We start from the raw sequence: 57,671 nt of genomic DNA, 5'->3' as shown, positions 1-57,671 counted from the left end.
GGCCCTTGCCACCACCCTCAAGCTCAGCGACGAAGACAAGAAAAAGGTGGCCGAGGGAAAATTCTCCGTCGGCATCTCCATGAACACCATGGACATCGACTGGTCTCGCCTGACCATCCAAGGTATTCAAAAGACGCTTGGCGAACTCGGCGTTGACGTCGTCGGCGTCACGGATGCAAAGTTCAAGGTCCAGCAGCAGATTGCAGACCTCGAGAACCTGATCACCAAGAAACCGGACCTGATCATCAGTATCCCCACCGATGATGTAGCCACGGCCCAGACCTACAAGAAGGTCGCGGCCGCCGGCATCAAACTCGTCTTCATCCACATGCCTGCTTCCGGGCTCTCGTACCCCACCGATTACCAGGCAGTGATCGCTCCGGACAACCAAGGCAACGGCCAGATTGCCGCTGCCGGCCTGTCGGAATTCATCCCGGAAAACGGTACAGCCGGCATCGTGGACTTTGCTGTTGATTTCTACACGACGAACCAGCGCACACAGCGGGTTAAGGAATGGTTCAAGGAGAACCGGCCTGACGTGAAATTAAAGGAAGTCGGCTTCACGGACACCAACGCCGTCGGGCCCACTGCAGCCAATTTCATGACGGCAAACCCGGACGTCAACGGACTGTTTGTCATCTGGGATTCGCCCGCCATGCAGTCCGTGGGCGCACTCCGAAACGCCGGCGTGAACGTCCCGATCACGACGATCGACCTCGGCACCGAAGTCGCCGTAGAAATGGCCAGCGGCGGCTACATCAAGGCCATTGGTGCGCAGGAACCCTACAACCAGGGAGTCGCCGAGGCGACAGCAGCCGCACATGCCCTGATCGGCAACAAAGTTCCGGCGTGGGTCGCCCTCCCGGCCGTCGCAGTGACGCCAGGAAACCTCTTGGAGAAGTACGAGGAGATTTTCCATGCCGCACCCCCACAGGAAGTCCTCGACGCTTGCGGCTCCTCGGGACTCTGCGGAGGACAGTGACATGGCAAGCATCAGCAAGCAAACAGCAGTAGAAGAAACAGGAATAAACGCCGCTACGGACGCAACGGACGTCGGCAGTGGCGGACAGGTCAGCAGCAGGCCGCTGCTCCACGCCCGTGGCGTCAGCAAGGCATTCAGCGGAGTCTATGCGTTGAAGGACGTCGATTTCGATTTGCGTCCCGGCGAGGTCCACGCCCTGCTGGGCCCCAACGGCGCCGGAAAATCAACGTTGATCAAGATCCTCGATGGCGTCCAGCCCCAAGATGAAGGATCTGTCGAGGTGGACGGGCGCGAACGCGTCCAGTCGGACATCGCGACAGTCTTCCAGGAGCTCAGCCTCGTCCCGTCGCTCTCGGTTGCCCAGAACATCTTTCTGGGCAACGAACTGCACAACGCCTTCGGGATGGTGCAGAAGAAAAAGATGAACGCCGTAGCCAAGGAGCTCATCGACTCGCTGGGGCTGCACCTGCCGCCCGGGGAATTGGTCGAGAACCTCTCGGTCGCCTCCCGACAGCTTGTGGAGATCGCCAAGGCCATCCACCGGGACGCCCGTGTCCTGGTGCTGGATGAGCCGACTTCGACACTGACCAAGGCAGATCAACTGCTGCTGTTCAAGAGCATCCGCGACATCCAGAAGTCAGGCGTGGGTATCATCTACGTCACCCACCGGCTCACGGAGGTCTTCGACCTGGCCGACCGCGTAACCATCATCCGCGACGGCAGGAGAGTGCTGACCGCTGACGTCGCCGATCTGGAGATGAGCTCGCTGGTCCGTGAAATCACTGGCGCTGAACCCCAGGAACCCGGCCCGCCAAAGGAGGCGTTTGACCGGTTCGCCCACCCCGAGCTGCTGGCCAACTCCTCCGGCGGCCCGAAACTCCAGGTAACCGACCTCGCAGGGGACCGATTTTCGGACATCAGCTTTACCGCTGAGGCCGGGCGGATCGTCGGCATCGCCGGCCTTATCGGTACCGGCCGCACCGAGCTCCTGGAAACGATCGGCGGCATGCGCCGCAGCACCGCCGGGGACATCAGGCTCAATGGCCGGACAATCCGTTTCAAGCACCCATGGGAGGCTCTCAGCGCAGGAGTCGCTCTCGTGCCCGAGGACCGGCACCGCTCTGGCCTCGTGATGCAGCACTCTATCCAGCGAAACCTCGCCCTGGCCCACTACAAGTCCCTGCGCAAGGGCGGCCTCGTCGACAACCGGGCCGCCCGGACACTGGTCAAGGGCCTCGTAGAGACCCTGCAGGTAAAGACGAACTCGGTCGACAGCCCGGTCCAGACATTGTCCGGCGGCAACCAGCAGAAAGTCGTCTTCGCCAAATGGCTGCAGCCCGGCATGCACCTCCTGCTTCTGGACGAACCGACCCAAGGCGTGGATGTCCGCGCCCGCCAAGAGATCTACCGGGTCATCCACCGATTTGCCGAAGAAGGAGCAGCCATCATCGTCGCTTCGTCCGACTTCGTCGAACTCCAGGAACTGTGCGATGAGATCTACTTCATGACGTCCACGTCCATGAGCGACCCGGAGAGGGTCACGCCCGACATGACAGATCAGTACATTTATTCAAGACTCAATGAAAGGGTTCGTGAGAGCCATGAGCGCGATCACCAATAGCTTCAGCCTTACCCGGCCGCAATGGGGCAGCCGGTCCCCCTTGGACTTCATCCGCGAATACTTTGTGTACATCGCGCTCGTGGGCCTGGTGCTCTTCTTCTCCATTGCCTCGCCTGTCTTCTTCACCGTCCAGAACTTCGCCAACGTGGGCCGACAGACGGCAATCGTGTCCATCATTGCCGTCGGAGTCACGCTCGTCATTGTCAACGCCCAGATCGACCTCTCGGTTGGCAGCGTGTTCGCCTTGTCCGGTATGGCCTCCGCCCTGGCACTCCAGCACGTATCGAACTTCTGGCTACTCGGTGCTCTGGCTGCCATCGCAGTCGGTGTCGTCTTTGGATTCGTCAATGGCTTCCTGACGGTGAAACTGGGAATTCCCAGTTTCCTGGTCACTTTGGGCATGCTTGGCGTTGCCCGTGGTATCGCTTTGCTTATCACGGACACCCGTCCTGTGCTGATCGCCAACCGGCCCTACTTCAGCATCTTTGGCGATAGCAGCATCCTCGGGGTTCCCATCGCAGTGGTCTGGACCATCGTGATTGTTGGGCTTGGTTTCCTGCTCCTGCACAAGAGTGTCTTTGGGCTTCGGGTCTTCGCCACCGGCGGCAACCCCCAGGCCGCCCGCTTCACCGGCGTCAAGACCCACCGCACCGTGATTCTGTCGTTCGTCATTACCGGCGCCCTCGTCGGCGTGGCCTCCCTCCTGTTCACCGGCATTGCCCACGCAGCCCGCCCGGACGTTGGTGTCGGTCTGGAACTGGACGTCATCGCCGCGGTCATCCTGGGTGGGGTCAGTCTCTTCGGCGGCAAGGGAACTGTCGTTGGAGCCCTTGCCGGATCCCTGATCATCGGCATGATGAACAATGGCTTGGTCCTCATGGGCGTCGATTCCTCAGTGCAGCAAATCATCAAGGGCGCAATCATCATCGCCGCCGTATCCCTCAGCAAGAAATAGCAAAAACCCGCAAAGGAGCGATTGAAATGTCAGCAATTGAAACACCGGAAAACGGCTTCTTCCGGGTAGTCCAAAACATTGACGGCGCATGGAGCTTCGTTGACCCCGAGGGCAAGCCGTTCGTCTCCTTGGCCCTTAATCACATCGATGACACCGACCTTCGATACCCGCACAACGTGGAAATCTTCGAGCGTAAATATGGCTCCCGGGAGTCATGGGCGAAGGGCGTCGTCCGGGACCTCCACGACCTTAACTTCAACACGATCGGCTGGACGTCCCAGTACATCAGCGGCGGCTGGGGCGAGGCCCTGGACTGGTTCGGTGACCCCGTAGACCTCGGCCACTCCCTGCCCTGGCCCGATCAACACCTGCTGGACGCCGGCATGCCCTACGTCGTGCAAATCCGTGTGCAAGAGATCGAGGACTGGAACGGCCACCCTGCCTTCCGGGACGTCTTTGGCGAGGACTTCCAGAAATACGCGGACTGGATCGCCCGACGAATGGTCTCCGACCACAAGAACAGCCAAAATCTTATCGGCTACTTCCTCGTGGACATCCCCGCCTGGCTGCCCCACGCCGCTGGCAGGTTCTGGCCCGGATTCGACGGGCTCACCCAAGAGGAACACGACAAGAAGCTATTCGACGTCGCAACCCAGTACTACAAGACCATCACTGAGGCCATCCGCCGGTATGACCCCAACCACCTGATCCTTGGCGACCGCTACAACGGCAACAAAGGCATCCCGGAAGCGGCCCTGCGCGCGATGATCCCCTTCGTGGACGTCCTCTCCGTCCAGTACTTCACCGGCAAGTCCGACGAGGAGTACAAGACAATGATCGATGACCTTCGCCGCTGGCACGAGCTGACCGGTAAGCCCGTGGTCATCGCTGACATCGGCAACTGGGTACCCACGGACATGAACCCCCACCGGACCAGTGACATGAGCACGCACGCCGAACGCGGCGCGGACTACGCGAACGGGCTCGCCAAGGTGATGGCCGAGCCATGGATCATCGGCTGGCACTGGTGCGGCTATATCGAAAACCTCGGCCGCGGCTGGGGCATCAAGGACCCGCAGGACGAGTTCTATACGGACATGACCGACCAAGTCCGGGAAGCCAACGCCAAAGCGCAGGCTGCAGCCGAACAACGCAAGTAACTGCCTGCCCCTTTCTGGTCCGGCCGGCGGGGCGAAAGGTTTCCGGCCTAGGCACGCCTTGCCGTCCGGACCCCCAATTTCGTAAACGTTCACGTAAAGCCCTTCCTCCCTCTGAAAGGCAGCCCCATGAAACTCGGATACTGCACCATCACCTGGGGCGGCGTCGTTGGCCACCCGGCTGGCGTGACCAGCGTCAAAGACCTCTTCTACCTGACTCACGGGTCGATGGACGGCGCTGTCAGGGACATCGCCGCCGCCGGCTACCAAGGCGTGGAAATGTTCGACGGCAACCTCGCCGAATATAAGGACAAACCGGAACAGCTCCACGGCATTATGGCTGAATCGGGCGTCTCACTTGTCAGCGTCTATACCGGCGCCAACTTCATTTACGCAGACATACTCCCGGACGAGTTGCACCGCATCCAACAGGCCGCCGAGCTCGCCGCGACATTCGGAGCCGAGCGCCTCGTTGTCGGCGGAGGCGCCCGCCGCGCCGCCGGCACCACCGACCAGGACTACCAGCGGCTCGGCAAGGCTCTGGACACCGTCACCGACATCGCCGAGGCAGCAGGGCTGTCCGCCAGCTACCACCCCCATTTGGGAACCATCGTGGAGAACCCGGCCGAGCTGGACCGCATCATGCCGCTCACCAGGATCGGCTTTTGCCCGGACACCGCCCACCTTGCCGCAGGCGGTGCCGACCCAGCAGCCACGATCCGCAAATACCGGGACCGGATCCATCACGTCCACCTCAAAGACCTGCACAAGGAAACCTTGTCCTTCCTGCCCCTGGGGCAGGGCGAGCTGGACTTCCCCGACATCATCCAGGCCATCAAGGAAAGCGGCTACGACAGCTGGCTCATGGTCGAGCTCGACGAGTACGGCGGGGACCCCCGGGCCGCGGCCGAAATCAGCCGCAAGTACCTCGAAGAACTCCTCCCCTAACCCCTCCATTCCGAAAAGGAACACGATCATGAAGAATCTTAACGTCGGCCTCATCGGAGGCGGCTTCATGGGCAAGGCACACTCGCTGGCATACTCCGCCATGCCCATGCTTTTCTGGCCCGCCCCGGCCCTCCCCGTGCGCCACACCATCGCCGAAGCCAATGACCAACTCGCCGCCGAGGCAGCCCGCCGCTTCGGCTTCGAGAATTCCACCTCCGACTGGCGCGCGATCATCGATGACCCTGCGATCGACGTCGTCGACATCGCCACACCAAACCACCTGCACGCCGAGATCGCCATCGCCGCGGCACAGGCCGGCAAGCACATCATCTGCGAAAAGCCCCTCGCCCGCACCTTAGAGGAATCCAAGGCCATGTACGACGCTGTCCAGGATGCCAACATCGTGCACATGGTCGCCTTCAACTACCGCCGCACACCCGCCGTCGCCCTGGCCAAGAAGTACATTGAGGAAGGCGCGATCGGTCGAGTCCTCAACTTCCGCGGTACCTACCTCCAGGACTGGTCTGCCGACCCCAACTCCCCCCTGTCCTGGCGCTTCCAAAAAAACATCGCCGGCTCCGGCGCCCTCGGCGACATCGCCACCCACGTCGTCGACATGGCCCGCTACCTCGTTGGCGAATTCTCGTCCGTGAATTCGGTCCTCTCAACCTGGATCCCGGAACGTCCGTTGCAGACCGGGGGCGCGGACGCCCTCGGCAACGTCCGCGGCGGCGAAGGGCCCCGCGGGGAGGTTGACGTGGACGACGAGGTGATGACCATGGTCCGTTTCGCCAACGGCGCGGTCGGCTCCATCGAGGCCACCCGCAACGCGTACGGCCGGAACAACTTCATCACCTTCGAAATCCACGGCACCGAAGGCAGCATCGTCTTCAACTACGAACGGCGCGACGAACTGCAGGTCTGCTTCGCCTCCGACCAAAACGATCGGCGTGGATTCCGCACCGTCTACACCGGCCCGGCTCATCCCTACGGTGAAGGGCTCTGGCCGATCCCCGCCCTGGGAATCGGCTACGGCGAAACGAAGATTATCGAGGCACACGACTTCTTCAAAGCCATCACCGAAGGCGGCACCGTGAGCCCGAACTTTGCCGATGGCTACCAGACAGCACTCATCGACGACTCCATTGTCACTTCGGCAGACAAGGGCGCCTGGGTGGACGTACCTACGGTTGCGGAGCTGACCTCAATATCCAAGAACTAAGGCGAAGCCTGAAGGGGCGGGGCCGTTGTGCCCCTTCAGGCGCGCCTCAGGAATTCCCTGAGCCGGACTCTTCGTCGCAGATCCCGTTTTACCTGGCCAAGTGCCTTATCGCTGCCCGGGCCGGGCACCTGTCGGTGATGCAGCAGTTCCAGTCCCGCCCCCAAGCCTCAGCGCGCCTGAACGTCGATGACACGGAGTTTGAGAGACTGGGCGGGTTCTTGAACCAAGGAAGAGGGGCCTCGTTATGGAGGCAGCAGCAGTAACAACGTGGACGTTCATCGAGGAATGTCCTATCCCACAGGATGTAATGGAGCTGATGCTCCCCGGTGAGCAGCCGGTTGCGGCTTACAGGACGTTCCGGGACAGCGCCATCTTCACCACCAAGCGCATGATTGTCCGCGATGCCCAGGGCATCACCGGCAAGAAGGTGGAGGTGTACTCACTGCCGTACTCCGCTATCAACATGTGGTCTTCCGAGAACGCCGGCAAGTTCGATCTCGACGCCGAATTGGAACTGTGGACCCGGGCTGGTCATATCAAAATCAAGGTCGGCAAGAAGGTGGACGTTCGCCGGCTCGACATGCTGATCGCCCATTCGGTCATCGGGTCGCAGAGCTGACCTGGACAAGATCGAAACGGCGGGAGGATTACGTCCCGCCGTTTCGGTTCCTGCGGTCGGATTGCGGCCCCAAATTTCGACTCTGGTCCGTCGCTGGCGCCGATCGATACGATGAGTCATGAATAGCAAGGACCCGCTGGAATTCCTCCGACAGACCAATCAGCGCCATTCAGAGCAACAACTCGAGTTCGCTTCCAACGTCCTCGAAGCCTTCAATGCCATGCACGACGCCGAGCGCGTGTTGTATCAAGCAAGACGCCGCTACATAGAGTCCTTCAAAAAGGCCAAGGGCGCGGGATGGAAGGCGCAGGAACTACGGGACGCAGGTTTTCCGTCGCCGAAGGTTTCCGTGCTCAAGAGGAGAATGGACTACCGCTGCCTCATGCTACCGCTGGCGGATTCTGCTGAAGGGGCGAACTCGGCGTCAACTCCCAATTAAGGCATCCCGATCGTCCGAGTGTGGGCTGTCATGCCCGACGGGGCGCATCAAGCGACCGATCCCGCCGAGGCGAGTGCCGCCGTCGTGCCTTCAAAGTGGCCCAGCAGCGTCTCCACCAGGTGCGGGGCGAAGTCCTCCTCCAGTGAGAGGACCACACGGCACCGTGCCCCGGACACCGGAGGGTACCCCGCGTACAGCCCGCGCATGTCGCACACGGTCTGCCCACGGCCGGGTCCGTTGGAGGTGTCGACGGCGGCGCGCACCACGGGCGCCAGAGCCGGCTTAACAGCACCAACAGCGAGCGCCGCCGCCAGCGGATCGTGCATCGCTGAGCAGGGCCGGCCGTAGATGCCCTCGTAGAAGCGGAAGTAGTAGCCCAGCATCTCCCCCAGCGCCCGCGGCACCGGCGCAGCAGAAGAAAGCAACTCCTGCCGGTGCGGCTCCTCCAGAACAGACGCCATGGTCACGTCCAGCGGCACTAGGGTCACGTCCCAGTCGGCGGCCAGCACCAGGGCGGCGGCCTCGGGGTCGTGCCAGATGTTCGCCTCTGCCACGGGCGTGATGTTCCCCGGCGCCAGCGCGGCCCCGCCCATCACGGTCACCGACTCCACCAACGACGGCAGCGCGGGCTCCAGCCGCAACGCCTCGGCAATGTTGGTCAGCGGCCCAATCGCCACCACCCGCAACGTACCGGGATAAGAGTGGGCCAGCCGCACCAGCATCTCCGCCGCAGACTCCGCAACAACAGAAGCAGTAGAAGGCGCCAACACAACCTCCCCCACACCATTCTCCCCGTGCACCCACGGCGCCCCGCCGCCAAACGAACCAGCAAGCGGATCGTGCGCACCCACGGCCACCGGCACAGAAGCGGCACCGGCCAACGAAAGCAGGTCAAGAGTATTCCGGGCACCAACCGCGGCACTCACATTCCCGCTGACCGTCCCGATGCCCACCACGGAAGCGAGCGGAGAGGCGAGCAGGTAGGCCAGGGCGAGGGCGTCGTCGATGCCGGTGTCGCAGTCCAGGTAAACGGGGGCAGTCACAATAGGTTCCTTCGCAACAGATAGATGGGTTAGACGGTCTCGCCCTTGGGGGCGGCGACGAAGAGGCTGACGATGAACGCGGCGGCGGTGATGCCCACCGAGATCCAGAGGGCGGTGGCGTACCCGGCGGCCGTGGCCTGCGCGGCGAACGGTGCCACGAGCACGACGCCGAGGCTCGCCCCGATCCCGAACGAGGCACCGTTGATGCCGGGCAAGGCCGCCGGGGCCTCCTTGGGCGACAAAAGCACCGAGAGCCCGTTGATGGCTGTGAGGAAGAAGCCGTTGTAGAAGATGCCCAGGCAGGCAATGGCGATAAACACCGCCACGGGACTGGAAAAAAACACAGCGGCCACCACGGCACACACCAGGCTCAGCGAAGTCCCCAGCCGCAACTTGCGCACCCAGCCTCGCCGGTCCGCCAGCCACCCCGCCAAAGGCGCGGCGAAGACGCCGATCAGCGCGGCGGGGGTGAGGAACAGCAACGCCGAGACGGAGGCGGAAAGCCCGAAACCGCCGTCGTAATCCTGGCTCAGCAGCACCACGGTGAAGTTGATGACCGCGAAGATGCCGGCCAGGGTGAGGACGGTGGTGGCGATGACCGGCCACACCTGGCGGGAGCGCAGGTGGTGCACGGCGATGAGCGGGTGGCTGCGGCGCTTCTCAATGAACCAGAATCCCGCAAACGACAGCACGGTGCCGGCCAGCAGGGCCAGGGCGGTGGGCGAGGTCCAGCCGGCGGCCGAACCGCCGGACACGAAGTACGTCAGGAACACCAGGAACAGCGAGAGGGAGCCGGCGCCCCACCAGTCCATGGCGCCGCGCACCCCAACAGGCCGCCCGGCGGGCACCAGGCGGAAGATGCAGACGGCGGCGATGGCGGTGAGGACGAGGACGACGACGAAGATGGACCGGAAGCCGAGGGTCTCGGCCATGAGCCCGCCCACGTAGCCGTCCACGCCGCCCACTCCCCCGTTGATGGCGGCGATGATGCCCACGGAGGTGCCGAAGACTTTCGCCTGCAGGTTCTCGCTGAGCACGATGTAGGCCAGCGCGAACACGGCGCTGGAGACGCCCTGCAGGAACCGGCCGGCGACGAGCAGCGGCAGGGTGGGCGCGGCGATGCAGAGGATGGTGCCGGCGCCCATGATGCCCAGGACCAGCAGCAGCGCCGGGCGGCGGCCGATGAAGTCGCTCCACCGGCCGATCACGGGCCCGGCGATGGCGCCGGCCAGGAAGAACATGGACTGGACGGGGGCGGCGCTGTCCGCGCTTTCGCCGAAGCTCGCGGCGATCTGCGGCAGCGCGGGTGTCACCATGCTGGCGTTCAGCTGGAAGGACAGCACGCCCAGCAGAAGGGTGGAGATCAGCAGGGCGGCGCGGCGGCCGGAAAGTTTCGCTGCGTCGTTGTCGGGGATTACGACGGCGGCGCCTCCTTGGGCGGGAGGCGCGGCTGCGGCGGGGGTCGGGGTGTTCACATCAAACTCCTTTGTTCGAGCAGAAGGGATCGCCTTTTGTGGCGATTTCGAGTTGTTATACAACCATGTATGACTCACAAGTACAACCATGCGCTACACTTTTTCGAAAGCCCGGCCGCTTCCGGCCCTCCCCCTGAGAGAGTTTTCCCATGAACACAACACGTCCTGCCGTCACCGTGGTCGGCAGCATCAACCTGGACCTCATCGCCACCGCCGAGCGGCTTCCGACGGCGGGCGAAACCATCGGCGGCGCCGTCCTGTCCGAGCAGCCCGGCGGCAAGGGCGCCAACCAGGCCGCCGCCGCCGCCCGCTTGGTAGGCAGTGCCCGGATGGTCGGGGCTGTCGGCCCGGACGCGTCCGGGCAGGGGATGCTCGACGCCCTGGTTGCTGCCGGCGTTGACACCTCCGACGTTGCCGTCCTGCCTCAGCCGACCGGGACCGCGCTGATCGTGGTGGACCGCGACGGCGAGAACCAAATCGTTGTGTGCCCAGGTGCCAACTCGCACCTGTCGCTGGACGGGGTGGAGTTCGGCCCGGAGGAGACGGTGCTGTGCCAGTTGGAAGTCGGACTGGATGTGGTGCTGGAAGCTGCCCGAAAGGCGCAGGGTTTCTTCGTGCTGAACGCGGCGCCGGCCATGGACCTGCCGGCGGAGCTGCTGGAGCGGTGCGACCTGGTGATCGTCAACGAGAGCGAGTACGCCCTGATCCCCGCCCTCGCTGAGGCGAAGCTGGTGGCGGTGACGTACGGCAAGGACGGCTCGGCGATGTTCGAGCACGGCCGGAAGGTGGCCGAGGCACCATCTGTTGCTGTTTCCGTTGCGAACACGGTGGGCGCGGGCGACGCGTTCTGCGTCGCCCTGGTGCTGGCGCTGCGGAGCGGGCTGGACTACAGGCGGGCGCTGGCCGTGGCGAATGCCGTGGGTGCCGACGCTGTGGGCGATCCGTCGTCGCAGCCGGATTTGGCACAGCTGCGCCACTACGTGGAGCGCACGGCTGCTCCTACGGGCGCTTCCTCGTGAGTGTCACGCTGCCGGTGACTGTCACCTTCCGGCGGTCGGTACCGGCGGACTTCCCGGAGGTCCGGCGGATCACCCGCGACGCGTATCTCCGGGCAGGGCACTTCGCCGCCGACCATCCGTACATGAGTGTGTTGGAGGACGTGGAACACCGCGCCGAGCACGCGCAAGTGTGGGTGGCGGAAACCCCCGGGAAGGTGGTGGCGGCGGTGACGCTGACTTTCGCCGGGCAGCCGTACAGCGAGATCGCGCAGGACGGGGAGCTTGAGTTCCGGATGCTGGCGGTGGACCCCGCGCACCAGGGCGGCGGCGTGGGCCGGGCCGTGGTGCGGGAGATCGTGGAGCACGCCCGGCAGCTGCCCGGCATCGGGGCCATCAGCATCACCAGCGCCACGTTCATGCAACGCGCCCACGAGCTTTACCGGTCCCTGGGATTCCGACGTGCATCGGAGCGGGACTGGTACGTCCCGGGCGAGGACGTGCTGCTGTGGGTGTTCACGCTCAACCTCGATAGTTGAGGCTGTCAAAATGGTGGCTTAGCCTGTCGAGACCTGCTTCCGATACTGCACTCCTCCACCATCCGGCGGGACCTGGCAGTCCTGAACGGGCAGGGCACGCTGGCCCGCACCGAGGACGGCGCCATGGTGTTGCGGGGACCAGGAGGTTCACTAAGGCAGCGCCGCGGCGAGACGTTCGTGCAGAAACACGCGATCGGTCGATGAGGCGTCCGTGATCCCACCTGGAGAGAGCATCCTGCTCGACGCCGGCTTCACCATGGTACCCTGGGCCACGAACTACGCCGGTTCGAAAAGCTGTCCGTGACCACCCCGGCAAAACATCATGAAGGAACTCGCGGATTCGGGGAGCATTGAGGTGGGCTGCCTGGGCGGCCGCCTGCGCATCGTCGACCAACGCTTCGTCGGGCACCTGGCCGAGGCAGCCTGGAGCGGATGAGCTTTGACCCGGCATTCCTCTCCGCTCTGGCCGTTACCGCCGAGGAAGGCATTTGCGAAGCTGCCCACGCCCAAACCGCCCTGACAAGCTGCTGACCCGGCGCGGGCGGGACGCGTACGTACTGGCAGCCTCGTCCCGCCTCGGACTGCGGCCATTCCAACGCCTGGGCAAGGTTGGCTCTCCCCCGGGCCCTGGTGACGGACGGCGGCGCCAACCCTAGGCACGTGCAGAAGTTCAAGGATGCCGGGTACAAGTTGAAGTGGCTGCTGTCGAAGGTTGAGCCTGCCGAAAGTAGTTCCGGTGGGTACGCTACTTCATCAACGAGCGAACCCCTCAACGAAATGCGCGTGTACACCTTAATACTGAGCTCAAATACACCTACGAGGACAACTAACTGAAACCCGGGTAACTCAAACCCGTGAGAAAGACGGCTTTAATCAATTCGGGGTGGGGTTCGAGCAGTCGACCGGCGCAAGCTGGCCGCGCCCTTTCCCAACAGCGCTGCCCATGGTGGGCGCTCCACGACGTCACGGCGGAAGCATCCAACCTTGGCCTGCCGCCCTTCCATAAGTGGACACGTTCTAGGGGTGCCCTGGACCTTGCGAGGGACGACAGCTCCTCCTTACGAACAGATGCAAAGGTTCCGAAGCGCGTCGCGGTTGAGGTGGCGACGGTTACCCGTTCAGAGGGCGCCCTTAGGACCGACTCTCTTTGAACCGCTTTTAGTTTCATCAGCCTGTTCCTATAGGATCACCGAAGAAACACTAGTCGGGAGGCAATTTGAAGGTCTTTATCAGTTGGTCGGGCGAAAAGAGCAAGGCGGTTGCCGCTGCCCTACATGAGTGGATACCGGGCATTCTAAACAATGCAAAACCATGGATGAGCGATCTCGATATTGAGTCTGGGCAAGACTGGAACTCACGCATAACAGGAGAATTGACAAATGCGAAGTTCGGCATCATTTGCGTTACCCCCGAGAACCAGGAACGCCCATGGCTGAATTTTGAAGCTGGAGCTATTTCAAAACAGGTGGACGCTGATGACACTCGTGTTGCTCCACTGCTCATCGACTTCAACTCGCCGGCTGATTTGACCGGCCCCATGACGAAATTTCATTCGCGTTTATCCAATGCAGAAGGAATTCGGCGTTTGATATTTGATATGAATACTCAACTTCAAGAACCACTTAAAGAAGAGATTTTGGGGCGCACGTTTCTTGCACTATGGCCCCAACTTGAGGCTCAGCTCCTAGAAATCAACAGCGCACACCCAGAGAAACGCGCCGCACGTCGAGACGAGAGGGAGGTGATGGAAGAAATCCTGAACCTAGTCCGTGGAATACATACAAATATTGGAACAGGCGCCATGCCGCGTAGACGGCAAAAATCAGAGACGGCCAAAGATCTTTCCAAGATCGTCAATGAAATTCTCGAAGTCTACAGATTTCAAGGACGCCACATGACTGGCTGGGATGGTTCGAGATTCGAGGTTACTACAGACACGGCCCTAGATGACGCAATCCGCACCAGCATACGAGAAGCAGCGCTGACGAGTAGCACTCCTTCGACAGCTATTTCCTTCATCGTAGATCCGGACGAACTGGATCAAATGTACGCGTATGTGGAGGCTCAAGGGCATAACCAGCCACGAAGTGAGGGCAACTTGTGACGCCTGATTTCACCCGGCTCCATCCTCGACATACGTTGAGTCCATGGCATCGGCAAGCTTCAACTCAAGAAGTAAGCTAGTGGCTATTCATTCGAGCCGCTAGAGGGCACCGGCACAGCCAGCGGAAATCGGCGCCGCGAAAACGGGAAGTCAAACAGTCGATTTTGCGCGAGCTTGACGAGGAGTCAGGGGCTCTTGACGATATGGCGCTAAAAATCATAATCAACGAGAAGGAATTTTTAGCCGTTCCCCTTGCGCATCCATGGAAGCCAAGTGCCTGGATTGGTTTTTCCTAGCAGCTCAAATTTGCGGTTACGGAGCCAGCCATTGCCGCTGCCATCGAGGAACTCGATTTCCAAAAAAATTTCGGACTTTTCGAACACCTCGCGTGACACGTCAAGTTCTAAGGGAGCATCCCCAGGAGGCACAAGTGAGACTTTTTTCGTAAACGCCAATTCATTTTGAGCATAACCGCGAACGACCAGGTTAAATATCGGGGCCCCTGAAGGATTACACACTCGTGCAAATGTTCGAATGGCACCGCTTCCGAATACACTCCCATTCATGGGGGTGTCCTCCGTTACTATCCACGCAGCAATTTGCGAAGCCTGACGCCGCAGCTCCAGGTTGTTGCGCACCCTGGACTCCCGTCGTTGCTTGTCAAGAGTCAGCAGTGCTGCAAAAGCGGCGAGACCAGCAAAGATAGAGCCAGCAAAGGTCGGCCAATCTCCTGGCGTAAGATCACGAGTGAGTGACGTCCACCAGTCGAAGAAAGCCGTAACCCAATTACTCATGATTAAATTCGAGGTCGAGATCGCGGCCACTTGTGGCCTGCTCAAGCCAAGCACCCTCTCCAACAATCCATTCATCAAATAGCTGCATCTTGTTGTCCAATTGGGCACGAACATAAGTTCGAGCAGTAATTAGACGATACATTTCAGCGATGTTCAGTTCTTCGCATATTAAGTCCCAAACTTTACCATTCGTGACACTAACGCCTAAAACTGCACGGCGAGCCACACACCACGACTCGATGCGACTCAAAACAAAGTCAGCGAAAATTGGACGAGACGCGCGCAGCTTCAAATATTCCGCCAGGAAAGCTTGGAATACCAAACCAATTTCCCCGAGGCAGATTGCGTTGTTGAAGGCCGCGTCGCGAAGGCGATTATTTGCAGAATGGCTTTCAACCGAAGCAAGTAGAAGCAGGCCCTGCTTATCCAATAACATGTATTCGCGCGAAGACTTGAAGTTGAATTGCTCCGCTTTTCGGAAGAGATCATGTACAAGCTCATCGCGCATGGCCCCAGAGGAATCATTACGTATGAGCACTCGGGCAATAGATTGTTTGAAATGCTCTTGCCAGGTCGAAAAGTGATTGGACGCGATTTTCTCGATCCTCATCACCGGAAATTGTTGATACGCAATTCTTCGACCTGCGTCGCCCTCACCGACCACTAAGCGAAGAACTGCTTGAACAACTTCGTCAATTCTGTGGTGGCTGCGAATGTTTCCTAGTTCCGGCCGGTCTGCGAGCGAGTCAATATGCTCACCAATGGCACCCTTCACTTCAACACGCAGGCTCAGTATCCGGGGATAAAACGCAGTCGCAGAAATTGTAATAGACACGCGGGTGCCATCATCGAGTGAAACTAGATATGGAAAACTTGGAGCATGATCAACTAACGGCCAGTCGCTGAACATTTTAGCCATCTTCGAGTGAAAAGCCTTCAGCCAATCCAAGCGAACTGCGGGGTATCGGAACGCTGCTGGGACGTCTATTTTCGCATAGGGAGCTTTAGTGTTACGCAACTGAAAGTAAGGTGATCCATGCAGCGGCAAATCTTCCTTGTGGGTATAAATCACGATCCACGACAGTGCAATTTCCAGGGCTCCACCTTTTTTAGGCGTGGGGTGCGAATTCGTGCCCGCCCCTGCACAAAGGCCTAGGTGCCGCACGAGAAAAATAAGCCTCGCCAGCAACCCCACAGGACAAATCATAGCAAACGGACACCAGGAACCAAAAACTTGCACCACTTTATGTGGCTTTGGTGTCCAACTTCAATATGGCGAGCAGAGGATTAGCACCGTGGAGTTCTTATAGGGCTGTCTATCTATGCTCACCCCCGCATCGCCGCTCCGCATTCGAAGTTGCATCCCAGACCAGCGGCCCACTCGACCGTCATGAAAATCGAGGTTAACTAGCGGCCATTGATTTCTTCTTCGTTGCGCCTGCTTGAGTTGGTGTATCAGCCTGCGGCTGCTGCTAGTGATGAGGTTGCCGTTGTCACAGTGGCAGCGGGTGGGTGCAGAGGGACGCTGGTTCTATGGGCAAGAGTAAGGCCCGCAACGTGCGGCTTGCTGCGGGCCTTGGCCTCTACGGCCCTCGTATGTTTGCTGGGTGCACGCGCTACTATCGTTGTTATCCCTGGCTGGATAACCATGCCTGTTTTAGGCTTTGGATCTTGACTTGCTGCTGAGGGCCGATTTGGTGGCCCCGCGGCTCGTCGTGACTGACGTTTTACCGCTCCGCCTGTTGGTTATGCTAGTGGCTGTTTTGATGTCGGGGTTAGTCTTAATAGTTGCGAGCAGCTGATGGGCCCGTTGGAAGGATAATTCGAGGACTTCTCCTATTTCACGGACGGTGAGTCCTTCGGTTGCCAGTCTTGACGCAGCTTGGCGGCTTTGTTCGGAGGCTTCCGCCTGGAGGCGCGCCGCTTCTTTCGCATTGGCCTTGGCGTCATGGATCAGGTCGTTGAGTTGTGGATTGCTGGTGTCGACCGTTACTTCGACTTCAAAGGAATCTTCCGGTTTTCCTGTGAGCAGAGCCGCGGCGTCCTTCACTAGTTCTCCGACGTCGTCGAGGCGCTTGGCCTGGGTGAACAGTCCAGGAATTTTTGGTACTTCGACTGCCTACCACTTGCCGGCCCTTTCGGCTACAGCAGTGAGTTTCATGAGATGCAGAGCTTTCTAGTTTTTGTGGCGGTTAGCTTAGCTTTTGTCTGGCGGTTAGCCTAGTTTTTGAGGTGTTTGAGGATCTTCTGTGCAGTGATTTCGTTGATTTCGTTGTGACGCGGAATGGCGACCTTAAGTACTTCGACAAGACCCACACGAACGGCTCCTGTAGTCAGGAGCCGTTTAGAGGGAGGATTCGACGCTGCTGCCGAACCACCAATGTAGAACTCGATAGTTGGCGGTGCCGGGAAATCGAGGCCAATTCGCTTGGCGTCACGTCACGTCTGGAGATAGCGCATCCCAAGAACCCAGCAGATCCTTTAGCAGATATAGATCCTTCAAAATCGCAATTTCTGATTTGCCGGCGCTTTCTCTGAGGAGGCCAAAGTTGTCCTCGAGGATTCGACCAGCATCTTCTCTGATTTTCAACGGCGCAAGCTTCTGCGGCCAGAGCATGTGGTCCAGATCGTATCGCATGCTTGGGCAGTCTGCTGGAACATGATCTGAAAACTCCGCAGCTGCCCACGGGCTCTGCGTGACGAATTCGAATGTGCAACGGTCATGCAGATCCTCGTGCCCGATATACTCGTCGTCACCTCGCTCCACAAGCCAGTCGAAGTCCGGGCAAGTTCCAAACGTTTCTGTGTATTTTACCAGCCACAAGAATCGTGCGCCCAGATCGGCGCTCGATCGTGGCGGTCCATGCCCAGCCCCCATGATCCTGGCACACAAAGCCTCCGGCACAACAACTGGTTTGCCGACGACTGTGGCAATGAGCCGCCGAAAGAGATCCTCGTTCTTCCCATCTACAGATCCATTCGGAAGCAAGGCTAGAGCCAAGAGTTCGAGGGCCAACAGTGAAACTTCGCGCCGCGAACCCGCCATTAGGGTGACGAGTTCGGCACCGAAGTCAGCTGAATCTTGGATAGCACTGACAGTCCGGGCCAGCTCGTGGGCGGTTGCCTTAGACCATGTGATCGTGTCTTCGTCAAGGCCTGAGGGGCCACCGTAGAGTGCATTGTCGAGAATTAGCGAGGCTGGATTAGACCATTCCCTTGAGCCTTCTTGTTTGGAACTATTCGTCGAATCCGCCACGACTTAGCAAACCCTTTCATTGTGAGCCGACCACTCTTGGCACGGCAGACTGTACCGGCACAAGCACACCCTGTGCTTCAAACGCTTGGACATCCCTAAGTATCTTCCGTGCCAATGACTCCGAGTGAACCTGCAGCCCCAACTCTACGTTCTTGGAAGAAGCGGCATTACTGAAGTTGGCACTCCCTACAAAGGCCCATTTCGAGTCCACAACTACAAACTTGGAATGAAGCACTTGATACGACCCGTCGGCAGCGTCCGCCAGCGTTAGCAGCTTGCAGCCCGGGATCTTGTGACTAAGCTGAATGCTGAGCTGCACCATGCCGGTTGCTGGCCCGTGCTGACCACCCGGTGTGGCCATTAAAGTAACTGCCACCCCGCGCTCCGCAGCTTCTGCGAGGCGACGGACCATCGCGCTTTCCGGCTGGATATTGAAAGTTGACGCAACGATGGAATCCTTGGCTTTGCCGATCTCATGGAACATCGCAGGAGTGCTTAGCCCCGCAACTTGAGCATGAGCGGGCATAGTCCACACAGTTTCAATTTCCGCCTGGGAATCCTCACGCGCCGCCAGTACCGCGCGGCAAAGGCCCGCTCGAAGGCTGGCCGACGCCTCGTTGAGGCCCGCTTCTTTCAAAAGACTCCCAACCACCTGCACCTTGACGCCAGAAAGTTGCTTCACTGCCAGACGGCAGCTTTGTCCCATATCGAACGCCGCTATCAGCTTCTTCAGTTCAGCCGTAGACAGGATCCGCCCGAGTTCATCGAATGCTCCCCCACTAGCATTCGCCATATCAGTCCGCCAGTAGCGCTTGGAACAGGCTGGGGACTTTCTCGCCCCCAGCTTCGCTCGACGCAGGTAAATCGACCATAAACCGCCGGTCCAGGAACCTGTTGGAGTTTTGGCATGACGTTTCGGAGTTGAACAGGCAGCAGTGGCAGGCGGCGCCGTGTAGGAAGTCTTCCGGGTCCTGGGGAACGCGTTGCCCGCATACCGGGTCCGAAGAACAGCGGGACGCACGCAGCAAGGCATCGCGGATCAACTTCCCGAGTTTTTTCGGATCGCTCAGCGCTACCAGGCCGCCGAGAGTTCCTTCCGAGTCCGGCGCGGTTGTGGAGATCAAGACGCCGGCAGCTGGCTGCAAAACTCCGTCACCCTTCCATGCATAGAGTCGCTCACCGATGCTCGCTGAGCTGTACCCGCTTTGAAGGGTCATTTGACGGATCAGGGCATGCGAGAAGGTGTGGACGGCCCAGAAGCGGGGTGGCGGGAACCGGTCGTCAGGATTACCCGTCTGCGCCGTTTCAGACTGCCGATTTGCCCAGTTTCTGGTGTGGGCCTGGCGATGCCGCTCCCAAATGACGGAAGCCTCGACCTTGGCCTCCCAAGCCGCAACGGTCTCCTCGTCGAATCGAATGAAGATGCCCTCACCGCGATCCTCTGTTGCTGGCACCCACTCCGGCTTGGTCCGGCGAAGTGGGACGACGCGGCCCTTGTGGTCGGAAATCCGATCCAATGCATCTATGCGGGTGAACCCAATAATCGCGTTTACCTTCTTGAGCTTGTTGACCGCACCTACGCCGGCAACGAGCCCACCGGCCCCAGCGGGGGGCGAAACATCCTCGATCTGAAAGTCAGACGTTGCGGCAATCATTGGGAACTGAGCCGGGTCACTCAGGACCCGCCACTCAGGATCGAGCAGCTTTACTTGATCGAACGACGGCGACTCTACGTCAGCCACGTTGGTCAGGTCAGCGCTGCTGGCCGCAAGCTGGATTGCCTCGGTCAGAATAGAGTCGGTGAGATCCTCAACTGGTACTTGGCATTGAGTTTTGATTAGTGTCCGCGCCGCTGCGAGATGGTCGCCGGCCACTGACGCCACCATCGCCAGGTCTGCCGGGTAAAGGGCACCCTTTAGCTCCCGTGCCACCTCGACCGCAGAGCGATCGATCTTGCGCGGCAGCACGAGTGTCGAAACAAGCGAGGAAAACCAGAGATTCGCCGCGCCGATCATGAGTGTCTTGACTTCCTCCGTGCATCCCTTCGGGTCGAACCAGTCGAGGTGAGGGTGCCTGGCCCTGCAGCGTGGCAGCTTGTCGTGAGCGGCGGGTCCATAGGCCTCGTTCATGAACCGAGATTCACGGCAGGACAGGCATGTAATTTTCGTAAGGGTTGAACTTCCTAGGTCCTGGAGTTTGAGGGAGGGCGCGCCGGAGGCCTTGGTGCACTTCACCCCGCGGTGAACCCATTCCTGGTAGGGGAATTCGTCCACATGACCATTTGTGCAAACCAGCAGGAATCGAGCCGGTACCGCAGGGCGGGCCGACCCCTTCTTGTCCGGTTTCGGTGCACCTGTGGCCACCTCGGCCGCTCTCGACCGACCGGTGCAGCCCTCGTGAGTGAATCCCGCTTGGTCAGGGCGGAAGGGGTTGGTGTTTTTGTAGGTGAAGACTGAACTGGACACGCGCGCCAGGCGGTCACATCCTGTGCAGCGCAGCCATTGGGGGAAGACGCGGGCTGGTACCCCGAGGTCTTTGCCTTCGTCCTTGTAGCTGTTCCCGGTGGGCTGCCAGGGGAATGGGCGCAGCTGCTCTACCTGCGGCCCCAGATGGCCCCGCACCACATCTAGGAGTCGTGGTTCGCTGATCGTTGTCTGGTGCTCGCGGCGGGCATAAATTTTGTCCCAAGCGTCGAGTCCGGCCGGCATTACTGTCATGTTTGGGAGATCCACGACGGCGCCCACGCCGGAGGAGTACAGCAGAGCGTTTGGCCGCTGACCGCTCACCTTCGCGCGATTCTTGCTGTTAGAGACTTCGGCGTCACCGAGCGGATCGAGTTCCGCAAGCCCGTCTGGCGTAGTAATTGAATCAGCGACCAGTTCTTCAGTCACTTGGCACCGTCCTCAGCAGGGAAAACCCATTCGACAGCTCCAAGCCTGGCCTCATTTGCCACTAGATTCTCCTTGATCGGGCTCACAAGAATATTGATTTCCGGCTGGACTTCGCGCATGGAGTTTGCCACTCGGAATAGATCGTCCATGTTCTTGGAGTCCAGCTCTTCAGGACTCTTCAACAGGAAGGCGGCCGCGTTCGCGTTCACACTGGTCGGTTTGGTGAAGCCAAGGTCATGACTGGCCTGCTTTGCCCGTGAATCCCAGTGGTTCAACCGCATTTGGATCAGATCCTTGAAACGTTCCGCTTGGTGTTCGTCGGATGCTGATGCAACCCGTTCCAGAAGCCTCGCCACGATTCCCTCCACTGTGGAGTACCGGCTGCTGACCAGGCCGGCCTTCTGCTCGGGATTGAGTGAATCAGCTCCGACTGCCCCCTCAATCACGCGTACCGCAGCTACCAGCAAGCCGGCCACGCCTCGATCCATCGATGTCTCTGAGTACGGAGTCACCGATAGCGGCTCCACCTGTGAGTAGAAGGTGTCGTGATAGTGCTGAAACTGCTCGAAATGCGCTAAGTCGCGGGGCCGGGTCCAGTTCCCGAGCGATACAACGATTCCCGGCTTGCTCGCAACTCGGCCCACACGGGACGACGCCTGAATGTACTCAGCAGTGTTCTTCGGTTGCCCGACAACGAGCATGAGACCCAGCCGTCCGACGTCGACTCCCACCTGCAGCATCGACGTCGCCAGGACCACGTCATACGGGTACGTCCTCTTCTTGTCAGACTGCGCGCTCCTGCCTGAATCACGCGCTTCCTTCCAAGCTTTACGAGCGGCTGTGGAGTGGACTTCAGGATCAAACTCAGTCGCCAGCTTGTCCAGTGTCGTTTTAATGTCGTCCGAGGAGATTCTAGAGGTGAGTTCTCCATATTGGAGTTCCCAACCCATGATTCGCTGGGCAAACCCCGAGTCTTCCCGTGGCCTACCGACTGCGGTGGTCACGTCATCTGCCACATAGCGGCTCATGCCGGCCAGTTCCCTGGTGGCACTGAAATAGCCGACCAGGGTCATGTATGGATCGGCGGCTTCCCCGAAGTCATCCAAGACTTTCTGACCGGCAAGGAGCAGCAAGGATGCAAGCGTTATTTCCGCGGTCGTAAGACGCACACCTTGCGCGCAGACCCCGATATAGCGACGGCCTGGGTTCTTCTCCGAGACTGGGAGTTCTTTAGAGAAGAAGGTGTCCTCAACGTCCAGCACCTGCGGCGGAAACACACTCGGCGTGCGCCCGTACAGAGCGCGAACTTGCTCGTGCGCGTTTCGCACCGTCGCCGTGGACGCGACGATGAGCGGCCGCACTTCGCGTCCTTCGGCATCCATCCAGGAGCTGACGACGTCGATAACGGATTCGAAGAGTCCGACGGCGGTCCCTAACGCTCCGGCGATGAGGTGGAGCTCGTCCTGGATAATGAGGTCCGGCGGCCGTAGACGGTCGCAGTCGATAACGTCGGCTACAGGCAGCGACCCTTTAGCATTGTGCCTCTCTGCCCCGCCGCAAGACTTGGTATCCGCGTGGACGTAGCCGTGACGCTCACAGAACTTTCGGACATATCCGAAGAGACTTGCGGCTTCGCCTTCACGGGAGAGGCGCGCAAACTTGTCAACGGTGCCGAGCAGGAAGGTGGGTGGATGCCGGTAGATCTCCTCATCCACAGTCAGGATCGGCAGGCCGGGATTCTCCCAATTACTGCTCCTGCCCTTCGTGAACGGGCACTCTTCCTCGTCATCGCCGCAATAAACAAAGACTCGCTGCCGGTCCGCGTCCGCTTCGACGTGGCTTCGACCGTTAATGGCCGTCCCGCACCAGGGGCAGCGGCTGACCTGAAGAACAGTGAGCCCATGTGCCTTGGAACTGTTGTTGGCGCGGACCTTGTCGATCTGTTCCTTGGCATCATCAAAGCGCTTCGGGCTAACGTTCATGCCCACCCAGAGCCCGATGGTGAATGGAACGGTCCCCCACTTGCCTGGATCACCCTGCCTGATCATCTCCGCAGCACAAACTAGGGCTGTGGCACGTTGAAATTGCTGAGCAGTCAGCAGCCTGAGGGTATAGCGCATGAGGACAGCTACGCCGGACTCCCCATCCAACTGCACCGCCCCGTCCTCGGTTTTGAGGTTCCCTTGCCGGCGCCTGATGGCGAAAGTGAATGCAGCAAGGCCGAGATATGCTTCGGTTTTGCCACCACCGGTGGGGAAGAACAACAGCTCGACGTTGGCGGCCGCACTGGACCGCCGTGCGTGATGCGGTTCCACCATCGATGGTATTTGCATCAGGATGAAGGCGAGCTGGAATGCGCGCCAAGCAGGCGCGCGGTAGTCTGGGGCAGCCAGCACATGTTTCTTTGAACCCTCGAGAGAACCAGCATCCCCGGCGGCGCGTGCCTGGGCCACCTGGGACTGGAAACGCTGGTCACGCATCGCAGCGTTCATGAAGCGGAAACAGTCGAGGGCTGTTTTGTTGTCGGCCAAATACTGTATTCCGGCAGCGAGGCGCTGCCGGGCGAAATCGGCTTCGGCGATGAGGTCCGTCGCAGTCCGTCGCAGGTTTTCAGGAAGAGCCTTCGAACTCGACTCTTGTCCAGCAAGCCATTTGGCATATCCGTCGACCAAGGGCATGAGCGCAGGTACAACCTCGTCCGAGCCAATCTTGGCAAGTACATCCATGTCAAGTTCAACGCTCTTAAAGGAAGGGGCCTGCGTTTGCGGGATCTCGGCAATGGGGAGCCACGAGGTTTTCACGGAGGTTGCTCGCCGGGCGTCCTTCGCCACGGTCCAAGTGACGGAGCAGGTGCGTCCAACTGCAAACTCCAGCCGGTTGCGGTACTGCAGGGCCAATGCCCTTTCTTCATCGTCAAGGTGTGTCGGGATGTCATGTATGACGTAGTCGTGGCTCGGTAGGAAAACTGCGGAACCGTCCACCGCTGTTACTTCCATATGAGTTTGGAAGAGCCAGTCGTACAGAGGAATCTTGGAGGAGGTCGGCAGGTCATTGCACAGCGCCAATTCGATCAGCTGTGTGCCGTCATCCTGCAGATACCTGTCGACCTGGAGAACGACGGGCTTTGAGAGGTCCACGCGTTTCGTCACGCCCGGTTCAATGTCGTCCAACTTCAGCGTTTCTTCAATTTTGAAGGGTTCCCGCTGGTACACCCTCCGAGCCTTTTTGGGGGTAACCCCAACCGATGTTTCTGAAGGAATCTCGGGCGCCTCAGTACTGGTGTTGTAGCGGCCCCATGACGCGGTGACGCGAACGGCATCTACATCCGCGGCGAGCTGGAAGCGGATCCCCATGGACGAGGGTGCCATGAGCCCCTTCTTGACCGTTTTGACGCCGGAGTCGTCCGCGTCTTCGGTTTCGTCCTCGTTGTCCTGTTCCGCTTCGACGACGACGCCACGTTGGGCCGTGGGATCCGCCAGCGCCAGACGTTGTGATGCTTGGTCATCCGGGTCCTCAGGCGACAGGACAACCTTTCCCCTCACCACATCCGGTTCCAAGGACGACGGCGCCAATGCACCAACAAGATAGGCGTCCCGCGGACTCTGAGCAAGAGTCTCAGTTTCCCCGAGGCGCGGACCTAGCAGGTTCAGCCGCAACAGGTCAACAAATTCCTCGCGAGCCTCGAAGGAAGTTGACATCAGAAAATCATCTCCTGATCTTCAGCCAGCTTAGGGGGCTTTTTCCCAGTCGCGTGGGGTCTGGACCTGCCAGAGGTGCCGTTCTGAGCTTCCAGCTCGGCCCGTCGGTGATTTTCTTCCAGCAGGCGATCCAGAATTTCTTGGCGAGCTATGGGGCCGACCGTCCACCGCTCAACCTTCTTGTAGGTATGGAAGTCATGACCGAGTGCCAAGTCGTCCCACCCATACGCTTCCAACACCGCGGCATCAATTTCGCGGTGAATGTCCCTGATACGGTCTACACTCGAATAGCCCACAATTGATGAATCATTGACCTTGCTGTATAGCTTTGTGAGACCGATTCCCCAATCCCGCATTAGTTCCGATCGTTCCGCATGTAAAACTGCCCCCATTTTTTCCAAACGATCAGTATATCGAGGCCGAGGAAATGGTTCGTAAATAGCCATGGGCGAGTATGTTATATCTTTTTTGAGCGTAGTACTGTATTGCATAGCCCAAACCTGGTGAATACTCGACGCTAGGACTGCAAACTCTGCACGTGCATCCGTTGCAAAGATTACAAGTTTCTCATCCAGTGTTTGGCGCGACGGTACAATGGCCACGGCCAGCGTACTGCTTACACGCGCGATGGCAATTACGTCGTCCAACTCTTTAATGGTCCTATACAAACCTTGCCTGGCGTTCCAGTGCTTCCACCACTCAAAAACCATCCGGGGGTACTTCTTTGGATCTTTGGTAATCCGTTCAGGGCGGACTCGATCCTCGACGAGTTGCCAAACGGCGGGGAAGCGCCTTGCCTCCTCCTCTGAACGCTCACCAAAGTTGATCACCCATCGACGGGCCACACCATTAGGAGTGCTGTTCAAGTCGTCACCATTAAGATGAGGCGTAACAACAGCGGAATTTCGCTGGTCTTCTGATATGAGAGCTTGGGCTTCAGATTCGGAAATGAAGAAACCAGTTCCAAGCACGAGAGATCCTTGAAAAGCTCTACCCTTGTTCTCTTGCAAAGGAATCGGATCGCCACTTGCTCTTCCCTCAACTGAAAGATAAGAAGTGACCCTACCTTCAACGCCGTCCGCTTCTGAACGGGCAGCCGAAGCAAGAGGTTGCAAGCTACCCCAGACAGCCGCGAACTCAAGTGCGGCGGATCTGGCAGGCCAGGGGGAGCTTTGGATCGCGCGCGTAATTGTGAATCCACTGCTTACCATCGAATCCAGCGCAACCTCTCTGGTATCGCCCTGAGCAATGGTGTTTGTTGCTATCAGCCCTAGAACTCCCTGCCGCGCCCTGAGGAGAGCTTGAGCTCGAAGAAAAAAGTAAGCGACCAAGTCGGCACTTCCCGTTCGGCCCTCCGCAATGATGTTCAGAAGCCATAAACGGAAATTCATTCCTGCCGTCGGGCTTATCTTCTTTCCACCCAAGAAAGGCGGGTTCCCGATAATGGCGTCGAAGCCACCATGGTTGATCATTACGTCAGGCACCTCTATCACCCAGTGAAGCGGCTTCCATTGCTGGTAGTCTGTGTCCGCGGTGGGGGTAAGACCTGCCCTTATTATGTCGTCCAGCATCGCTGGTTCAGCATCTGCGGCCGCATTCGGAAACGCCTTGAGAATTGCCAGCGATAAGTTCTCGTAGGCATCATCGGTCAGCGGTCCAGGCCGCCCGCCAACTTTTAGACCTGCCGCAATGACTCCATCTGCGACGGTGCGTAGTCTGTTCGTAATTGCCTTTGATTCCGCCAGCAGCACTTTTTTGTGTTTAGCACTCCTCTGCGGATCGAGTTCGGCTTGGTCGGCAATCGGCGTGGCCAGTTTGGCTCTGATGTCGGCCGCCTTCCGCAACGGGGCTTCGATATCCATGGTGAACCCAGGATTAGTCAGCCTTTGCGATGATGGATTGATGTGCAGTCCGCGAAGCTGCTTAAGCTCGGTCAGGCCGAGGAGGGAGTTGCCGTGCAGGACCTTGTCGTCGACGAAGCTGAACGGTTTCTTAGGGTCCAGGGACACTAGCCAAAGCGACAGTTTGCACATCTCTACAGCCATCTCATTGATGTCGGCACCATAGAGGCACTGGGATACCACTTCGCGGATGGCAAGGTTGAGATCACGACCTGATGCGTCCTCGCTCGCCGCCCATTCCATCTGCCAGGCTTCGAGCAGGCGTTCACCTAGATAACGGGCTGCAGCCACCAGGAAGGCCCCCGAGCCAACGGCGATGTCGGCAATGCGCAAATTCAAGATTTCGGTCGAGCTCTTGAGTTTCCACAGTGTCGAATCGGCAGTCTGCAGCGGTCCCGGCTCATAACAGAGCGGCTGCAGAGCGTGCAGAACGACCTCTTCTGCGAGGGATCGGGGCGTGTAGTGGGCACCGGCATTTGCCCGTGACTTGGTTTCCTCAACAACAAGTCCGCCTTCCGGCACCACGTACGGGATTCCCCGGAGGTCCCGGCGGATGAGGTTTCCCCAGCTCGCAATCTGCTGGCGCAGTTTGTCATCCTCCACCAGGTGCCGGATTTTGAGATCCACCTCAGCGTTCTGCACGGAATCAATATCCGAGAGGATTTTCGCCAGCTGCGCCGGAGACTTTGCCACAGCGCCAGGCTGGGCCTTTTTCCAGAAGTCGATCAGCTTTTTAGCCAGGGCGAGATCGTCGCCATCAGCCGCCAAGTAAAGCTCCTCCAGCTTGTTGAGCGTGATCTCTGGCTCAGATCCAGCTTTGCCAACAACGCCGAGGACGATCTCGCCTTCGGGAACGCGTGCGGCGGTGTAGCCGAGCAGGCCTTCGTAGATATAGCCGATCTGTTCCACGTCAATGTCGCGGAATGACAGTTTTTGTTCAGTGGCCGTCCGCCCGCTCCCTGTTACTGCGTACTGAACGGAGCGCAGAACTTTCAGCATGACCCGGTCGCTGATGCGAATGGGCAACCCGACCGTTCCGGTTCCTTCCATCCACGGGAAGCGTTCGGGATCGAAAAGCGAGCCGCCGTATGCAGGCATGCGGACGTCGTCGAAGGAAGCGCCTTCATACAGTGCGGCGCTGACCGCCAGCAGGCGGTGCCACACTTCAGTGCGCTCCAGCGACTCGTCGCCGTCGTATCTCCTGCGTTCCTCGAGCTCGTCCAGAAGTCCGGCAACTGAATAAGCCGTCCTGTACATCTCTCCGGCCGGCATGAGACCGCGCTCTTCGGCGAAAAGGAGGAAGACCACCCGCATCATTACTGTCACGGCGGCCTCGTAGGCATTGTGTGTCTCAGCGGGCAGAGGGTCCGGCAGCCCGAGTCTCCGGGCGTTCCGGGAACTTTCGGAAAAAGCCTGAACCAGGAGTTCCACAGCACCCCGGACCTGGGTGCCCAGAGACTCCGTGATCTGCTCCGCGTCCAGCAGGCTGTCTGCAATGAGTACGTCGAGGCGGCTGCTTTCGTCAGCCCCCGAAAGAGTCTTGAGGCTGACGAGGTTGACGTATGCGTCTCGCGCCAGGAGGTCGCTGGCCCAGTTCAGGGCGTCAGTGATTCCGCTGCCGATGGTCGAAACGTGGCTGGCGTCTTTACGTGTATCGGCCCAGACCACGGACCACCACCGGCCGTCGGTGACAATGCCGCAGGCAATTTCAGCGGCCCGCAGCATTTCGCCCATTCGGTCGACGAGGTTGGCGGACCAGCCGTCCTTACCGTCCTGGCGCAGGCTGTCCACGGGGTCGACTGTCAGAAGAAGCGCGTGGGGTTTCCCTTCCCGCAACAACCTTCCGGTAGCCGATGTCCTGACAGCACCGTTCGGGCTGTAAGCCGCGTATTCGGGAAGTGGAGCGGTAAAGATGTCAAGCCGGTCTCCCCACTTGGCCAGGTCGCGAAGTACGAAGGAAACCCATTCGGCTTGGATGTCGCGGAAGAGGGCATGCTGGTTTTCAAGGCGATCCGCAGCACTCGAAAGACCGCTGAGTGCGCCGAGGCGGGCAAGGTCCAAGGCGTCATAAGCCTTGACGAAGTCGGCAAAACGGAGCCTGAAACCTTCGTGCGCCTCAGCAGAGAGCCGCGGTATGACGTCACCCCAGGTCTTCTTGGCCACAGGAACAGAAATGAAGGGGCCCTCGGTGTCAAAAGCCTGAATCCAGGTCTGGTGAGACTCCTGCGCCTTTTTTTGCAGAGACTTACGTGCGGCAGTGTTCAGCATTACTTCGCCCACCTCTGCCGGGCTTCCTCGACGCTGAGCTGGGCGTCTTCAGGAGTCAGTGCGAAGACGACGGCAGCCGCCAGGGTCTGCGGGCTGACATCCTGGTATCTGCGCTCCACCGTCGCGAGCTCCTTTTCTTTTTCACTTTCCAGTGCGTCAAGTCGCACCCTGATTCGCTGAACATCCTGCTCGCGCTGACGTTTCTCAGCGTCGTCCCACAGGGGTATGTTCATGTCATCTTCCGCTTCCTTCAACCCGGTCAGTGTCCCCTGCAGGGTGTCCTTGAATCGGTTGAAGATATCCTCGACACGCTTGCGATCTTCGGCCCGCCTGGCCTCCAGTGAGCCGCGGACTTTGTCCGCACGTTTGGAGGCTGTTTCATCCACGATCTGCTGGACTCGCTGCTTCATCGATATGGATTCGGCCTCGCTGTTCCAGATCTCGGCCAGCGCGAGGCGATGGGGCTCTGGGGCGGCAACCAGGCGCCCGGCGTCGAGTGCATCCGCCAGTAGCCTTTCAACATCACCTTGGGCGATGGCTTGGCGCCGGTTGAGACGTGTGGCCGCGAAGAACACTTCCTCGTGCAGCCGGAGACCGCCTTTGCCGACCAAAACCAGGCGGCTGGCGGCCGAGACGAACGACTCTTTCAGACCCTCCACCACGACCGCGCTGACCCGGCTGATCCGAGCGTCCGGGATCCACATCTCTGAGCGCAGAATTCTGGACGAGCGCTGCACGAGCGGGTGACCCAAGTGGACATGCACGAGGTCTTTGTCCTGCTTGGCTCCTTCCGCGTCGAAAGTGATTTTTCGCGGCTGTCCGGGGTTCAGTCGAGTGGTGAGTGCTTCGACGGTTCGTGACCACCGAGGCTCGAGCACTGGAACCTCAAAAACGGGCGCATCGGTCTCTTCACTGCCGGACTCCTCTAGCGCTGGTTGATGATCCATCTCAAGCGCTGTTTCCACGACCCGCTGGAGATTCTCCGGCGTAAGGTGCAGTTCGCCGCGGTTCTTGTGCAGCCCTTCTTCCAGGTTGGTAAGTTTCCGGTTCAGCTCCTGGCCGCCGGCGAGCATGGCGTTGATGGTGGCTTCGGCAGTGTTCTTCTTCGGTGTCGCCTTCGGAATATCCCAGCCTCCGAGCTGCCGCTGAATATCCGGGGCGACTACTTCGTTGGCGGAGCCGAGGTCGCTTCGGACGCGTGCGATCTTGTCCGCGATCCGCGCCAAGAATGCTGCGTCTCCGCTGAGGAGCGCTTTGGATTCCCCGGTGGGCGTGAAATGAAAGACCTCAGGGTTGTGGGTTTGGCCGTATCGGTCGATCCGGCCGATACGTTGCTCGAGACGCGTTGGGTTAAACGGGATATCGAAGTTGATCAGACGGTGACAGTGTTCTTGCAGGTCGATGCCTTCACCGGCGGCATCTGTGGCTAAAAGGATGCGAACGGGTTGCTCAGACGGAGGGGCGTTGAATCGCGCGCGGATGAGCTCTCGCTCTTCTTTGTCGGTGGCGCCCTCGATAACCTCGAGCCGCCCATCCGTGTAGCCATTGCTCTGAAGAACATCGCGGATCCAATTCAGGGTGTCCACGTACTCGGTGAAGATGACCACCCGTTCGTCGGTCCACAGCGTGCTGCCATTCGGGCCGGCGGTCCGGCAGACGCCGTCGAGCCATTTGACTACTGTGTGCAGACGGGAGTTCGCACGGCCTTCGTAGTCACGCCCCCATTCAGCCAGCTCTTGGAGGAGTTGGCGGTCCTCGGCGGACAACTTCTGCCCGGAGCGTGCAGCCTCGAGCGCCTGCATCTCAGGGTGCTCCAGAAGGCCCTCTTCCTCATCGGCCGCTTCCGACCCCAGAGTTTCGTCATAGCCGGAAGCCTGGTTGGCGAACTTCCAGTCATTCGTTGACACGAAGGCGTCAGCGGTCATCGCAAAGGCCGGAGGGGAAGAAAAGAATCGCTTTTTCAGGAGCAACGTCACTAGGTCGCTGGAGCCCGTCCGTTGCTTCACAGCCTTGTCACGCCTGCTGGTGAACTCGAGCAGCCGCTCGTAAGCATTCGCCTCGTCGTCAGAGGGAGTATAGGGAAGCGCCTTCACCTCTCGGGGTTTGAAACCTTTTTCCGGGAGATCGTCCTTACGGCGGCGGATGGCGACCGCTTTAAGCGCCTCCTGGTCCAGCCGTGCACCTCTGGCAAAACGACGCGGATCGATCATCTCCATAAGCGCTGTAAACGACTCTGCGTAGCCGTTGTGTGGTGTGGCACTGAGGAACAGACGGTTCTCACAGGCCTCGGCAAGTTCACGGACGGCGATGGTCCGAAGGCTATCGACGGCATAACCACCCCCGCCCTTGCCCGATGGGGAGGACGGGGCGACGTGGTGCGCTTCATCCACTACGAGCACGTCGAAGGCGAACTGCCTCGCATTTGCTGTGTTCCTGACTTCGGAGTAGATGTTGCGAAGCATCCGCTGGGCGCGGGGCTGTGACAGCCAAGCCATGGACACAATGGCGCGGGGGTAGAGCAGGAATGGGTTGGCCTGCGGACCGTATGTCTTCTGCGCTGCGACGATGGACTCGCTGTTGATGATCTCGAAACGAAGACCAAACTTCTCTTCCATCTCGTCCTGCCACTTCAGGCAGAGGCTGGGCGGGCAGACCACAAGGACCGTTCGGGCGCGGTGGCGGAGGAGGAGCTCCTGCACCACGAGTCCGGCTTCGATAGTTTTGCCGAGTCCAACGTCGTCCGCGAGCAGAAGGTTCGCACGGCTGGACTCGAGTGCACGGCGCAGCGGGTCGAGCTGGTATGCCTCAACGTTGGCGGCACTTCTGAACGGGGCCTGGAAATGCTTGGAGTCGGCGGACGTGACGGCTCCCCAGCGAAGCGCGTCGATGAAGGCGGCGAGGGTCTCTGGATCATCGAAGCGGTCGGCGTCGATCTTGTCGGGCAGGTCCTTGTTCGGGACCAGCATCCTCCCTGGTTCGAGCTCCCATACGACCTTAAGCTCGTGTCCCAGACGATCATCCTCGACCGACTGGAGGGCCACAGCATGCTGACTGGCTTGGATACCTTCATCAGCTGGGCTTCGCATCAGCCCCTGTCGTTCGACGTCGGTGACAACCCACCGCGATCCTCTGACTTCGACGAGCTGGCCTTCCGTTGGAACGCCTGTGGCATGTGACGTCCCTGTCACGACGGCATCAACGGTCATGTACAACCCCCATTTAGTTTTCTCACTGATCGGATGCCAGTTTTACACAGCCAAGGCGATGTTGGTGACTTCTCCCTCCGAAGTCCAACTACTAGTTCCTCGACGACTGGCGGTACTTCCATAGCTGGCACTCTGCAGCCTTGCCGTCCAGCAAATCGGATAAGCCGCGTGAGGTCACCACGCAAATGTGCCGATCGCTCTTTGCCTCCGCCTTGACGAACTCGAGCTTCTGACTGTGCTGCTCCCACTCGTTGACTACATGCTGGCTACTCAGGTCGCCATGAACTAGTAAGGAGACTTTTCGCGATAGGTCGTCTTTGTAAGCCGCGCCCGCTCGTTGGAGCATTTCGATGAGCTGGGGGCGCAGGATGTGTTTTCCGCGGACACTGATCTTGCCGGTCAACGCGATAGTCCTTTCGCCTAACGACGTAACGGTTCCCGTGCAGGTGGTCTTCATACGTCCCCTATCGATCAGACCAATTGTGCACAGCCATATCCGAAGCCCTACCTGGCGTAACACCTTCAAGCAGAAATAAGTCCTGCAGCCAAAGATTTGCTCAAGATTGCCGCAGCTTCCCATGCTGCTGAACGTCTCTGCCATAAGGTGCTGCCTGGGGGACGAAACGTTGTTGCGAAGTGCCACCACTGCATTTGTTCGGCACCAGCGCAGAAGCGAGTCCTCAGCACCATGACGTCCCTGATCTCTTGGCTCGATGCATCCACTGAGGAAAACTCGAAGATGCGCGAGCTCGTCAAGCTCTTCGGCACGCCGGAAACTACGGACGATCTCGGCATGGGCCAACTGCGGGACGTGATCAGCAACAGCCTGTTCCCCGGCACCTCCGTCCTGCACCTCGGCGCGCGCTACATGCTCCTTGTCCCGTGGGCGTACCAAACAGCGCAGCGCGGAACGAAGAATCCGGAAGACCTCTGGAAGCGCTCAGAGGAATCAGAGCGGCAGCTCATCGGTCGGTTCAAGGAAATCGGCGTGGAGAGCTTCATCGGCCGCGACGCGGGCCAAAAGGTGCAGCAACTTCCGTCTGCGGCTTACTGGTCGGCGCTTCGCCGATACGGGATCGTCAACCCAGAGACGGATCGCTCCGCCGTCGCCCAGCTGATGTGCGCAGAGACGCCTTCCCCCGAGGAAGGCGAAAACGTCTACTACATCTGGGATCCAAGCCTGCCAAAACCTCCGGAAGGCTTTCCGCAGTCCGAGGAGAACGGGCTGACGCTGTCCCACGACGAAGCTCGTTGGCTCCAGGAGCGAATCCTTACCACCTGCCCGGGCACAATGCTGGCTCACGTCGTCGGTTCCGCGATCAGTCCTGAACCAAAGTCATGGGCACCTTGGGTTGACCCGGCGTGCCGCAGCACCGAGGGCGAACCCGCCAAGTGGCTTGAAGATGCTGAAGTATTCTCTTTCATCCACAACGGCGCGACTATCCTTTATCAGCACCTTCTTGCCGAGCTATCAGGAAAGACCTTCCCCAACGAGGTCGACACTTTGGAGCCACCCCAGAAACTCCTCGAGGCGTGGGAAAACCGACGCGAAAACAAACGAGAACTCCTCGCCAACTGGGACATCGAGGATTACCTCGGCCGTGCCAAAACCCTGAACAAAGGCATTAACAGCAACACTGCGGACTTCGCTCGAGCAATGCTCGCCGCCGCGGTCAGCGCAGAAAAGCTGATCCACAACGCAGACTTCCGCGCCGTGGTCGAAACCCGGGAAAAGCTGATGAAGAAGTCCAACTCACGCTTTCGCAACGAACGCCGGCTCCGTTCATGGCAACCCCCGACCCAGGTCGCGTCGCTGACCTTCCGCTGGACTCAAGTCCGCCGGAACGTACTGGATATCCACGCCGGGCTGGCAAGGGAAGGGCAGGCAAATGCTTAATCCAGCAAACAGGCAGGCACTCACCCAGCAACTGCGCCCGCCAGCCGGATTCCGGCTCGTCCACGCAGTGGGTACCACCTTCACTTTGGACATGACCAGCGCGCTGTCGGTGCCGCTGAGCTTCGTCGCCGGTTCGGGAGAAGAATTCACGAACGCGGTGGCAGTTCTCAGTGCCCTGCGTAAAGTCTCCGACCGTGTAGACATCTTCTGCCAGGCCGGCCACATCAAGGCACCTTCGGACGCCTCCGATCTGCTCGCACTACTGGAACCCATGGTCCACCAGGTCAGCGTCAAAAGCGGCCTGTTCCACCCCAAGGTCTGGCTCCTCGAATTCGAGAACGACGGCGAGCGCCGGTACCGCTTCCTGTGCAGCAGCCGCAACCTCACCACCGACGCCAGCTGGGATCTCCTCGTCCGGCTGGACGGCGAACCAGTGCAGGACGTCGACGACGTCGGCCCGGACAGCGGGCCTCTTGCGCGGTTCATCGCCGGGCTCCCCAGCCTCTGCACAGTAAAGCCCGACGCCGACCGGCTGGCCAGGGTGCGCGGCCTCGCCTCCCGCCTGGCGAACGTCCGCTGGGACCTGCCCGAGGACATCCACCGTCTGGCGTTCCGTCCGATGGGCATGGGAGAAGACTTCGAACAGGGCTCGATCGTGGCCCACCTCCGAGACCCAGAGAACTTCATCGCGCTGAACAACAAAACGGGGAACGCAGCCTTCCTGGGACGCGACAAGCTGGTCGTCTCGCCATTTTTGGACGACCGGCTGATTGGCCGGCTGCAGGACCGCTGGACAGAGAACCTCTACGTCTACTCGCGAGGCGACCAGCTGGACCTTCTCAGCGAGAAGACCGTGGCGGACACCCGGACGTCCTTCCAGGCTTTTGACGAGCTCGGCACCCCCGAGTCGGCGGACTCAGGCTTGAGCGAGATGGGCGAATCAGGAATCCAGCGAGTTGCCGATGATCTGACCGGTCTACACGCGAAGGCCTACTTCTGCGACTACGACCACTTCACCTATGCACTCCTGGGTTCCGCTAACGCCACCGAGGCGGGCTTCACCAAAAACGTTGAATTCCTGCTGGAGATGCGCGGAGCCAAGAAGCGCCTCGGCGTCCAACGAATCCGGGAAAGCATGAAGGACGTTCCCTTTGCGGTCTATGACGGCACGGGCGGTCAGGCCCGCTCGAAGGAAGACAAAGCAGCCTTCCGGCTGGAGAACGCGCTGCGGGATGCCGCAGCCCACCGGTTCCTTTTAGACGCCGTGCCCGATGGCGGACCCAAGAACGCCTTTACAGTGACCGTCTCGCATGACTGGTCACCGGGGCCTGAATTCACCGCGACGCTAAGGCTACTCTCGCTCCCCCAGCCAAGCGCCGTCGTCGAGCCCTCCTCTGGTCCGCAGGAACATTCCTTCCGCGCAATACCGCTCGCCGACGTGACCCCTTACTTGGTGCTCACGCTCGAGGATTCGGGCGCCGGACTGTCCAAGAGCACAGTTATCCAGGGCAGCCTGCGGACAGACCCCGATGGGCGACTGGACGAGATCGTTGCCCGCCAGCTGGACGATCCGCAGAAGCTCCGTCAGTTCCTGCTGCTGTTCCTCACGCCCGAGGATGCGCTGCCCGGCTCCGGAACCGGCACCGGATGGTTCGCGAGTTCCGGGTTCGGAGACGGATCGACCGCCGGGCTCTTCGAGGCGATGGTGGGCGCAATGGCTGGTCCGGACGCGTTGAACGTGTTCCCGGACTTGAAGGTAGTCATGGACCGGCTGCTCGCCCTTCGCGGCGATGATCCGGAGATTCAACAGCTGCATGCATTGTGGACGGCAGCCACGGACGCACTGGACATGGGGGAACTTCATGGGGTTTGACGCAACGCCTGCACTGGACGGCCTCCGCGGCTTCCAGCGCCGGACCGTGGAACACGTCTTCAAACGCCTGTACCTGGACGACCAGCAGGCGGACCGCTTCCTGGTGGCCGACGAGACCGGCCTGGGCAAGAGCATGGTGGCCCGCGGGGTTATCGCAAAGGCCATTGAGCGGCTTGATCAGTGGGACTCCGGAGTGGACCGGATCGACGTCGTCTACGTCTGTTCCAATGCTGACCTGGCAAAGCAGAACCTTAGCAGGCTGAACGTCACAGGGCAGAAGGACATCATCGAGTCTGGGCGGCTCACACTGCTACCCACCGAGTTGGCGAAACTCAACGCTCCAGCGGCGCCCGGGACCCGAAAGCGGGTCAACTTCATCTCGTTGACTCCGGGAACCTCGTTCAACGTGGGAGGCGCGACAGGTCAGGCACGGGAGCGGGCCGTGCTATTCCGCATCCTGGCGCAGCTCGGCGTCATTAGCGAGGAGCAGCATTCCGACGCCGTTGAGCTTCTTCGCGCCGGCTCCTCCACCGAGCGATTCTCTCGCCGCGTGCAATACATGCACGAGCAATTCCCTGGTGGTTTTTCCGTCCCGGTAAAGAACCGTTTCCGGACGATCGCCCACCAAAGCGGCAATCTGCCCGCGTTCCGCAAAGCCCTCCGTGAAGCTTCGCGCGATGGAGCTAATGCTGTTCGGCCCCGCATGAGTGCCATTATCGGTGGCCTACGGGGAGACCTCGCCCAGGCAGGCCTGGATTGCCTGGAACCGGACCTGATCATTCTCGATGAGTTTCAGCGCTTCCGCGATCTGCTCTACTCCCCCGGCACCGCGCCAAGCGATGAGGATCCCGCGGCGGAGCTCGCCCGGCAATTCCTCAGTTACAAAGGGGCCAAGCTCATCCTGCTATCGGCTACGCCGTACAAGGCGCACACGGCTGCGAACGAGGCCGACGGCGACGATCACGCCGCGGACTTCCGACAGCTCCTGCGGTTCCTGAGCAGCGAGGATTCCAGGTATATGGAAAGCCTCGAGGCGGATCTGGACGATCGGCGGACACAGCTGCTCAAGCAGGTCCCGGAGGATGCGCTGACTCAGCGGATCGAAGACCGGCTGAAGATGTTTATGGCCCGGACGGAGCGCCCGCAGCTCGGCAAGGATGACATGCTGTCGGTGATCGAGATGGCACCTACCGATGTCCGGGCTGCTGACCTTCGCAGCTACAAATCCCTCTCTTCATTGTTCCGCGCCACCCGCTCGGGCAATCCCATGGAGTATTGGAAGTCCGTGCCGATGTTCGCCCACTTCCTGACGGACTACAAGGTGGGGAGGATGCTGGACGGGCGGATCCAGTGCGACCGCGAAGCCGTTGACCCGGTGCTGCCCACGCTGACCACAATCGATGCGGATGCTTACCGCCGCTATGGCGCCGTAGAAACTGACAACGCGAAGTTCAGGGCCGTGCGGGACCACACAATCGGGCAGGGATGGTGGAAGCTGCTGTGGATGCCGCCGTCGCTCCCCTATGTTGAGCCTTCCGGACCTTTCGCCGAGGCAGGCGCAGCCGTCACTAAACAGCTGGTCTTCTCCGCGTGGAACGCCGCACCCACGGCGATCACAACCATGCTGTCCTATGAAGCGGAGCGACAGATCCTTGAAGGGTCGCCGGTGCACGGCGAGAACACGGCGGAAGCCCGGAAGCGATTCCGGGGGCGACTGCGGTTCCGCGTCCGTGATGGCGAACCACAGGCTATGTCCACCCTGGCGTTGTTCATTCCCCATGCTGCCCTGGCTTTGGTTGGCGATCCGTTGCAGGCTGCAGCCAGAAATGGATCGCTCGCCGCTGCAAACGCCGTTCGAGAAGCCGCGGCAGCGGCCGGTACCGCATTGGTGGGCAGTGCCGCCGTCGAGCCCTCAAACCGCCTCGGTGCCTGGGCTTCCTATTTCTCCATTCCTGGCGCGCTTCCTGCTGAATGGGCAGATGTCAGATTGGCGGCAGCCGAGCTGCGAGAGTTGGACAAGTCCATCCAGGCGGAGGGTAAAGCTTCCGAAGCCGTGGAGTTAGATGATGAAGGTAGTTCCGAGGCGGGCCTTTACCTAGCCCACGTTGACCGCATGTTGGAGGCAGCCGCCGGTAAGCCAGCTTGGGAGGACGGGATTGAAGACCTGGCCGTCAACTCTCCGGCCAACTGCATGTACCGGGCCTTGCGGCGGATTGTTTCGGATGACTTCGACGGCGCCGAGCTGTGGAAGTCAGCAATATTTGCGGCGACCGGACTCCGGACGCTGTTCAACCGCCTCGATGTCACCGAGCTGCTGGACAGGCTTTACCCTGAAGGCGATTACTGGCAGAAGGTGCTCCGCTACTGCGAAGCGGGGAACCTCCAAGCAGTGCTGGACGAGTACGTCTTCCAGCTCCGCAGCCAGCAGGGCCCTGAAGCCATCAACAAAGAACAGCTGCGGGCGCTGGCGGGCGACATCCGGCGGGCCCTGACCCTCAAGCCGGCGCAGATGCTCGCGAAGTACCCCGATGGCTCCCATGAGGATCTGCGTATGGGTGTTCGCTTCGCGGTCCGCTACAGCAACAGCAAGACCGAGGACGGCGACAGCAACCGTATGCCCGAAGTGAGACGGGCTTTCAACAGCCCGTTCTGGCCATTTGTCCTGGCTTCCACCTCCGTGGGGCAGGAAGGCATCGATTTCCACTGGTGGGCACACTCCGTGATCCACTGGAACGTTCCTGGGAACCCTGTCGATTTCGAACAGCGTGAGGGTCGAGTACACCGGTATCTGGGGCACGCTGTCCGGAAGAACGTGGCAGCCGCCCATGGTGCCGCGGTGCTGAAGCCTGGAGTCAGCGATCCTTGGAGAACGTTGTTCGAGGTCGCGGCGGCCGATGTCGCCGCGCAGCCTGCAACTGCCAGCACTGAGTTTGCTCCTCATTGGATTCATCCTGGAGCTCACAAGATCGAGCGCCGTCTGCTGGATCACCCGCTGAGCCGGGACGTACCGCGGACCAAGAACATGCTCGCCGGGCTGGCAAAGTACCGGCTGACTCTAGGTCAGGCCCGGCAGGACGACTTGCTGGGACTGATCAAGGACGGGGCGGAGATCAAGCCTCTGGATCTGCGGCCTCAGTCACCGCTTCATTAGTCCACATCCCGCAAGCACTCGACGCATGGTGCAAAGGCCAAGCCTTCGGGACGCGATTCACCGGCGGCTTCGGAAATTGTCTGAGAATGCAGATAGTCTTTCGCCGGTACGGCAAGAAGATAGCCGGTACGGCAAGAAGATAGTAGAGGAATGATGGCAAGGCTCGACGACGAGCAGCAAGCAGCACTGCGAAAGTTCAAAGAGGAAGCATTGGCGGTCAAGCCGCCCTCCCAACGCCCGAGAACCACGATTCCGCCTGAACCGCGTGTGGATGGCGGCCTCCTGCCGCCTCACGAGGTCGCCCAGATAGTGGGGTGCGAGGTTCGAGATGTCCTCATGATCCTGCGTCAGCTGGGGTACCCGAAGAAAACGTTCGCCTCGGGACTGACAATCGGCGAAGCAGAAGCCGTGCGGGAGACATGGAACGCATCGAACTCGGCCTCGGTTCGTCCGACGTTACCTCTTGAGTTTGTAGCCGCGGAACTGGAAGTAGACCTTCCTCTGCTGGTCCTCGAAGCCAAGCGGGCAGGAATCCCAGTTCGAGGTGGTTGGGATGACTTTAAGCTATTCGAAGTCGAAGCCGACCATTTGCGACGTGTCCTAACCTCGCGGCGAGCGCAGTTGATGCAGCCAGCGGAGCCAGCTCTTGGTTCGGTCCGAAGCTCGGCCCTTGCAAAGACGTCGGCACCCAAACGCATTAGTACGTCGGCTACAACCGGCGAGAGACCCGCACGCATAGCCAGCGAGATGACTAGCAAGGTAATTCCTGCAGCCGCGATCAACCTCGCTTCCAACACGCGGCTCTTCCCCGTGACAAGGACCACCACCTTGCCTGTTACCGGGGGAGCTCTCATTCCACCGAAACCGGCCAGCATCATCAGTATTCAGCGCGCTCAGGTTGCACGTTCGAAGGCTCTGGAGACGGACCCAGACAACAGGTCGATCATGGGTGGTTTGCAGGTGGCACCCGAAGCACCCCCTCTGGTCACCACAATCGGCAAAGGATCTTCCGAAGTCGAAGCTCTCCAGCAAACTCTTGGCGGTTTTGCCCCAAAGGACCACGCTGTCCTATTCCGGGAGCTGGGCGCCGTGCTTAGCTTGGACGAGCAGATTGTCCGCTCGCTCCCCGCAAACACCACGAAAACTCGCATTACCGGCTCGTCCCTCCGAAGCTTGATGCGTCTCGTATGCCACGGGAAGTTCGGGCTCTTCGCCTATCACGAAGTCAGCAACACCCTCCGATCTGCCGCCCGGAAGAATTGCCGAACTGCAACGCCCTCCACAATCACCAAGGCGCTCGCAAATTTCCGGCCAATGCATACCGGCGTGCTCACAGATCTGGGTAAAAGCCGATTCATGTTCTGGCATGTGGAAGGGAATGGCAGCAAGCTGGCAACTGTAACGTTTGCCGCCATGGCTGACTGGGTTTTCGGAATTGAACGGGGACAATATGTTCCGCTCCGGGGCCGTGTAATATCCGTCGCTCGCGGAGCGCAGCTGCATAATGCAGACCGCGAGGATGCACAGTTTATGGCTGAAGCGGCCCTTAAGCTCCGGAAAGGTATACATATCCGGAGAACAGCCGCTGTTGACAGCGCGCAGCGAGGACGGAACTATCTCGACAACCGCGCCGCACAAACTCAGCGTAACCTCACGTACAAGCCGCACAGTGATTGGCTGATCCCCGTTGTCATTGAAGACGGATTCGTCACTGGGGGACTCCGCGAGGGGTTCTTCTCCAACTACGGAGGCAAAGCAGCCCATGCCGTCAGAGGCTTTGTGCGCCGCGCACCAGGGAGCTCCGTTAACGATCCGAAGACGGTGTACGTGAGCGCCCACATGCGCGGGGGCTACGACGTCGGGGACATTAGCTTCATGCCCACGGTAACGATTCTGCGAAACAAGTAGCGACGGAGGTCGGTCCTGCCGCATCGTCGGGTATGGAACACAAGGGCGGCGTATGTGGCCTGCAGGATCTGAGGAGCGGTTACTGAGCAACGGCAGCAGCCGTAGCGAATACATCTGCGGGCATTGGACGGCGTAGCTTCCAAGTAATGGCGATCGGTCTCTCGCCCGAGTGCTGAACGTAGTCCACCTGTCCCAGGCAGGTGTACGGAACTGTCAGCCCGGTCTCGTCGTCGGCTGTATCCCTCGTGAAGATCAGAGTCTTCGACCCATACGATGTCGGGTCCAGATATCGGCGCCCCGTCGGGCTGCCAGGCGAGGTAGCGTTCTGCGATTCCCAATGGAACAGTTCAGGACTGATGGCGTAGTCCTTGTACATCGTGGTCGTCGAGTGCTTCTTGTCGTCCTTGTTGAGCGTGACGAAGAAGGCGTCTGTCGCAGTCGCCGGGCACCAGGCCACGCCCTCGCGGTGCTGCACGTTCTTTCCCTGTTCCAGCGAGCCGTACTCCAGCGCCGCCAGTACTTCCTCGCGCCGGTAGGTGGCATGTGAGAGCAGCGGAATGTGCTGCAGGCCTGCGCCTAGGCTCTTCGCTGCATGTTTCGATGCGGCCACTCCCAGCTTGACCACCTGGCGGATCTCGCGGCACACAAACTGGTAGCTCCGCAGGTGGTCCAGTCCGTCGTCGTACGTTCTGAACCCGCCGCCGTCATCCCACAGCGTGTAAAAAAGCATGCGTGCAAAAGCCTGCTCGCGCATGCCAAGCTCCGCATAGCGGGGCGCGTCGGGAGCGACCAGCATGGAATAGGCGGCCGCACGTTCCGGATCGTCCACGTGAATCAGCGCGGCCATGCGGCCCAGCAGCTTCTTCTCCTCCGCGTCCGACAGCTCCTCAATCTTCCCCCGCAGCACGGTCTCAAGGGGTGAAAGCCCCTCGATCAGCCCAGCCTGTCGGAGGTAGCTGGTCCATGAGTCCCTGGTTGAGCGGTAGATCGTCTTCACTTCATTCCCCGACCGCTTCAGATAGGCCTCCAGCTCGGTCTCGGCGTACGAGGCAATGTCCCGGACCAGCTGTGCCCGGTTGAACCGCAACTGTGCCTTGATGTTGTCCAGGACCACCTTCTGCGCCACCCGGTCCAATACGATCTGCGAGCCGGACGGCAGGTACGGGAATTCGTCCTCGACGGCCTTCTCCAGTTCCTTGCGGCCGTAGCCGGTCAGTGCCCGGTAGCGCAGATCAAAGCGGAACTCACGGCGCTGCTGGCCGATGAAGTCCAGGACCGTCAGCACCGCCTTGCCCTCGGCACGGCGCAGTCCGCGTCCCAGCTGCTGGAGGAAGACGGTGGCGCTCTGCGTGGGCCGGAGCAGCAGGATGGTGTCCACCTGCGGCAGGTCCAGGCCTTCGTTGAATAGGTCGACGGCGAAGATGCAGTTGATCTCCCGCTTTCCCAGGCGCCGGAGGGCTTCCTCGCGGTCTGTATTGTCAGTGGTGCCGTCGACGGCGACGGAGGCAATGCCGGCGCGGTTGAACACCTCGGCCATGTAGCGGGCGTGCTGCACCGAGACACAGAAGCCGATGGCACGCATCTGGCCGGTGCTGGTGACCTTGTCTCGGAGTTCGCGGATCACTTTGGCGGCGCGGGCATCGTTTCCGGTGTAGAGGGCGCTCAGCTGGGTGGTGTCATAGTTGCCGCGTTTCCATTCCAACTGGCTCAGGTCGACGTCGTCGGAGACGCCGAAGTAGTGGAACGGCACCAGCAGGTCAGCGTCCAGGGCGTCCCAGAGCCTAAGCTCACTGGCGGTCCGGCCATCGAAGAACTGCTTGGCGACGTCGACGCCGTCGCCACGTTCCGGGGTCGCTGTGAGTCCTAGCAGCTGCTGCGGTTTCAGATGGTCCAGCAGGCGGCGGTACGTGGGCGCCATGACGTGGTGGAACTCATCGATGACGACGACGTCGAAGAAGTCTGGCTCCAGCTGCTCGATGCCGAGGGAAGACAGCGACTGGACGGACGCGAAGATGTGCTTCCACTCCTGCGGCTTGTGGTCCCCCACGTAGAGCTCACCGAAGGCGCCGTCCTGCATGACGTCACGGTAGGTGCGCATCGCCTGCTTGAGAATCTCCTGACGATGGGCGACGAAGAGTAGTTTGAGGTCGCGGCCGGCAGTTTCGCTTAGCCGTTTGTAGTCCAGAGCGGCGATAACCGTTTTGCCGGTGCCCGTGGCAGCGACCAGGAGATTCTGGTTGAAGCCCTTGAGGCGCTCTGCTTCCAGATCCTCCAGCATTTCCTCCTGATGGAGGAACGGCTGAATCTCAAGCCCAGTAGTTGCATCCGGCGCCGCTGTGCGACGGCCGCCGTTCCGTTCCAACGCAGCGTCCAGCTTTTCGCCGTCGCGCTCCGGGTCATAGCTCTGGAAAGCCCGCTGCTCCCAGTAGCTGTCAAAGGTGACCTCAAACTTCTGCAGGAGGGCGGGTGTTGCGACGGAACTAAGCCGGACGTTCCATTCCAGCCCGTCCAGGAGTGCAGCCTGGCTCAGATTAGAGCTGCCGACGTAGGCAGTATCGAAACCCGTGTTGCGGCGGAACAGCCAGGCTTTGGCATGCAGCCTTGTGGCCTGGGTTTCGTAGCTGATCTTCACCTCGGCCCCGTACCTGTTGACGAGCTCGTCAATGGCGCGGCGTTCGGTGGCACCCATATAGGTGGTGGTGATGACTCGGAGTTTGGCGCCGCGCTCTCGGAGCTGCTCAAGGGCAGGTTCCAGAAGCCTAAGGCCAGTCCAGCGGACAAAGGCGCAGAGAAGGTCCACCGTGTCAGCGGACTCCATCTCGGCCCGAAGCTCGGCGGCGAGATTGGGGTCCTCCTTGCTGTTAGTCAGCAAAGCGGAATCGCTCAGTTTGGTGTTGGGGCGGCGCAGCTGCCGGCGTTTCAGAGCGTCAGGTCGGTAGAGGGACTGAAGCAGGGTGGGGCCTGAAATAATGTGATCGCCACCATGTAACTCGTGGAGAAGTCGGTTTGCTAGGGCAACCCTGTCGGTTGGCTTGGCTGCGGTGAGGGCTTTCCGAACAGCATCCGCTACATAACGGGAGAGGACTTCTGGAGAGTCTTCATCCTCAATTTCCGCAAAAAACGGCTGCAGGTTCGGCTTGGTGTCTAATAAGCGCTTGAGCCCATCTGTGTTGAGAACTTCGTATAATCCTTCGTGCAGCCGCTCTTCTGACTCTTCCCCTTGAAAGTTCGGCACTGGGCCAGGCTATGTGTTTCCGTTAACAAAGGCCACAATGTGACTGGCGGCGATCTCATCGGAGCGAGCAGGAGGTTCTTTTTTAGTGCCTGATCACTGGGTCCTTTCACAGGGGATGCCGACCACTGCGTTCGAGCTTGCGAGCCGAAACAGGTCCTCTTGCTGTCGAGAGACACAGCTTCACAAGCCGTTCAGTGCCGATCAGTTGATAATGCTGATATGATGTCAGACACTTGTCAGACGGGAGGCTATCATGGCTATGCTTAGCATTCGCGATCTTCAGCGAAACGCTCGGGACATCTTCGACAAGATAGAGCTCGGCGGTGAGCCGATGGTGATTACCAGGCATGGTCGTCCAGTCGCAACCCTTATGCCAGTCGATCAGAGGCAGGCGGAGGCCATTCTCGTTTCCACCAGCGAGGAGTTCGTCAAGAGCCGTCACGAGGCACAAGACGCTCGCGCAGAAGGCCGGACCTTGGACGTGAAGGATGCGCTTCGCGATGCCTTGGCATCCTCCCAAAGTCGAGATGAGGAAATCCAACCGCTCCATGATATTTCTCTGACAGCGCTCCAATCGTGGGTGAAGAATTACGCTTACACAGAAGTCGATCGAATCAGTGACACTGTCACACGGCAGGCCGTTGAAGCAGCCACTAATCGAAATCCGAGGAGCGTGGCCACCGAAAGTTGGCAGCAGACAATCGCCACCATGAATAACGAGTTAGTTCGTCTTAATTTGTATAAAGAGTTGCTGGAACTCGCTCATGTTCGAGCTCCTTTTGCATCAGCTCTGATGAGTTCAAGAGACCTACAGGACTGGCCCTTTGAGCGTCAGCAAGTTCGGTGCGCAGTGCTTAACACACAGACACTGGTTGAGAAGATCAACCGCAACTTTGTGGTGCACTTTAGCCGAGATGACCCCGAGGAGTTTAGGAAACTTTTCACGGCAGGTCTCCACGGAGCGGTAATTTCCGCAACCGGAGAACTCGAAGAGGTTCAAAAGGGCCGAGATGCTGCTTCACTGGCCCTACAGAAGGAGTGACCTCACTCTAAGTTCCTCTTTGTTTCAAGAGTCAAGAGACTTAGTTGCGGGTCCTTTAGCGAGTTGTATCTCGGCCTCCCGGCTCTGGCTTCTGATGTTTTTTACAGCCACTCGCAAAACAATAGTAAGAAACACGAGCAGGGAACTGAGGGTCGCAGCTAAGAGAACCGGACCGAATGAGCCAAGTTCCAAATCTAGCGCACCAGCAATAGAGGCCATTACACCGAGCGTCAGCCAACTCAGGGCACCCAAGCTGAGGGGACGCAGCAGCATATGGCCTACTTTCGCTGGGAACATAGAAATCAAAGCGAAAGCGACGAGACCGGTTGCCAAGACCTGTAACGCCACTCCATAGAAGGCAGAGAGAACCTCGCTGGAAGGCCTTAACGCCCCTTGAGCAATCATGAGGAATGCACTAATTCCCCCGGCGATCGGGAGCAAAAATATCCAAAAGAGCTCGGTTGCATGTCTTTTACGGATACTAATCACCTAACTCCTTCGGCAACTCCAGATCACCTTCGTTGGATGCTCTTGAAGCTTCTATGAGGGATCTGCTCTTCTCCCTACTCACTACCCGCACCACCTTTAGCGCACCGTAGCCTAACTGACTGTCCCACATCTCGGGCATACCTGGATCCCATTGACCAAAAACAAAAACCTCAGGTTCTCGACGAAATATCGATAGGACAGCGAAGTCGAGAGGGAAAAAAATCCAGGACCCCTCGGAATCCTTAGGAAACGGCAGCCAGATTATTTCTCCGAGGAAATCATTGTCAAGACCATCCAACAGCCGCAAGCAACGAAGCATGTGCGCGACCGGCACAAGGTCCTCGCTGTACAGACGGGACAAGTTGCCGTTTCGATCCGTCTTTACAAGATCAACTGTAAAACATCGCCTCATTGCCACCCATCCTGACCATCGCCCACAGCGTCCAGATAGTGGGACTACTCTCCTGGCCGAAAATATGTCAAGTCTACGTTTTACAACACCGCCCGACGCCCACAGGGATCCATATTACTTCCGCACTTATGGCTGGCCTCGACCAAAACAAGCGTGTCTACCCGGGTCCCACTCTGTCGTGTATGCGAGAGAAGCTGAATCCGAGGGTCGGGTGGCAGGCCGCTGGTGATATGAAGTCAAGGCATCGGGGAGACACTGTCCGCTTCAGCCGTAAAGCCGCCGCTGCCGGAACCTCGGGAATGATTCTCGCACCCGGCCCACCGTCTCCAGCGAGACATCCACTGCCCGGACGCCCGGCAACAATCCGAGGTCAGCCTCAACCACCCCCAGCGGAGCCACCAGCATGCTCCGGTACACCGATACCGGCGGAGCCTGGCACACCGCGGCTGCGTAGACACTGTTATCAATGGCCCGCGCCGCGTTCAGTGCCAGTTACTGCTCCGTCTTGTGCTCGCCCGGCACCCAGGACGAGCAGACCAGCAGAACTTGCGCGCCGGCGTCGGCGAGCGACCAGGCCAGTCCGGGAACCGCAGGTCGTAACAGGTCATCAGGTCGAACCGCACTCCCCCGTGATCGAAAACCACCGGCGCCTCGGACCGCCCCGGCTTGATGAACGTGGACTCCTCAAAGTCCTGCGCGTCGAAAAGGTGGATCGCCCGCTGCTGCATTCGAAGTCAACCGAAATGCTTGGGCGCAAGCATCCAGGTGATTACTTGGGAGTTTGCTTGAGGGCGGTTACCGGAAGCCGAACGTGACGCTGGTGAAGGCGCTGGCAACGGTACTTCGGGCTGTCGTAGTTCTGCTGTGGGCGACCGTCCGGTGGATGACACTAACAGTGGGCTCGTTCCTCATGTACAGCGCACATCCCAGACAATGCGTAGCCGAGCTATGCACTGTTGCTTCGCCCCCATCTATCCGTTTAGCAGTTGCGACGATAAGCCTGCTCCCGCGTTGCCCTCAAGACAACTCCATCAACTCCAACTCAACTGCATCAATCAATGCAAGCATGTCTCCGGGAAGCACAGCGTCCTTCAAAAGTCTGCCATCGTAGTCCTTCGAAAGTTGGATACCATCGAATATCGCATCCCTCCACCACTTTCCCTTGATGTAGAAACGTCCCCCGTGAGCGATTGCGTTGCGAACGTGGCGGACAAATTCAAACAGGGGACGCTTGTCAAAGTAATCCTCCTCAGCCAGAAGGTGACCCAGTTCCAAAATCATCAGATTGGGCCAAGCGTTTATCATTCCGAGGTTAGTAGAACCGTCAATCTCGCCACCGTGAAAGTAAGGCGCTATGGCGAGCTTATGCATCGGACCAGTCTTGCGCCCATGTTGAACGAAGCCGTCAGGGGGGAGATCGAAGAGTTCAAGAATTCGAGCCCTGTCTGGACGCATCGATAGGATCAAGCCGCCCACCCCTGAGTAGACCAGCGCAGCCTTCATTTCGGCTATGCGGGCAGCGATTTCACGGGGCTTCACGTACCAACCCCCTGCTTAGGTTCTTCCCGGGGAAGAAGTTCACTGTGCGCCTCCGGCGGGTACGTCCAGTAACTCGCCTGTTCGTTGCCGTAAAAGAACGTAAACCGTCCGGGCGCGGTTCCGTCATCCTCTAACGGCTTGGGAACTTGGGACTGGTATTTCGCCAGTACCGTGCGTACTGCCTCGCTAGCCTTGTAGTACTCCATGAAAACCCGTGCATAACCAACCAGGGTTACTCGCTTGTGGACCCACTTCCCGCCGGTCCAGAGGTCCTGAGATACTACTGTGCGCAGGTCCTGGAGGCTGGTGTGCACACCAACGCTGGCCTTATCCAGTGGGAACCAGAGCGTAAGGGAAGTCCGGTTCTCCCTTTGAAGGGCTGTCTGTAGGTCCAACGGCAGGTCGGCGGCGTAAGGAACGATCTCCTTGTAGGCGGACGCTGCCAAGGAAAGTCTGAAAGCGATGTGGGCTGTGATGTCGTCATTGTGGTTGATAGCCCTCAGCACTTTGGTTAGGTGCTCCTCCGTGACCCGGTGCGGAGGGCATGATGCAACCCGTTCGAGGTCCCGGACCATATCCATGCCCGAGGAAGCGATTGCTTCCAGAGGCATCGCCAGGCTGCGGAAGCGGGCCTTCTCCTTCCGCCGTGCCGGCTGTGCCACGACAAGGAGATGAAACAGGAAAGCGCTGAGGTAGGCAATGCACAAGTCAAAAAGCCACGGAAGAGGATCTGGTTCTTGTTCCCCTGCCGCTGGGACTAGCTGCGGAATATTGCTGATGAAGACGGTGACAGCCACGCCAATGATGGCAATACCGGCGAGTATGTTGAGGGCCAGATGCTCGCGGCCGAAAGTAAACCCCGTGTCTTCCAACCAGTGCCTGATTCGCTTCACCGAGAGAGACTACCTGTGAAGGTTCCAGGACCACACATCGTTGCCCCCTCTAGAAGCACCACCGCAGCAGCCTTACCCAAGTCTTCGGATCCAAAAAGGCCGCACCGGGCAGGAGGTTTGCGCTCTGACTCCGCGGTCACCTTCATCGACAGGTCTCACCATCGTCCAGGCACGCAGCATGGTCCGCGTCGGCCCGTACTCTCGTTACCCGTCATCGAACACTGCCGCTGCGGGAAGGATGCGGGTGACTCTCGTGCTGGCTCCAAGCCCTAGGTACCGCGCCCGACTCCAGCTGCCCCAGCGCTATCCTCACGGCTATTCCTTACCTCGGTCCGGCGCGGCCACACTACTAACTGTCAGGGTCAGGCGGCCGCCTCGACCGTCGCCTTCTCCGTGGCCGTCATCTCCGGCAGCGAGGCCATGAAATCGCGGGTGATCAGGGCCAGGATCACCACGCCCAGCACCAGCCAGGACACCCCCAGCGTAATGGCGTTGCTGTCCAGCCGGGAGAGCAGGTAGGCGCAGATGATCGCGCCGATCACCGGGATCACCACGTAGGACTTGGGCGTCAATTTCGGACGCGGCGAGTTCGCTCCGTTCCTCGTGGGGCGCTGAGAACACTATTCACAGCCGCGACACGTCAGCGGCGGATCACCGCCCCATCGGTCTCGCACTGCACTTCGGCTATCACGAGTAGGCACGCAAGATGCGCCACATCGCAAACGTGAGCGCTTGCAACTTTTTGCCGTACTGACCTCGACCAGTGTTGATTCGCTCGACAGGGTATTGCCTCCGCTGCCGGGGCCTCTGCCTGGGCGTCCATACGGTCAGAAACTACGGGTCGGATAGTGGAGTGGGCATCGCATCTCAGAATCGGAGCCGCTCTCAGTAGAATCGCTCATCGACATCCGCGATGTCATAGCCAGCTGCCTTCGCCTGCTCAATGAGGTCATAGCACGGCTTTCGACTCGTGAACCCGTTCCTACCAAACAGGCGATCACACTCTGCGTCGTCGAACTCCACGCCATAGGGGCGTTTCGCCCACCTATCGTCGTCGATTGCGATTGTTGCCCGAATTGCCATTGCGGTACTTCCCTCCATGAGACCAAATCGCGATGCCCCCAGCTAGCGCCAGATCTCCAGCGCCCGGGTCCCGCATCTCCATTGGTGCGACGCCGTCGTAGAGATAGATCTCGCCGCTCCCATAGACCGTAGCGCCGGGGTCAATCGGCTCGAGTCCTAGCCGACGTTTACGAATGTACCATCGGCCGCCTTCCGGACGAATTCGATCAGGCGACTTGTTGATTGACGCGCCTGGGCTGCTGTCTCAGAGCGTTGAGGCACCGCACGAGCTCTTCGCGCTTCTGGTCGATTGTCGCTGTCGCTGGATTTGTGCGGAAATCGAATTCCGAGTGATGTAGAGACGCCACCCGTGAGAGCACGACAAAGATTCGACCAGGTCCCGGCTGCATTCCCCATCGAGCCCTCGTTCCCAAGCGGCTAATTTCGTGACAAACCGTCAACAGCATTTCGAGATTAAGGGTTCGAGCTCACATAGTTGAAGCCGGTCGTGGGTCTTACTAGGCGGTAGAGTGCGAGGCACAATTTGACCACAACCCCAGCCAAGTAAGTTTTGTGAGCCCCTTGCGCGTCGCCGTTGACCCGCGGATTTTGTTTTGGCCGCGATGTCGGCGGCCAGGAGGTTGCTTGGGGGGACGAAGTACCGCCAGCAAGGCCAGGCATCGAGAGGGGCCGCGAACCACAATGCAATGCGGTTGGTTAGCCGCACCAAAAACCCATTGATGTCTGTTTAGCCTTGTTGCAAGCCTTGGCGGGACAATTCACCCCAGAGCAGTTCCGGCACGGCATCAATCGCCGAGTCGAGCAGGAACTCGATCCTCGATGCGATAGGGCTGTCGGCGAGCGAGAGTGTTTCCGTCCATTTACTGGGTGCGTATCGCGCAAGCATCGACAGGGCGTAGAGCACGCACCACCAGGACATCAGCGGGCGGAGTGTTCGTTCACTACCCCCTGCGCGTGGCAGAAGAATAGACGTTCGCCTGTAGTACTCGGCGCCGTTGAGATCGGCAACGGCGCCTCCATGGCGGCTCTTCAGTTGATCGGCGCTTGGGACGATCACGAAGCAGCATCCCTCGTTATGACTCCAACGGACGCTGCCGGCGCCGTCTAGAACGACTTCGAGGTCGCCCAATGCGGGATAGCGTGCGAGAATTGCACGGACTTCTTCAGCTGTCTTACCCTGTCCGTTTGTCAGATCTGGAACTCGGATTTCGATTTCCGTAGGGAACATTTTTCCCTGGACGTTGTAGACGTGCGCGTCGATGATCGGGCGACTATACCCGTCGGGCTCCTGGAATGCCATCGTGTAATCAACCAGCTGGTTCATGGCAGCCCCGAAGTCGATCGAATTGAAATCAAGCGGCGAGTCGATTGCGAGGGATACCCGAGAGAACAGGTCCCGGGTACCCGGGTCCTGTTTGATCGGCGTCGCTAGGACCCCGTTGGGTACCTTTATGTCGTACTTGAGGCCATGCCCGTTGGCCTGCCACTGGTGATCCGTCCCGCGTCCGAGCAGTCGCGACCCCGCAGCGATTGCTCGCCCGGCCTGGGAAAGACCGTAAAAGAGGTTCAATGGCCGACTCTCGTATCCGATCCGATCAGCGGCGGCGAACTGCTGTTGAGCCTGTTCCAGAGCCATGTGAAACTCGCGCCAACGCGACTTATCACTTCGTAAAATACTAGCAAGTGCCCCCTGCGGTTCTGCCCTATATTGTACGGATTGAACGCCAGGATTCCGAGGCGGTCATCAGGCTCATTGAGTAGTTCGTAGTGGGCATGGGTAAAGCGTACTCAGTAGGGACAGCCGGCGAACAACTGCGCCCGGAATACAATCAGCCCGGGTCTTGCCCCCATAGGAGCCCTACCGGCGACAAACTGCTGCGACCACGAGCAGAGACCCTAGAACCGGATCACGTGGTCTAGACATCAGAGCGCAAAGCGGAACTCCACCACGTCCCCGCTGAACACCCTCTGCTGTGCAGGATTACTTCTCGACCACTTCCTCGTCGCCGGTGTCAGCCCCGTCCGCCGTCTGTTCGCCACGCTTCTTCCGTTTGAACAACCCTACGACGCACCTTCGACCGAGCCCGCCGTACCGGCAATGGCGCCACCGACGCCCTTGACAGCACTGATGGCCTGGGGCTCATCCGCGATCCCGTCCCCGTCGATATCCACGCTCCGGAACACGCGCGATACCGTGTCGGTCGCGGTGGCCACCCCGGCCCCCACTGCCACGGCGCCCGTTGCGACACCGCCTCCGACTGTGCTAGCAGTGCCAGCTATTCAGTTTTCCGTCACTTTCGCGGCATCTTCCATGGCTGCCATCGCTCGGTTCTGTTCGACTTTGCGGCATTCGTGCCTGCCTCTACACGCGCCAGATGTTCGGGGAACGTGTCGGGGAAATCGGCAAATGCTGCCCGCGCTGCGACGATGACGTCGCGACCGAACACGAAGCGCGTGACCCCTCCCGCCAAGGCTCCAACGGCGTACTCAATCGTTGCCTGCTGCTTTCCACTCAAGTTTTCGCGCACGGCGTCCATTTGACCTGTCTCCACAGTCCGAACGAAACTCAGCGCGGCGCCTCCATGGAGGGTGTGCGCGAGCGTGTTCGCCCAGCGCGACCAGTCCATTTTTACAAGGCGAATTGGAAGATAATTTCCGCACGAAACCTTGATCGCATCGCTCAATGATTGCCCACGTGTCTTGCCCGCGAAACCGCTCAGCCGGGGAGAGTATCAACGCATGACTTATTGGCAATGGCTGCTGGACTTCCTCAGCATTCCCAGGTGCTCATCGACCTTAGCAAAAGGGGTGGCGTCATCATGGCCATCCTTGGTGCGTTAGTGGCTGCCCCTGACGGGTTCAAACAGAATCTGGCTAAAGTTGGGGTGTACGTTGGAGGAGGGTTTCCGGCGGCTTCGTGATTGGCTGCGGCATCCAGCGGAAACCGCCAGTCCGCACGGGATCGCTTCGGGATTTCGATCGGGAGAGGGCGGCCTTAGTGCCAAGCTAGACCTACGTTGGAAAGCGTCCCCGGATGCGGCAAAAAAGCTGAGTGGCTGAGGGCAGGACTTCAGCGCTTGCAGGCTCAGGTTTCGGCCGAAATTTCCGGTATAAAAACTAAGGACGACCAACTGGAAGTAACCCTTGTAGACCTCCGCGACCGTCTGACTGAGGACATCAATCGGCTTCGACGTCAGATGGATGAAAAGGAAGCGAAGTCGAACCAAATAGATGCCCTGGGGCTTCTCCCTATTACAGCTGGTATCGCCCTCAGTGGCATACCGGGAGATGTGGCGAGCTGGGGCATCGGGGGTTGGCTTGCCTGGCTCGCTCGTGCTGCAGTCACGCTGTATGCCGTTATTTCCAGCTGGAATAGGGGCCATTGGCGCCCCCAATTATCAAATTAGGAAGAATCGCATTTGGATTCAACGCTGACTTCTGGTGAACGTACGCGAACTGGGTCGGTCCGGAGGTTTTTGAAACTTAGCACCGCGGTGGCTACACGATCCCAGAGGTAATAGAAAGCATGGACGGACCCGTTTTCGTCAAAGCACGGGGGCGGGCACTGCGGGGCCAATGACAGGGACTCGGGACGCCTCAGCCCGGCACCATTTGCCAGCCCTGCATACAGCGCCGAGGGCGCGCCCGGCCAGGCGGCGCGCCCTCGGTTCACACGAACCTCACGACTTAGTCGACGAGCACCCGCTCCTTGGCACCATCCGACGATTCCACCCGGGGCTGGGCATCCCTGTTCCGGTGGTTCAGCCAATTTGCTACCGCCAGCACCGCCACAAGCGCGAACGTGCTCAGCAGCTGCGGACGTGACTCGTCGCCGATGAAGCCAGCCATGAAGATCGCAGCCAGGATCAGCAGACCCAAGGAAGCGAGCCACGGGAAGCCGGGCATCCGCAGGGGAAGCTCAGTCCCCTCGCGGTCGGCGCGCAGGCGCAGCGCGAGCTGTGCGAGGAGCGCTGACGTCCACACCAGCAGGCACGTGGAGCCAACGATGTTCAGCAGGACGCCCAGGACCATCTCGGGGAACATCACCTCCAGCACCACCGTGACAACGCCGAAGGAGACGCTGGCCAGGACGGCAACAACCGGCACCCGCGCGGAAGACACCGAAGCGAGCCACCGTGGCGCTTCACCGCGCTCCGCAAGGGAGAATGCCATCCGTGAGGCGCCGTAGAGGTTGGCGTTGAGCGCAGAGAGTAGCGCCGCGACGGCCACCAGAGTGATAGCAGTGGCCGCGCCCGGCATTCCGACGGCGTCCAACACCGCCGCGAACGGGCTCTTCAGCCCCGCCGACCCCACGGGAACCACGGCCGCAATGATGAAGATGGCTCCGATGTAGAACACCAGGATGCGCCACAGCACCGTCCGGACTGCCTTCTTCACGCTGCGGGCAGGCTCGGCGGTCTCGGCGGCCGCCACCGACACGATCTCGGTGCCGCCGAACGCGAACGCCACCACGAACAGAGCGGTCGCGATTCCGCCGAACCCGCTCGGGGCATAGCCCTCCCCCATGAAGTTGCCAAGCCCGGGCGACTGCACCCCGGGAATCAAGCCGAAGAGCAGGGCAGCGCCCACCAGGAGGAAGCCGACGATCGCCGCCACCTTGAGCAGGGCGAACCAGAACTCGAACTCTCCGAAGTTCTTCACGCTGGTTAGGTTCACGGCGGTGAGCACCACGATGAACACCAAGGCCATCAGCCACACCGGCAGCGCCGGGAAGATGGTGGCGAGCAGGCCAGCTGCACCCAACGCTTCCGCTGCGATGACCACCACGAGCTGGATCCACCACAGCCAGCCCACCGTGGCGCCGGCCACCGGCCCGTACGCCTTGGCGGTGTAGACGGAGAAGGCGCCGCTGTCCGGGTTGGCCGCGGCCATCTCCCCGAGGGCCCACATCACCAGGATGATGAGCGTGCCGGCCACGAGGTAGGAGATCAGCACGGCCGGGCCGGCGGCCTGGATGCCGGCGCCGGAGCCGATGAACAGGCCGGCGCCGATGGCGCTGCCCAGCCCCATCATGGTGAGCTGGCGGGGTTTGAGGGCTGCGCCGAGGGGGCGGGCAGACGTCGTTGTCTGTTGTTCCATGGGGATTCCTCAGGTTGTGGTGGAACGGATTGGGGATAGGTCAGAAAGATGTCAGGCCGCGTGGGCGGCGAGGAGCCGGAGCACGCGGTTGTTGGAGACGGGGTCGGCCACGGTGATCCGCACGCCGTCGCCCTGGTACGCGCGGACCAGAATGCCCGCGGCGTCGAACGCGTCAACCAGCTTTGCGAGCAGCTGGTCGTCAGCACGGATCCACAGGAAGTTGCCCTGGCTTGGCTGCAGTTTCCAGCCCTGGGCCTCCAGCTCGGCGGCCATCCGGGCGCGCTCCTGCTTCACCGCTGAGACCCGGGCTGCCATCTCCTCCGCCGCGTCCAGCGACGCGATGGCCGCCTTCTGCGCCAGCGCGCTCACGGCGAACGGCAGGGCGGTGCGGCGCAGGCCTTCGGCGATTGCCGCCGTCGTAATGGCGTAGCCGACGCGCACGCCGGCGAGCCCGTAGGCCTTGGAGAAGGTGCGCAGGATGCAGACGTTCGGGTACCTGCGGTAGAGCGCCAGGGAGTCGGGGCCGCTGCCGGCGTCGGCGTACTCCACATAGGCCTCGTCGATCACCACCAGGACGTCGGAGCGGACGGACCGCAGGAAGGCCTCGAGGCGTTCGTGGCTGATCGGCACGCCGGTGGGGTTGTTCGGGGTGCAGAGCAGGATGACCTTGGTGCGGCCGGTGACGGCGGCGGCCATAGCGTGGAGGTCGTGGCCCTCGGCGCCGTCCAGCGGGACGCGGACCGGCCGGGCGCCCGCCAACTCCACCAGGATGGGGTAGGCCTCGAAGGAACGCCACGCGAAGACCACCTCGTCCCCGGCGTCGCACAGTCCGGTGATGATCTGCTGCAAGACGCCCACGCTGCCGGGACCCACCGCCACCTCCGCGGCGGTGACGCCCAGGTGCCCGGCGAGCCGTTCGCGGAGTTCGACGGCGGCCATGTCCGGGTAGCGGTTCATCCTGCCGGCCGCCTCGGCCACGGCAGCGGTGGTTGCGGGCAGGGGGTCGTAGTGGCTTTCGTTGCTGGCGAGGGCGGCGATATCCGCACCGGCGCTGCGCCGGCCGGGGACGTACGCCGGAAGGCCGGTGACGGCGGCGCGAAGGGTGGGGACCGCCGTCGGGGGCTCGGCCAGGAGTTGATCAGGGCTCATGACGTCCGATCATGGAAGTGACCCGGGCCACACTGCAAGATAAGCTCTGGTGCTTGGGACTTCTGCTCAACTTCTAGTACCTCTGGTGAAAATATGACCATCGCGACCTCTCGCACCCTCGATTCGCTCGACGGCAGGATCATCCTTGCCCTCGACAAGGACCCTGAAGCCAGCGCCCTGGCACTTTCCCGGACACTCGGCGTCGCACGCAACACCGTCCACGCGCGGCTGGCGCGGCTGGAACGCAGCGGCGCGCTCCGCTCCTTTAGCCGCAGGCTGGACCCCGCCGCGCTGGGCTACGAACTGATGGCCTTCCTCTCGCTGGAAATCAGCCAGACGCGGTTCGGCTCCGTGGAAAGCGGCCTCGCCACGATCCCGGAGGTCATCGAGGTGCACGCCACCACCGGCGACGCGGACCTCATGGCCAAGGTGGTGGCACGCGGTACCGCCGACCTCTACCGCATCACCAACCAAATCCTGGAAATCGACGGGATCCAGCGGACCAGCACCGCCATCTCCGTCATGGAACTCATGCCGCCCCGGTACGACGGCCTGATCAGCCGGCTCTCCAAGGAGGAGTCCGGCAGGGCGGACTAGATTTGTGGTGATGTGCACCACAGGTGGGCTTTTTGTCACTCCTCCTTCCTTCCGCTGCCAAAAATCCCAGCCGCAAACGCGCCTCTTGCCGATCTGAGGTCTGCGTCACAGGATTCCTGCATGACTTCACTTACCGTCTCCGGCCGCGTGGCGCAGGTTCTCAGCAGCTATGTCAGCGACGTCTTCGGCGTCATGGGCAACGGCAACGTCTACTTCCTGGACGCCGCGGAGAAGCAGGGCCTGCGATTCACGCCCGTCCGGCACGAGGGCGCCGCCATCGCCGCGGCCGACGCCTACTACCGGACTTCGGGACGGCTCGCCGCGGGCACCACCACCTACGGCCCCGGCTACACCAACGCGCTCACCGCCCTGGCCGAGGCGGTCCAGGCGCAGATCCCGGTTGTGCTGGTCACCGGCGACGCGCCCAGCAGCGGAGCCCGGCCCTGGGACGTGGACCAGGCGGCCATCGCCGCCGGCCTCGGCGCGGCCACCTTCACCGTCACCCGCGACGCCGCCGGCGCCGTCACCCGGCAGGCGGTGGAGTACGCACTCACCCGGCGCACCGCCGTCGTGCTCGCCATCCCCTACGACCTCGCTGCGCTCGAGGCTGCGGACGAGGAACTTCCGGAACCGCCCGCACCCAAGGTGACGGACGACGTCGACGGCGGCCTTGGGCAGGTCGCCCGCCTTCTCGCCGGTGCCAGGCGGCCGCTGATCCTGGCCGGCCGGGGTGCGCACCTCGCCGGAGCCGGCCGGGAACTCCGAGATCTCGCCGACCGCGTCGGCGCACTGACCGCCGGAACCGCCCTCGCGCTCAACCTCCTCAATGGCGAGGGGTACCTGGGCGTGGCCGGCGGTTTCGGCACCGACACTGCAGCCGGACTCATGGGCGAGGCCGACGTGGTCCTGGTGGCCGGGACGAGCCTGAGCCCGTTCACCATGCGGTTTGGGCACCTGCTGGGGCCGGATGCGACTGTTATTCAGATTGATAGTGCGGTGGAGCCGACAAATCCACGCGTGGATCTGTTTGTTCAGGCCGATGTGAAGGTTGCTGCTTCGCGACTGTTGTCCCTGGTTGATGGCGAGACTGCGGCGGGAGTTTGGCGTGCGGAAGCTGCCCGGCGCCTGGCTGTTGGGCCGGGGCACGTTGCAGGTTCCGCTTCCACTGTGGACGGGCGGCTGGACCCGCG

42 protein-coding genes (2 of these 42 running past the window's edge) are annotated in these 57,671 nt (G+C 60.4%); 19 read left to right on the top strand and 23 right to left on the bottom strand.

The annotated features are described in order from the left end of the window. The 8 genes from AC3IMC_RS06130 to AC3IMC_RS06095 all read left to right on the top strand — a co-directional run. A protein-coding gene (locus AC3IMC_RS06130; RefSeq protein WP_490917510.1) for a substrate-binding domain-containing protein crosses the window boundary here: on the top strand, positions 1–982 show its 3' portion. Its footprint begins 179 nt before the window's first position; only the last 982 of its 1,161 coding nucleotides appear in the window; the start codon falls outside the window, past its left edge; the stop codon is at positions 980–982. A gap of 1 nt (position 983) precedes the next feature. Beyond that, positions 984–2,603, top strand: coding sequence for a sugar ABC transporter ATP-binding protein (locus tag AC3IMC_RS06125; protein WP_490917509.1), 1,620 nt, complete (start codon positions 984–986; stop codon positions 2,601–2,603). Beyond that, a complete protein-coding gene (locus tag AC3IMC_RS06120) occupies positions 2,584–3,558 on the top strand; it encodes an ABC transporter permease (RefSeq protein WP_490917508.1) in 975 nt (324 codons plus the stop codon). Before AC3IMC_RS06125 ends, AC3IMC_RS06120 begins: the two co-directional genes overlap by 20 nt. Before the next feature lie 26 nt (positions 3,559–3,584). Then, positions 3,585–4,718 carry a glycoside hydrolase 5 family protein gene (locus AC3IMC_RS06115; RefSeq protein WP_490917507.1) on the top strand — a complete coding sequence of 378 codons (1,134 nt, stop codon included), beginning with the start codon at positions 3,585–3,587 and terminating at the stop codon, positions 4,716–4,718. 126 nt (positions 4,719–4,844) lie between these two features. Next, positions 4,845–5,663, top strand: coding sequence for a sugar phosphate isomerase/epimerase family protein (locus AC3IMC_RS06110; protein ID WP_490917506.1), 819 nt, complete (start codon positions 4,845–4,847; stop codon positions 5,661–5,663). Positions 5,664–5,691: 28 nt separating this feature from the next. Beyond that, a complete protein-coding gene (locus AC3IMC_RS06105; RefSeq protein WP_490917505.1) occupies positions 5,692–6,885 on the top strand; it encodes a levoglucosan dehydrogenase in 1,194 nt (397 codons plus the stop codon). A 244-nt stretch (positions 6,886–7,129) separates the two neighbouring features. Further along, entirely contained in the window at positions 7,130–7,504 is a 375-nt protein-coding gene (locus AC3IMC_RS06100; protein WP_490917504.1) for a PH domain-containing protein, read from the top strand. Positions 7,505–7,622: 118 nt separating this feature from the next. Beyond that, positions 7,623–7,943, top strand: coding sequence for a hypothetical protein (locus AC3IMC_RS06095; protein ID WP_490917503.1), 321 nt, complete (start codon positions 7,623–7,625; stop codon positions 7,941–7,943). 47 nt (positions 7,944–7,990) lie between these two features. Here AC3IMC_RS06095 and AC3IMC_RS06090 read toward each other — a convergent pair whose 3' ends face one another. Then, on the bottom strand, positions 7,991–8,986 hold the full coding sequence (locus tag AC3IMC_RS06090; RefSeq protein ID WP_490917502.1) for a nucleoside hydrolase: 996 nt from the start codon (positions 8,984–8,986) through the stop codon (positions 7,991–7,993). A 29-nt stretch (positions 8,987–9,015) separates the two neighbouring features. Continuing rightward, on the bottom strand, positions 9,016–10,461 hold the full coding sequence (locus tag AC3IMC_RS06085; RefSeq protein WP_490917501.1) for an MFS transporter: 1,446 nt from the start codon (positions 10,459–10,461) through the stop codon (positions 9,016–9,018). Positions 10,462–10,610: 149 nt separating this feature from the next. Here AC3IMC_RS06085 and AC3IMC_RS06080 point away from each other — a divergent pair, with 149 nt between their 5' ends. The 4 genes from AC3IMC_RS06080 to AC3IMC_RS06065 all read left to right on the top strand — a co-directional run bounded on the left by AC3IMC_RS06080 (position 10,611) and on the right by AC3IMC_RS06065 (position 14,099). After that, positions 10,611–11,480 (top strand): ribokinase, encoded by an 870-nt coding sequence (locus tag AC3IMC_RS06080; protein ID WP_490917500.1) that lies wholly within the window; start codon positions 10,611–10,613, stop codon positions 11,478–11,480. Beyond that, on the top strand, positions 11,477–11,995 hold the full coding sequence (locus AC3IMC_RS06075; protein ID WP_490917499.1) for a GNAT family N-acetyltransferase: 519 nt from the start codon (positions 11,477–11,479) through the stop codon (positions 11,993–11,995). Before AC3IMC_RS06080 ends, AC3IMC_RS06075 begins: the two co-directional genes overlap by 4 nt. Positions 11,996–12,028: 33 nt before the next feature. Continuing rightward, complete coding sequence (locus AC3IMC_RS06070) at positions 12,029–12,199, top strand: DeoR family transcriptional regulator (protein WP_490917712.1); 171 nt, start codon at positions 12,029–12,031, stop codon at positions 12,197–12,199. Between the two features lie 1,012 nt (positions 12,200–13,211). Then, a complete protein-coding gene (locus AC3IMC_RS06065; RefSeq protein ID WP_490917498.1) occupies positions 13,212–14,099 on the top strand; it encodes a toll/interleukin-1 receptor domain-containing protein in 888 nt (295 codons plus the stop codon). A 239-nt stretch (positions 14,100–14,338) separates the two neighbouring features. Here the strand turns inward: AC3IMC_RS06065 and AC3IMC_RS06060 are convergent, their stop codons facing one another. From AC3IMC_RS06060 to AC3IMC_RS06015, 10 genes are all read right to left on the bottom strand, one after another. Continuing rightward, positions 14,339–14,893 carry a hypothetical protein gene (locus AC3IMC_RS06060; protein WP_490917497.1) on the bottom strand — a complete coding sequence of 185 codons (555 nt, stop codon included), beginning with the start codon at positions 14,891–14,893 and terminating at the stop codon, positions 14,339–14,341. Continuing rightward, entirely contained in the window at positions 14,886–16,088 is a 1,203-nt protein-coding gene (locus AC3IMC_RS06055; protein WP_490917496.1) for a hypothetical protein, read from the bottom strand. The genes AC3IMC_RS06060 and AC3IMC_RS06055 overlap by 8 nt, the downstream gene beginning before the upstream one ends. A gap of 462 nt (positions 16,089–16,550) precedes the next feature. Further along, positions 16,551–16,943, bottom strand: a complete 393-nt coding sequence (locus AC3IMC_RS06050) for a hypothetical protein (protein WP_490917495.1) — start codon at positions 16,941–16,943, stop codon at positions 16,551–16,553. Positions 16,944–17,327: 384 nt separating this feature from the next. Continuing rightward, positions 17,328–18,149, bottom strand: coding sequence for a hypothetical protein (locus tag AC3IMC_RS06045; RefSeq protein WP_490917494.1), 822 nt, complete (start codon positions 18,147–18,149; stop codon positions 17,328–17,330). A gap of 16 nt (positions 18,150–18,165) precedes the next feature. Beyond that, positions 18,166–18,942, bottom strand: coding sequence for a phospholipase D-like domain-containing protein (locus tag AC3IMC_RS06040; RefSeq protein WP_490917493.1), 777 nt, complete (start codon positions 18,940–18,942; stop codon positions 18,166–18,168). A gap of 1 nt (position 18,943) precedes the next feature. Further along, complete coding sequence (gene drmB, locus AC3IMC_RS06035; protein ID WP_490917492.1) at positions 18,944–21,040, bottom strand: DrmB family protein; 2,097 nt, start codon at positions 21,038–21,040, stop codon at positions 18,944–18,946. Next, entirely contained in the window at positions 21,037–24,738 is a 3,702-nt protein-coding gene (gene drmA / locus AC3IMC_RS06030) for a DISARM system helicase DrmA (RefSeq protein WP_490917491.1), read from the bottom strand. The genes drmB and drmA overlap by 4 nt, the downstream gene beginning before the upstream one ends. Beyond that, positions 24,738–28,907 (bottom strand): Eco57I restriction-modification methylase domain-containing protein, encoded by a 4,170-nt coding sequence (locus tag AC3IMC_RS06025; RefSeq protein WP_490917490.1) that lies wholly within the window; start codon positions 28,905–28,907, stop codon positions 24,738–24,740. The genes drmA and AC3IMC_RS06025 overlap by 1 nt, the downstream gene beginning before the upstream one ends. Further along, a complete protein-coding gene (gene drmD, locus AC3IMC_RS06020; RefSeq protein ID WP_490917489.1) occupies positions 28,907–32,113 on the bottom strand; it encodes a DISARM system SNF2-like helicase DrmD in 3,207 nt (1,068 codons plus the stop codon). The genes AC3IMC_RS06025 and drmD overlap by 1 nt, the downstream gene beginning before the upstream one ends. A gap of 91 nt (positions 32,114–32,204) precedes the next feature. Then, positions 32,205–32,516 carry a hypothetical protein gene (locus AC3IMC_RS06015; protein ID WP_490917488.1) on the bottom strand — a complete coding sequence of 104 codons (312 nt, stop codon included), beginning with the start codon at positions 32,514–32,516 and terminating at the stop codon, positions 32,205–32,207. Between the two features lie 285 nt (positions 32,517–32,801). Here AC3IMC_RS06015 and AC3IMC_RS06010 point away from each other — a divergent pair, with 285 nt between their 5' ends. The 4 genes from AC3IMC_RS06010 to AC3IMC_RS05995 all read left to right on the top strand — a co-directional run bounded on the left by AC3IMC_RS06010 (position 32,802) and on the right by AC3IMC_RS05995 (position 40,942). After that, complete coding sequence (locus tag AC3IMC_RS06010) at positions 32,802–34,010, top strand: DUF6361 family protein (protein ID WP_490917487.1); 1,209 nt, start codon at positions 32,802–32,804, stop codon at positions 34,008–34,010. Beyond that, a complete protein-coding gene (locus tag AC3IMC_RS06005) occupies positions 34,003–35,883 on the top strand; it encodes a phospholipase D family protein (RefSeq protein WP_490917486.1) in 1,881 nt (626 codons plus the stop codon). Before AC3IMC_RS06010 ends, AC3IMC_RS06005 begins: the two co-directional genes overlap by 8 nt. A gap of 46 nt (positions 35,884–35,929) precedes the next feature. Beyond that, entirely contained in the window at positions 35,930–39,034 is a 3,105-nt protein-coding gene (locus AC3IMC_RS06000; RefSeq protein WP_490917485.1) for a helicase C-terminal domain-containing protein, read from the top strand. A gap of 150 nt (positions 39,035–39,184) precedes the next feature. Beyond that, positions 39,185–40,942, top strand: a complete 1,758-nt coding sequence (locus tag AC3IMC_RS05995; RefSeq protein WP_490917484.1) for a hypothetical protein — start codon at positions 39,185–39,187, stop codon at positions 40,940–40,942. Positions 40,943–41,021: 79 nt separating this feature from the next. Here AC3IMC_RS05995 and AC3IMC_RS05990 read toward each other — a convergent pair whose 3' ends face one another. Then, positions 41,022–44,141, bottom strand: a complete 3,120-nt coding sequence (locus tag AC3IMC_RS05990; protein WP_490917711.1) for a DEAD/DEAH box helicase — start codon at positions 44,139–44,141, stop codon at positions 41,022–41,024. Positions 44,142–44,430: 289 nt separating this feature from the next. Here AC3IMC_RS05990 and AC3IMC_RS05985 point away from each other — a divergent pair, with 289 nt between their 5' ends. Next, positions 44,431–45,219 carry a type II toxin-antitoxin system Phd/YefM family antitoxin gene (locus AC3IMC_RS05985; RefSeq protein WP_490917483.1) on the top strand — a complete coding sequence of 263 codons (789 nt, stop codon included), beginning with the start codon at positions 44,431–44,433 and terminating at the stop codon, positions 45,217–45,219. A gap of 24 nt (positions 45,220–45,243) precedes the next feature. Here the strand turns inward: AC3IMC_RS05985 and AC3IMC_RS05980 are convergent, their stop codons facing one another. The 10 genes from AC3IMC_RS05980 to hisC form a co-directional block, all read right to left on the bottom strand. Further along, positions 45,244–45,708: a hypothetical protein gene (locus AC3IMC_RS05980; protein WP_490917482.1), complete on the bottom strand. Its 465-nt coding sequence runs from the start codon at positions 45,706–45,708 to the stop codon at positions 45,244–45,246. A 676-nt stretch (positions 45,709–46,384) separates the two neighbouring features. After that, a complete protein-coding gene (locus AC3IMC_RS05975; protein WP_490917481.1) occupies positions 46,385–46,561 on the bottom strand; it encodes a hypothetical protein in 177 nt (58 codons plus the stop codon). A 576-nt stretch (positions 46,562–47,137) separates the two neighbouring features. Further along, positions 47,138–47,659 carry a hypothetical protein gene (locus tag AC3IMC_RS05970; RefSeq protein WP_490917480.1) on the bottom strand — a complete coding sequence of 174 codons (522 nt, stop codon included), beginning with the start codon at positions 47,657–47,659 and terminating at the stop codon, positions 47,138–47,140. Continuing rightward, the gene (locus AC3IMC_RS05965; protein ID WP_490917479.1) at positions 47,656–48,552 is read right to left on the bottom strand and encodes a hypothetical protein; all 897 of its coding nucleotides are present in this window, start codon (positions 48,550–48,552) and stop codon (positions 47,656–47,658) included. Before AC3IMC_RS05965 ends, AC3IMC_RS05970 begins: the two co-directional genes overlap by 4 nt. 362 nt (positions 48,553–48,914) lie before the next feature. Next, on the bottom strand, positions 48,915–49,124 hold the full coding sequence (locus AC3IMC_RS05960) for a hypothetical protein (RefSeq protein WP_490917478.1): 210 nt from the start codon (positions 49,122–49,124) through the stop codon (positions 48,915–48,917). 1,238 nt (positions 49,125–50,362) lie between these two features. Further along, entirely contained in the window at positions 50,363–51,271 is a 909-nt protein-coding gene (locus AC3IMC_RS05955) for a YaaC family protein (RefSeq protein ID WP_490917477.1), read from the bottom strand. 425 nt (positions 51,272–51,696) lie between these two features. Further along, a complete protein-coding gene (locus AC3IMC_RS05950; RefSeq protein ID WP_490917476.1) occupies positions 51,697–51,819 on the bottom strand; it encodes a hypothetical protein in 123 nt (40 codons plus the stop codon). A gap of 107 nt (positions 51,820–51,926) precedes the next feature. Next, positions 51,927–52,319, bottom strand: coding sequence for a hypothetical protein (locus tag AC3IMC_RS05945; RefSeq protein WP_490917475.1), 393 nt, complete (start codon positions 52,317–52,319; stop codon positions 51,927–51,929). Between the two features lie 1,003 nt (positions 52,320–53,322). Further along, a complete protein-coding gene (locus AC3IMC_RS05940; protein WP_490917474.1) occupies positions 53,323–54,735 on the bottom strand; it encodes an amino acid permease in 1,413 nt (470 codons plus the stop codon). A 51-nt stretch (positions 54,736–54,786) separates the two neighbouring features. Further along, the gene (gene hisC, locus AC3IMC_RS05935) at positions 54,787–55,884 is read right to left on the bottom strand and encodes a histidinol-phosphate transaminase (RefSeq protein WP_490917473.1); all 1,098 of its coding nucleotides are present in this window, start codon (positions 55,882–55,884) and stop codon (positions 54,787–54,789) included. Between the two features lie 93 nt (positions 55,885–55,977). Between hisC and AC3IMC_RS05930 the strand changes: the two genes are divergently transcribed. Both AC3IMC_RS05930 and AC3IMC_RS05925 read left to right on the top strand, forming a co-directional pair. Continuing rightward, positions 55,978–56,481 (top strand): Lrp/AsnC family transcriptional regulator, encoded by a 504-nt coding sequence (locus AC3IMC_RS05930; RefSeq protein ID WP_490917472.1) that lies wholly within the window; start codon positions 55,978–55,980, stop codon positions 56,479–56,481. A gap of 120 nt (positions 56,482–56,601) precedes the next feature. Beyond that, a protein-coding gene (locus AC3IMC_RS05925; protein ID WP_490917471.1) for a thiamine pyrophosphate-binding protein crosses the window boundary here: on the top strand, positions 56,602–57,671 show its 5' portion. 589 nt of this gene lie beyond the right edge of the window; 1,070 of the gene's 1,659 nt are visible here — the first part of the coding sequence; the start codon lies at positions 56,602–56,604; its stop codon lies beyond the right edge, outside the window.

Source organism: Arthrobacter sp. E70, from assembly GCF_058266945.1.
Note: the sequence above shows the minus strand (reverse complement) of the source record. Positions and strands in the feature narration are given on the sequence as shown.

Excerpts from the sequence above, each read along its gene's own strand:
- AC3IMC_RS06060 (WP_490917497.1), bottom strand. The coding sequence starts at position 14,893 with ATGAGTAATTGGGTTACGGCTTTCTTCGACTGGTGGACGTCACTCACT.
- AC3IMC_RS06010 (WP_490917487.1), top strand. The coding sequence starts at position 32,802 with ATGACGTCCCTGATCTCTTGGCTCGATGCATCCACTGAGGAAAACTCG.
- AC3IMC_RS06095 (WP_490917503.1), top strand. The coding sequence starts at position 7,623 with ATGAATAGCAAGGACCCGCTGGAATTCCTCCGACAGACCAATCAGCGC.
- AC3IMC_RS06025 (WP_490917490.1), bottom strand. The coding sequence starts at position 28,907 with ATGCTGAACACTGCCGCACGTAAGTCTCTGCAAAAAAAGGCGCAGGAG.
- AC3IMC_RS06005 (WP_490917486.1), top strand. The coding sequence starts at position 34,003 with ATGCTTAATCCAGCAAACAGGCAGGCACTCACCCAGCAACTGCGCCCG.
- AC3IMC_RS05995 (WP_490917484.1), top strand. The coding sequence starts at position 39,185 with ATGATGGCAAGGCTCGACGACGAGCAGCAAGCAGCACTGCGAAAGTTC.
- AC3IMC_RS06100 (WP_490917504.1), top strand. The coding sequence starts at position 7,130 with ATGGAGGCAGCAGCAGTAACAACGTGGACGTTCATCGAGGAATGTCCT.
- AC3IMC_RS05930 (WP_490917472.1), top strand. The coding sequence starts at position 55,978 with ATGACCATCGCGACCTCTCGCACCCTCGATTCGCTCGACGGCAGGATC.
- AC3IMC_RS05940 (WP_490917474.1), bottom strand. The coding sequence starts at position 54,735 with ATGGAACAACAGACAACGACGTCTGCCCGCCCCCTCGGCGCAGCCCTC.
- AC3IMC_RS06105 (WP_490917505.1), top strand. The coding sequence starts at position 5,692 with ATGAAGAATCTTAACGTCGGCCTCATCGGAGGCGGCTTCATGGGCAAG.
- AC3IMC_RS06125 (WP_490917509.1), top strand. The coding sequence starts at position 984 with ATGGCAAGCATCAGCAAGCAAACAGCAGTAGAAGAAACAGGAATAAAC.
- hisC (WP_490917473.1), bottom strand. The coding sequence starts at position 55,884 with ATGAGCCCTGATCAACTCCTGGCCGAGCCCCCGACGGCGGTCCCCACC.
- AC3IMC_RS06080 (WP_490917500.1), top strand. The coding sequence starts at position 10,611 with ATGAACACAACACGTCCTGCCGTCACCGTGGTCGGCAGCATCAACCTG.
- AC3IMC_RS06110 (WP_490917506.1), top strand. The coding sequence starts at position 4,845 with ATGAAACTCGGATACTGCACCATCACCTGGGGCGGCGTCGTTGGCCAC.
- AC3IMC_RS06115 (WP_490917507.1), top strand. The coding sequence starts at position 3,585 with ATGTCAGCAATTGAAACACCGGAAAACGGCTTCTTCCGGGTAGTCCAA.
- AC3IMC_RS06120 (WP_490917508.1), top strand. The coding sequence starts at position 2,584 with ATGAGCGCGATCACCAATAGCTTCAGCCTTACCCGGCCGCAATGGGGC.
- AC3IMC_RS05955 (WP_490917477.1), bottom strand. The coding sequence starts at position 51,271 with ATGGCTCTGGAACAGGCTCAACAGCAGTTCGCCGCCGCTGATCGGATC.
- AC3IMC_RS05985 (WP_490917483.1), top strand. The coding sequence starts at position 44,431 with ATGGCTATGCTTAGCATTCGCGATCTTCAGCGAAACGCTCGGGACATC.
- AC3IMC_RS06040 (WP_490917493.1), bottom strand. The coding sequence starts at position 18,942 with ATGGCGAATGCTAGTGGGGGAGCATTCGATGAACTCGGGCGGATCCTG.
- drmD (WP_490917489.1), bottom strand. The coding sequence starts at position 32,113 with ATGACCGTTGATGCCGTCGTGACAGGGACGTCACATGCCACAGGCGTT.
- drmA (WP_490917491.1), bottom strand. The coding sequence starts at position 24,738 with ATGTCAACTTCCTTCGAGGCTCGCGAGGAATTTGTTGACCTGTTGCGG.